64 protein-coding genes, 1 riboswitch and 1 other annotated feature (2 of these 66 cut by a window edge) are annotated in these 57671 nt (G+C 48.1%); of the genes, 58 read left to right on the top strand and 6 right to left on the bottom strand.

Going from position 1 to position 57671, the window contains the following annotated elements:
• The 4 genes from A3844_RS12340 to A3844_RS12355 form a co-directional block, all read right to left on the bottom strand.
• Positions 1 to 733, bottom strand: partial view of a thiamine pyrophosphate-binding protein gene (locus tag A3844_RS12340; protein WP_083606835.1) — the 5' portion only. Its footprint begins 911 nt before the window's first position; the window shows 733 of its 1644 coding nt (coding positions 1-733); the start codon lies at positions 731 to 733; its stop codon lies beyond the left edge, outside the window.
• Between the two features lie 108 nt (positions 734 to 841).
• Positions 842 to 935, bottom strand: a riboswitch (cyclic di-GMP riboswitch).
• A gap of 498 nt (positions 936 to 1433) precedes the next feature.
• Positions 1434 to 2684 (bottom strand): methyl-accepting chemotaxis protein, encoded by a 1251-nt coding sequence (locus A3844_RS12345; protein WP_074102594.1) that lies wholly within the window; start codon positions 2682 to 2684, stop codon positions 1434 to 1436.
• Positions 2685 to 2972: 288 nt separating this feature from the next.
• Positions 2973 to 4565, bottom strand: coding sequence for a phosphoglycerate dehydrogenase (gene serA, locus A3844_RS12350; protein ID WP_074087591.1), 1593 nt, complete (start codon positions 4563 to 4565; stop codon positions 2973 to 2975).
• Between the two features lie 243 nt (positions 4566 to 4808).
• Positions 4809 to 5037: a binding site (T-box leader), on the bottom strand.
• Between the two features lie 112 nt (positions 5038 to 5149).
• The gene (locus A3844_RS12355; protein WP_074087592.1) at positions 5150 to 6055 is read right to left on the bottom strand and encodes a hypothetical protein; all 906 of its coding nucleotides are present in this window, start codon (positions 6053 to 6055) and stop codon (positions 5150 to 5152) included.
• Positions 6056 to 6120: 65 nt separating this feature from the next.
• On the opposite strand from A3844_RS12355, the gene A3844_RS12360 reads away from it, so the two are divergent.
• From A3844_RS12360 to A3844_RS12370, 3 genes are read left to right on the top strand one after another with little or no spacing between them, the layout of a single operon-like run.
• Positions 6121 to 6714, top strand: coding sequence for a CPBP family intramembrane glutamic endopeptidase (locus A3844_RS12360; RefSeq protein ID WP_074107542.1), 594 nt, complete (start codon positions 6121 to 6123; stop codon positions 6712 to 6714).
• A 17-nt stretch (positions 6715 to 6731) separates the two neighbouring features.
• Complete coding sequence (locus A3844_RS12365) at positions 6732 to 7088, top strand: hypothetical protein (protein WP_143192072.1); 357 nt, start codon at positions 6732 to 6734, stop codon at positions 7086 to 7088.
• Positions 7082 to 7936, top strand: a complete 855-nt coding sequence (locus A3844_RS12370; RefSeq protein ID WP_074087595.1) for a metallophosphoesterase — start codon at positions 7082 to 7084, stop codon at positions 7934 to 7936. The genes A3844_RS12365 and A3844_RS12370 overlap by 7 nt, the downstream gene beginning before the upstream one ends.
• Before the next feature lie 110 nt (positions 7937 to 8046).
• On the opposite strand, the gene A3844_RS12375 is transcribed toward A3844_RS12370, so the two are convergent.
• Positions 8047 to 8985, bottom strand: a complete 939-nt coding sequence (locus A3844_RS12375) for a polysaccharide deacetylase family protein (RefSeq protein WP_074087596.1) — start codon at positions 8983 to 8985, stop codon at positions 8047 to 8049.
• 85 nt (positions 8986 to 9070) lie between these two features.
• Here A3844_RS12375 and A3844_RS12380 point away from each other — a divergent pair, with 85 nt between their 5' ends.
• The 39 genes from A3844_RS12380 (at position 9071) to A3844_RS12565 (ending at position 43599) form a co-directional block, all read left to right on the top strand.
• Positions 9071 to 9487, top strand: coding sequence for a hypothetical protein (locus tag A3844_RS12380; protein WP_074087597.1), 417 nt, complete (start codon positions 9071 to 9073; stop codon positions 9485 to 9487).
• A 231-nt stretch (positions 9488 to 9718) separates the two neighbouring features.
• Entirely contained in the window at positions 9719 to 10333 is a 615-nt protein-coding gene (locus A3844_RS12385; protein ID WP_074087598.1) for a genetic competence negative regulator, read from the top strand.
• Positions 10334 to 10430: 97 nt separating this feature from the next.
• Positions 10431 to 11126 carry a glutamic-type intramembrane protease PrsW gene (gene prsW / locus A3844_RS12390; protein WP_074087599.1) on the top strand — a complete coding sequence of 232 codons (696 nt, stop codon included), beginning with the start codon at positions 10431 to 10433 and terminating at the stop codon, positions 11124 to 11126.
• 333 nt (positions 11127 to 11459) lie between these two features.
• Positions 11460 to 12818, top strand: a complete 1359-nt coding sequence (ypeB, locus tag A3844_RS12395; protein ID WP_074107543.1) for a germination protein YpeB — start codon at positions 11460 to 11462, stop codon at positions 12816 to 12818.
• Positions 12819 to 12982: 164 nt separating this feature from the next.
• Positions 12983 to 13636 (top strand): flagellar brake protein, encoded by a 654-nt coding sequence (locus A3844_RS12400; RefSeq protein WP_074087601.1) that lies wholly within the window; start codon positions 12983 to 12985, stop codon positions 13634 to 13636.
• Positions 13637 to 13819: 183 nt separating this feature from the next.
• Positions 13820 to 14530 (top strand): (d)CMP kinase, encoded by a 711-nt coding sequence (cmk, locus tag A3844_RS12405; RefSeq protein ID WP_074107544.1) that lies wholly within the window; start codon positions 13820 to 13822, stop codon positions 14528 to 14530.
• Positions 14527 to 15114: a lysophospholipid acyltransferase family protein gene (locus A3844_RS12410; RefSeq protein ID WP_074087603.1), complete on the top strand. Its 588-nt coding sequence runs from the start codon at positions 14527 to 14529 to the stop codon at positions 15112 to 15114. The genes cmk and A3844_RS12410 overlap by 4 nt, the downstream gene beginning before the upstream one ends.
• A 165-nt stretch (positions 15115 to 15279) precedes the next feature.
• Positions 15280 to 16617: a 30S ribosomal protein S1 gene (rpsA, locus tag A3844_RS12415; RefSeq protein WP_244169760.1), complete on the top strand. Its 1338-nt coding sequence runs from the start codon at positions 15280 to 15282 to the stop codon at positions 16615 to 16617.
• A gap of 174 nt (positions 16618 to 16791) precedes the next feature.
• Positions 16792 to 18117, top strand: coding sequence for a ribosome biogenesis GTPase Der (der, locus tag A3844_RS12420; RefSeq protein WP_074087604.1), 1326 nt, complete (start codon positions 16792 to 16794; stop codon positions 18115 to 18117).
• An 11-nt stretch (positions 18118 to 18128) separates the two neighbouring features.
• A complete protein-coding gene (plsY, locus tag A3844_RS12425) occupies positions 18129 to 18746 on the top strand; it encodes a glycerol-3-phosphate 1-O-acyltransferase PlsY (protein ID WP_074087605.1) in 618 nt (205 codons plus the stop codon).
• On the top strand, positions 18739 to 19779 hold the full coding sequence (locus A3844_RS12430; protein WP_074087606.1) for an NAD(P)H-dependent glycerol-3-phosphate dehydrogenase: 1041 nt from the start codon (positions 18739 to 18741) through the stop codon (positions 19777 to 19779). The genes plsY and A3844_RS12430 overlap by 8 nt, the downstream gene beginning before the upstream one ends.
• A gap of 68 nt (positions 19780 to 19847) precedes the next feature.
• Positions 19848 to 20123 carry a stage VI sporulation protein F gene (locus tag A3844_RS12435; protein ID WP_074087607.1) on the top strand — a complete coding sequence of 92 codons (276 nt, stop codon included), beginning with the start codon at positions 19848 to 19850 and terminating at the stop codon, positions 20121 to 20123.
• 196 nt (positions 20124 to 20319) lie between these two features.
• On the top strand, positions 20320 to 20499 hold the full coding sequence (locus A3844_RS12440) for a DUF2768 family protein (protein ID WP_074107545.1): 180 nt from the start codon (positions 20320 to 20322) through the stop codon (positions 20497 to 20499).
• A gap of 89 nt (positions 20500 to 20588) precedes the next feature.
• Positions 20589 to 20957 carry a 2Fe-2S iron-sulfur cluster-binding protein gene (locus tag A3844_RS12445; RefSeq protein ID WP_074107546.1) on the top strand — a complete coding sequence of 123 codons (369 nt, stop codon included), beginning with the start codon at positions 20589 to 20591 and terminating at the stop codon, positions 20955 to 20957.
• 104 nt (positions 20958 to 21061) lie between these two features.
• A complete protein-coding gene (locus A3844_RS12450) occupies positions 21062 to 21754 on the top strand; it encodes a DUF3939 domain-containing protein (RefSeq protein ID WP_244169761.1) in 693 nt (230 codons plus the stop codon).
• Positions 21755 to 22132: 378 nt separating this feature from the next.
• Positions 22133 to 23611, top strand: a complete 1479-nt coding sequence (spoIVA, locus tag A3844_RS12455) for a stage IV sporulation protein A (RefSeq protein WP_074087611.1) — start codon at positions 22133 to 22135, stop codon at positions 23609 to 23611.
• 378 nt (positions 23612 to 23989) lie between these two features.
• Complete coding sequence (locus A3844_RS12460) at positions 23990 to 24262, top strand: HU family DNA-binding protein (RefSeq protein WP_019909963.1); 273 nt, start codon at positions 23990 to 23992, stop codon at positions 24260 to 24262.
• Positions 24263 to 24376: 114 nt separating this feature from the next.
• A complete protein-coding gene (gene mtrB / locus A3844_RS12465) occupies positions 24377 to 24625 on the top strand; it encodes a trp RNA-binding attenuation protein MtrB (protein WP_074107548.1) in 249 nt (82 codons plus the stop codon).
• A gap of 110 nt (positions 24626 to 24735) precedes the next feature.
• Positions 24736 to 25275 (top strand): hypothetical protein, encoded by a 540-nt coding sequence (locus tag A3844_RS12470; protein ID WP_074087612.1) that lies wholly within the window; start codon positions 24736 to 24738, stop codon positions 25273 to 25275.
• 112 nt (positions 25276 to 25387) lie between these two features.
• Positions 25388 to 26257, top strand: a complete 870-nt coding sequence (locus A3844_RS12475; protein WP_074087613.1) for a heptaprenyl diphosphate synthase component 1 — start codon at positions 25388 to 25390, stop codon at positions 26255 to 26257.
• Between the two features lie 3 nt (positions 26258 to 26260).
• Entirely contained in the window at positions 26261 to 27013 is a 753-nt protein-coding gene (locus A3844_RS12480; RefSeq protein ID WP_074087614.1) for a demethylmenaquinone methyltransferase, read from the top strand.
• On the top strand, positions 27006 to 27881 hold the full coding sequence (locus A3844_RS12485; RefSeq protein ID WP_074087615.1) for a UbiA-like polyprenyltransferase: 876 nt from the start codon (positions 27006 to 27008) through the stop codon (positions 27879 to 27881). Before A3844_RS12480 ends, A3844_RS12485 begins: the two co-directional genes overlap by 8 nt.
• The gene (locus A3844_RS12490; RefSeq protein WP_074107549.1) at positions 27878 to 28486 is read left to right on the top strand and encodes a UbiX family flavin prenyltransferase; all 609 of its coding nucleotides are present in this window, start codon (positions 27878 to 27880) and stop codon (positions 28484 to 28486) included. Before A3844_RS12485 ends, A3844_RS12490 begins: the two co-directional genes overlap by 4 nt.
• Positions 28483 to 29343: a menaquinone biosynthesis protein gene (locus A3844_RS12495; RefSeq protein ID WP_074107550.1), complete on the top strand. Its 861-nt coding sequence runs from the start codon at positions 28483 to 28485 to the stop codon at positions 29341 to 29343. Before A3844_RS12490 ends, A3844_RS12495 begins: the two co-directional genes overlap by 4 nt.
• Positions 29340 to 30308, top strand: a complete 969-nt coding sequence (locus tag A3844_RS12500) for a polyprenyl synthetase family protein (RefSeq protein ID WP_074087618.1) — start codon at positions 29340 to 29342, stop codon at positions 30306 to 30308. The genes A3844_RS12495 and A3844_RS12500 overlap by 4 nt, the downstream gene beginning before the upstream one ends.
• A gap of 105 nt (positions 30309 to 30413) precedes the next feature.
• A complete protein-coding gene (ndk, locus tag A3844_RS12505) occupies positions 30414 to 30857 on the top strand; it encodes a nucleoside-diphosphate kinase (RefSeq protein WP_074107551.1) in 444 nt (147 codons plus the stop codon).
• A gap of 26 nt (positions 30858 to 30883) precedes the next feature.
• Complete coding sequence (locus tag A3844_RS12510) at positions 30884 to 31687, top strand: CheR family methyltransferase (RefSeq protein ID WP_074087620.1); 804 nt, start codon at positions 30884 to 30886, stop codon at positions 31685 to 31687.
• Positions 31688 to 31804: 117 nt separating this feature from the next.
• On the top strand, positions 31805 to 31966 hold the full coding sequence (locus tag A3844_RS32775) for a hypothetical protein (protein ID WP_167374672.1): 162 nt from the start codon (positions 31805 to 31807) through the stop codon (positions 31964 to 31966).
• Between the two features lie 197 nt (positions 31967 to 32163).
• Positions 32164 to 33333, top strand: a complete 1170-nt coding sequence (gene aroC, locus A3844_RS12515) for a chorismate synthase (RefSeq protein WP_074102574.1) — start codon at positions 32164 to 32166, stop codon at positions 33331 to 33333.
• On the top strand, positions 33333 to 34439 hold the full coding sequence (gene aroB / locus A3844_RS12520) for a 3-dehydroquinate synthase (protein WP_425270601.1): 1107 nt from the start codon (positions 33333 to 33335) through the stop codon (positions 34437 to 34439). Before aroC ends, aroB begins: the two co-directional genes overlap by 1 nt.
• Positions 34433 to 34792, top strand: a complete 360-nt coding sequence (aroH, locus tag A3844_RS12525; protein WP_074087622.1) for a chorismate mutase — start codon at positions 34433 to 34435, stop codon at positions 34790 to 34792. The genes aroB and aroH overlap by 7 nt, the downstream gene beginning before the upstream one ends.
• 356 nt (positions 34793 to 35148) lie before the next feature.
• Positions 35149 to 36702, top strand: a complete 1554-nt coding sequence (gene trpE, locus A3844_RS12530; protein WP_074107552.1) for an anthranilate synthase component I — start codon at positions 35149 to 35151, stop codon at positions 36700 to 36702.
• A 53-nt stretch (positions 36703 to 36755) separates the two neighbouring features.
• The gene (trpD, locus tag A3844_RS12535) at positions 36756 to 37796 is read left to right on the top strand and encodes an anthranilate phosphoribosyltransferase (protein ID WP_074087624.1); all 1041 of its coding nucleotides are present in this window, start codon (positions 36756 to 36758) and stop codon (positions 37794 to 37796) included.
• Positions 37786 to 38616 (top strand): indole-3-glycerol phosphate synthase TrpC, encoded by an 831-nt coding sequence (trpC, locus tag A3844_RS12540; RefSeq protein ID WP_074107553.1) that lies wholly within the window; start codon positions 37786 to 37788, stop codon positions 38614 to 38616. Before trpD ends, trpC begins: the two co-directional genes overlap by 11 nt.
• Positions 38609 to 39289, top strand: a complete 681-nt coding sequence (locus A3844_RS12545) for a phosphoribosylanthranilate isomerase (RefSeq protein ID WP_074107554.1) — start codon at positions 38609 to 38611, stop codon at positions 39287 to 39289. The genes trpC and A3844_RS12545 overlap by 8 nt, the downstream gene beginning before the upstream one ends.
• On the top strand, positions 39286 to 40482 hold the full coding sequence (gene trpB, locus A3844_RS12550; protein WP_074107555.1) for a tryptophan synthase subunit beta: 1197 nt from the start codon (positions 39286 to 39288) through the stop codon (positions 40480 to 40482). The genes A3844_RS12545 and trpB overlap by 4 nt, the downstream gene beginning before the upstream one ends.
• Complete coding sequence (gene trpA, locus A3844_RS12555; protein ID WP_074087628.1) at positions 40482 to 41303, top strand: tryptophan synthase subunit alpha; 822 nt, start codon at positions 40482 to 40484, stop codon at positions 41301 to 41303. The genes trpB and trpA overlap by 1 nt, the downstream gene beginning before the upstream one ends.
• A gap of 55 nt (positions 41304 to 41358) precedes the next feature.
• Positions 41359 to 42456: a histidinol-phosphate transaminase gene (gene hisC / locus A3844_RS12560; protein ID WP_074107556.1), complete on the top strand. Its 1098-nt coding sequence runs from the start codon at positions 41359 to 41361 to the stop codon at positions 42454 to 42456.
• A 48-nt stretch (positions 42457 to 42504) separates the two neighbouring features.
• Entirely contained in the window at positions 42505 to 43599 is a 1095-nt protein-coding gene (locus tag A3844_RS12565) for a prephenate dehydrogenase (RefSeq protein WP_074087630.1), read from the top strand.
• Positions 43600 to 43704: 105 nt separating this feature from the next.
• Here the strand turns inward: A3844_RS12565 and A3844_RS12570 are convergent, their stop codons facing one another.
• Positions 43705 to 44646 carry a ketopantoate reductase family protein gene (locus A3844_RS12570; RefSeq protein WP_074107557.1) on the bottom strand — a complete coding sequence of 314 codons (942 nt, stop codon included), beginning with the start codon at positions 44644 to 44646 and terminating at the stop codon, positions 43705 to 43707.
• 209 nt (positions 44647 to 44855) lie between these two features.
• On the opposite strand from A3844_RS12570, the gene A3844_RS12575 reads away from it, so the two are divergent.
• The 16 genes from A3844_RS12575 to A3844_RS12650 all read left to right on the top strand — a co-directional run.
• Positions 44856 to 45428 (top strand): TetR/AcrR family transcriptional regulator, encoded by a 573-nt coding sequence (locus A3844_RS12575; protein WP_074107558.1) that lies wholly within the window; start codon positions 44856 to 44858, stop codon positions 45426 to 45428.
• Positions 45429 to 46067: 639 nt separating this feature from the next.
• On the top strand, positions 46068 to 46655 hold the full coding sequence (locus tag A3844_RS12580; RefSeq protein ID WP_074087633.1) for an RNA polymerase sigma factor: 588 nt from the start codon (positions 46068 to 46070) through the stop codon (positions 46653 to 46655).
• Positions 46656 to 46807: 152 nt separating this feature from the next.
• Positions 46808 to 47254 carry a hypothetical protein gene (locus tag A3844_RS12585; protein ID WP_143192073.1) on the top strand — a complete coding sequence of 149 codons (447 nt, stop codon included), beginning with the start codon at positions 46808 to 46810 and terminating at the stop codon, positions 47252 to 47254.
• A 156-nt stretch (positions 47255 to 47410) separates the two neighbouring features.
• The gene (locus tag A3844_RS12590; protein ID WP_074087635.1) at positions 47411 to 47998 is read left to right on the top strand and encodes a histidine phosphatase family protein; all 588 of its coding nucleotides are present in this window, start codon (positions 47411 to 47413) and stop codon (positions 47996 to 47998) included.
• 90 nt (positions 47999 to 48088) lie between these two features.
• Complete coding sequence (locus A3844_RS12595; protein ID WP_074087808.1) at positions 48089 to 49174, top strand: hypothetical protein; 1086 nt, start codon at positions 48089 to 48091, stop codon at positions 49172 to 49174.
• A gap of 107 nt (positions 49175 to 49281) precedes the next feature.
• A complete protein-coding gene (locus A3844_RS12600) occupies positions 49282 to 49788 on the top strand; it encodes a gamma carbonic anhydrase family protein (RefSeq protein WP_074087636.1) in 507 nt (168 codons plus the stop codon).
• A gap of 18 nt (positions 49789 to 49806) precedes the next feature.
• A complete protein-coding gene (locus tag A3844_RS12605; RefSeq protein ID WP_020427670.1) occupies positions 49807 to 49986 on the top strand; it encodes an IDEAL domain-containing protein in 180 nt (59 codons plus the stop codon).
• 192 nt (positions 49987 to 50178) lie between these two features.
• Positions 50179 to 50598, top strand: coding sequence for a DUF2487 family protein (locus A3844_RS12610; RefSeq protein WP_074087637.1), 420 nt, complete (start codon positions 50179 to 50181; stop codon positions 50596 to 50598).
• Positions 50599 to 50822: 224 nt separating this feature from the next.
• Positions 50823 to 51377 (top strand): Rieske (2Fe-2S) protein, encoded by a 555-nt coding sequence (locus tag A3844_RS12615; protein ID WP_074087638.1) that lies wholly within the window; start codon positions 50823 to 50825, stop codon positions 51375 to 51377.
• 5 nt (positions 51378 to 51382) lie between these two features.
• Positions 51383 to 52054, top strand: a complete 672-nt coding sequence (gene qcrB, locus A3844_RS12620) for a menaquinol-cytochrome c reductase cytochrome b subunit (protein WP_020427667.1) — start codon at positions 51383 to 51385, stop codon at positions 52052 to 52054.
• A 30-nt stretch (positions 52055 to 52084) separates the two neighbouring features.
• Complete coding sequence (locus A3844_RS12625) at positions 52085 to 52960, top strand: menaquinol-cytochrome c reductase cytochrome b/c subunit (protein WP_074087639.1); 876 nt, start codon at positions 52085 to 52087, stop codon at positions 52958 to 52960.
• A gap of 93 nt (positions 52961 to 53053) precedes the next feature.
• On the top strand, positions 53054 to 53701 hold the full coding sequence (locus A3844_RS12630; RefSeq protein ID WP_074087640.1) for a DUF1405 domain-containing protein: 648 nt from the start codon (positions 53054 to 53056) through the stop codon (positions 53699 to 53701).
• Positions 53702 to 53757: 56 nt separating this feature from the next.
• The gene (locus tag A3844_RS12635) at positions 53758 to 54651 is read left to right on the top strand and encodes a sporulation protein YpjB (RefSeq protein WP_074087641.1); all 894 of its coding nucleotides are present in this window, start codon (positions 53758 to 53760) and stop codon (positions 54649 to 54651) included.
• A 270-nt stretch (positions 54652 to 54921) separates the two neighbouring features.
• Positions 54922 to 56277 (top strand): extracellular solute-binding protein, encoded by a 1356-nt coding sequence (locus A3844_RS12640; protein ID WP_074107559.1) that lies wholly within the window; start codon positions 54922 to 54924, stop codon positions 56275 to 56277.
• Between the two features lie 23 nt (positions 56278 to 56300).
• Positions 56301 to 57203: a carbohydrate ABC transporter permease gene (locus A3844_RS12645; RefSeq protein ID WP_083606820.1), complete on the top strand. Its 903-nt coding sequence runs from the start codon at positions 56301 to 56303 to the stop codon at positions 57201 to 57203.
• 13 nt (positions 57204 to 57216) lie between these two features.
• Positions 57217 to 57671, top strand: the start of a protein-coding gene (locus A3844_RS12650; protein ID WP_167374673.1) for a carbohydrate ABC transporter permease. The gene runs 481 nt beyond the window's last position; the window shows 455 of its 936 coding nt (coding positions 1-455); it begins with the start codon at positions 57217 to 57219; its stop codon lies off the right edge, out of view.

Here is a 57671-nt window from a genome sequence, read left to right on the forward strand (position 1 = left end):
TCGCACCTTTTCCTCCCGGTGAAGTAACGACAGGGATGTTAAAAGTTTCAGCCAGCTGAATGAGCTCTTGGTGTGCAATAGAACGGTTAACCCCTTTGCCGGCAATAATAAGAGGATGGCTGGAGGCATTAATAGCTGAAATCACACGTTCGAAATTAGCAGTGCTTACGAGATGTTCACGCTCAGGAATCACTATCCGGCATTCTTCCAGCATTTCCGTCTGCACATCAAACGGGATACATAAATGGACCGGCCCGCGCTGTCCGCCCAAAGCAATAGAAATAGCATGGTTAAATAAGGTGCTGAAATGATCACCTCGCTCCACCAGTTTACTGAAGAGTGTAGCCGGTCTGAACATGTCCGCCAGGTCAGCCAGATATGACGAAGAATCCTGGCACTGGGGAATTCCCAGCTCCTTAATAGATTGATGACCTGTAATGAACAGCACAGGCAGGTTGTTCGCTTTAGCATGTGCTGCAGCAGTAAGAAGATTGGTTCCGCCTGGACCTGAAGTCCCAAAAGCTACACCCAGCCTGCCGGTCTTGAGAGCATAGCCTGCTGCTTCGAACCCGGAGCTGGACTCATGTCTGCCAGGAATAAATTCAATCCCGTAATCGACCATCTTAAGAACTACGGGACAAATAGACTTGCCGATGATACCAAAGGAATGTGTTACGCCGAGGTTTCGTAGTGCCTCAGCCATATAATCTGCGACTGTTTTCAGATAATCCACCCACCCAATGTTTTTTTTTAGCAGAAATAGAAAACCTGCACTCACGAGAGTACAGGTCGGCTGCAATGAATAACCGTATAGAACGAGGTTTCCCCAGAGCTTCGGTTGTTCAGCAACCTGGCTGTCATGGTCCCATAAAAATGAGACTGTAGATCCATGGCTTTGCGTCATTCCCTTTCGGTGAATTTTGCCGTTATGATGTATTGGAAAAAATGCATATTTTTACTTTACAATATATTTCTAACTCCTCTCTTGTCAATATATTTGTGCTGAAAAGCTCAGTTTTTGACGAAATTAACGAACAATGTCAATTGCAAGAAATGGTCCAGTTGAGTTGGAAAACAGGGCGAATCCAAAAAAAATTTAATGCAAAAAAGTCTTAATAATACAAATTGTGAAGAAACATTGAAACGGAAATATATCAGGTATATTGAACTATTCCTTTGTATGGAAATGAATGATTAGACTGGAACAATGGGGTGTACTCATTTTTTATCTGGATTAATAAGGCTAATGAACGAAACACCCTTCAGATCCAATTGAATTCATTTTATTATTTCCATTAAAAATAGCGGAGAGAAGTGCAAAAGAAATAACGGTACTTGCTGCTGCCAAAAAACTGAATTTTCATAAAATAACATTGATTATTTTGTGAACAAAAAAAGACCGCTTCATATGAAACGGTCTATGAAAATGGAGATTAAAATTTGAAAATATGGATCGTTTTCTGGAGTTGGAATACTGCTTGCGTCATTTTCTCTGTTTCTTCAGCAACAGACTGCAGGGCATTTATTTGTTCGTTCATTGCTGCGGATACCTCTTGGGTTCCGGCCGCAGTTTCTTCTGTAATCGCAGAGATATTTTCGATAGCTCCAGAAATTTTTAACGCGCTCTCCAACATGAGGTCACTCTCAGACGAGAAAGAAGCAATTTGCTCGGTGATGTACTGAACGCTTTGCACAATCTGGGCGAAAATATTCGCGGTTTCAATGATCATTTCATTTTGAACTTGGACGACTTCCTCATTAATGGCAATATTCTCAATCGCTTCCTTGATATCGTTCTCAATACTGCGCACCAGACCGAATACTTCTTTGGTGGAGGCTGTAGATTCCTCAGCAAGCTTGCGGACTTCCTGGGCTACAACAGCGAAACCACGACCATGTTCACCGGCGCGTGCTGCTTCGATCGATGCATTGAGTGAGAGCAGGTTGGTCTGCTCGGCGATTTCTGTAATGGTTTTGGTGATCATCGTGATCCCCCGGGCATTATGTGATAGTGCTTCAATCGTGTCGGCGACCTTCTGGGTAGCTTGTATATTCTTGCGCATGCCTTCTGCTTGAGTATCTACGGATTGGCGGCCTTTCTCAACTAATTCTAGCGTATGTATGGAACGTCTGTTCATTTCTTTGGTAGAGCTTGTGTAATTCGAAACCTTGGTTTCAATGTCTTTGATGGAATCGGTCATATCGGCGATGTCCACGGAGATTTCATTTGCGCCGAGAGCCAGTTCATTGGAAGAAGAGGAGACCTGGGCCATTACGACTTTCAGATTCTGATTTTTGTCCTCGATTCCGCGGCTGGCATCCATGACATGGCGGGTAATCTGAGATGCTTCGGTTAGTATTTTCTTCAGCTTATCGATCATTGTATTGAAGGAGCGGCTGACTTCCCCCATGGAACCGTTCTCATCTGCCCGGGTTGTAAAGTCACCTTTGGCAATCGTATGGGTTACGTTGGAGATATCATCGAATGAAGATGTAAGCGTTCTCTCAATGAAGCGTGCGAGTGGGAAGGTCAGTGCAGCCAATACCGCAACCATTATAATGCCGATAATCATCTTGCCCATCACTACAAGTGTGATTAGTACAGGGACAGCGAATAAAGCGGCAACCAAGTAACAACCGGCTCTAATTCTCTGTTTTAACGGAAGCTTGTTCATCCAGTCCATCATAAAAAGTTCCCCCTAAAATAATGTTGTGTATTGTAATATTATAGGCGTTTTCAGAGGGAGAGGTCTATTGTAAGAATTGACATAAAAATGCTCAAATAGGTCTTTCGGGCATGAATTTTGTGTGAATCTCTTCATACATAGCACGGTGGTTTTGTTCAATTTGGAGAAGATACTTTTCACTAGTGCTTCAGGCTCAGAGGATGTGACACCCGATATAGAAAAACGCTCATTGGAACAGCAGGCGGATGCCTGCTCTCCAAAGAGCGTTTGTTCAGGGCTACTTTTTTACAGTAACACAATTTCTTCCGCGGTATTGATTTCCGGCAGTCCTGCCAGTTTCACCAGAACAGCTTGAGGAACCGCCTTATCGACGGTGAGCAGCATGATCGCAGCGCCGCCAACGATTTTACGTCCTACCTGCATGGAGGCGATATTGACATCGTTCTCCCCAAGCAGTGTACCGACAGCACCGATGATACCCGGTTTGTCGTTATGCGAAATTACAATCTGATGGCCTTCCGGAGCAATATCGACCGGGAACTTGTTGACCTGCACGATCCGTTCTCCGTAGCCCTGCAGCAGCGTTCCCGCAACCAGACGTTCTTCGTCAGGATCTGCCTTCAGGGTGACGGTGATAAGGTTGGTAAATCCCTTGGTTTTGGAAGCCTTAGTCACAATTACATTCACATCACGGGTTTTGGCCAAATGCATCGAATTGACGATATTCACATCTGTCCCAAAGTGACGGGAAAGTACGCCCTTGACGATATAGCGGGTCAGTGGCTGTGTATCTACATCGGATAGGTCACCGGCATATTCTACTTGGATTTCTCTGATCGCGCCATCGGTAAGCTGTGTTGCGAAGCTGCCCAGCTTTTCGCCGAGTGTGAAGTAAGGCTGAAGCTTGTTCATCACACTTGGAGCAACAGGAGGGATGTTCACAGCGTTAATGAACGGCTCGTTGCGCAGAATATGCAGCACCTGCTCCGATACATCTATAGCAACATTCTCCTGGGCTTCTACGGTGGAAGCGCCAAGATGAGGCGTTACGATGATTTTGGGATGGGAGAGGAATGGATGATCAGCTTGCGGCGGTTCCTTTTCGAATACGTCAAAGGCTGCTCCGGCAACAATGCCGCTGTTGATGGCTTCAACCAGCGCCATTTCATCAATTACACCGCCACGTGCACAGTTGATGATACGCATGCCTTTTTTCATGACTTCGAACTGCGGCCCAGAAATCATGTGGCGGGTTTCCGGAGTGAGCGGAGTATGCACAGTGATGAAATCCGCGCCGCGTACGATATCGTCTACTGAAGCCAGCTTCACTTCCAGCTTTTCCGCACGGTCAGCGGTCAGGAAGGGGTCATAGGCAAGAATGTTCATGCCAAAGGCTTTTGCACGCTTGGCTACTTCGCTCCCGATCCGGCCCATACCGAGAACACCCAGCGTTTTGCCGCGCAGCTCTACCCCGAGGAATGTTTTCTTGTCCCACACACCAGAGATCGTTTTGGCGTAAGCCTGCGGAATATGACGGGCCAGTGCCATCATCATAGCAAAAGCATGCTCGCAGGTTGTGATTGTATTGCCGTCCGGGGCGTTGATAACAACGACACCACGCTGTGTGGCAGCCTCAAGCTTGATATTGTCAACGCCGACTCCAGCGCGGCCAATGACCTTCAAGTTGGTGCCCGCAGCAATAATCTTCTCAGTTACAGTTGTCTGGCTGCGTACAAGCAGGCCATCATATTCGCCAATGATGGCGATAAGCTCGTCTTCGCTAAGTCCAGTCTTTTTGTCTACAGTTACATCACTTGCGTCCATTAATTGCTGAATGCCCAAATCGCTGATCGGATCCGATACTAGTACTTTAAACATGGTTTCTTGTCCTCCTTAAATTTGGAAAGCTATATATGCCCAAGGATGCCCTGAAGAGGCAGTCCACAGTACCAGAAGCCAAAATAACTAGTGAAAAATATGTCAGAATAACGGGGGAACGCGCTGTCGCATAAAAGAAAGAGTGTGCAGCAGACCGGAAAATCCTGAAAAGAGGGCCCATATAATGGCCTGGAACTGGAAATTAAATAACAAAAAAACTCTCAACCCCATACTACTGCCGTAGTAAGGGACGAGAGTTGTCGTGGTACCACCCTAATTCACTGCAACGTATGAAGAAGCAGCCTCATTGGCCCGCAAAGGCCACACTGGTAACGGAGATGATCCGATTGTGCCTACTGTAAGGTTCGACACAATATCTCAGGAGCGCTAAAGAGTTCTGTCCGTCACCGGTTTACACCACCCACCGGCTCTCTGAAGACTTGCAGAATCTTTGTTCCATCATCGGTTTTGCTTGATTAATTTTTCATAATGTAACATGGCAATGCCAGATGTGTCAATAGTCTAGTTGAAGATGAGCCGCCTTGAAGTGGCTCTCATTTTTCGTTATGATGCAATAGCTGGTTCTACTCATAAAAAAACGGGAGCTGTGGCATGGTTTCCTTGCCGTAATACTGTTCACGCCACTTCATGAAATCTTGTTCCTGCACCGCTCCTGTGGAAATTAACAGGGTGACGGCGGATTGAATATCCTTTAGATTCAGTGAACTAGCCGTACCAGAATAGATCATATCGTCAATTTTGGCCGTAATATCCTGTGGGTCATAGCCTGCATAGATGGAGCGGTTCAACATCATATCAGCTATGGATGCGTTCTTAAGCAGGAGAGGCATTTTCTTCCACTGGATAAAAGAGAGAGTCTTTAGCTCAGCGGCTTCCGAAGGGATTTTGCTGTTGTCTTTTGAGCCCCATTTGAGCATGGAGTCATAGAAGTTTTTTTGAGCGAGCAATCCGAATTTTACAGCACTGGCTGTGAATTTATCGCTTTTTAGCACCTTGGCTGTTTCAGTCCCTGATGCACCTGCATTGACTTTACTGGAGGCCTGGGAGAACAAAGTCAGGCTCTTCAAAATATTTAATTGGGATTCATAGAGCATAGGAGAGCCCGTGAAGATCGAATCCTGAGTGACCTTGTCATACTGCTTGTCTGCAAGAATGCTCAGATTCTTCAGGGTTGCTGCATTCTCACGCGCATCTGTGCTGCGTGCCAGGTTGTCCAGCTGGCTGTTCCAATTGCGCTTGAATTCCCGATAGGGCAAAAATACGTTATGATAGAACGTAACAAGATCCTGCTGCTGGTAGGAGCCGGAGTATTCCTCTGCGGTATCTTTATTATTGAGGTGTTCGTATTTGGCTTCTGTTTTGTCTGCCCCAACCTTCACTCCCGTAAAAAAAGCGGCGAATGCGGATATCAGAAAAAGCAGAAAACCTAGTGTGTATAACATTTGAGTGCGGGAGGTACGGCTGTTCATAATTAATGCTCCTTCTTCTAGGGAAATTATCTTATGTAAAAACAATATAGAACAGGCAGGTTACAATGAAAAAATTCAAATTTGGCGAAATCAGGATTAAAAAAGCCGATCCTCAGCAGTTAACCGATAAGCTTCTTTTAGTTAATTTGTATATCACACAGGGTCTTACCTTAATTATCGGTTTGATATGGATATTATTACAGAAAAGAAACCCCATTCACATATTAAATTTTCCGGAAAACGCACAATTTGTGTTTTGGGGGCTTGGACTGGCTGCAATTATGCTGGTGGTAGACTTCTTGCTAACCCATATTGTTCCAGAAGACAGCATGGATGATGGGGGAATTAACGAGCTGCTCTTTGGTAAAAGGCCAGTGTGGCATATCCTTGTCATCGCAGCCATTGTATCGGTTTGCGAGGAGCTGTTGTTCCGGGGAGCAGTTCAGCATTCATTGGGGCCTTATTGGACAAGTATTTTATTTGCCGTAATTCATGTGCGCTATTTGCGGCACTGGATTCCAACAGGGTGGGTATTCCTCAGCAGCTACGGGCTGGGATATATATACATACACACAGGAACACTTTGGGCACCCATTCTATGCCACTTTATCATTGATGTGTTCTCGGGTCTTGTGATCCGTTACAGGAGGGAGTCATGAGCGAGGAACTTAGCCGGGTGAAGTCCCGTAAGAAACCAAATAAAGCTGAACAGCCTGCTGTTGTCAGAAAGAGAACTGGATCGCGGACCTTATCAGTCCCGCCAATCATTAACGATTCTCCTGCAGCAGTTGCGGGAACCCTGTCAAGAAAAAACCGCCACTCCTTAGCTCAACCCGGAAAAAAAGTGAAACGGGAAGAAAGACCAGTGGATGAGGAAAGCTCTACACCTTCACGTGCGGAAAGTTATCCGTCGGAGCGGCTGCGTTTTAGCAAAATGTTCATCAATTCACTAATTGTAATATTTTTGCTTCTTCTGATTTTCCTTTTGTATTGGGGACTTATTGGAGCCCCGGACTTGAATACATTATGGTAACCTCCTTGCTGCTGGACATTCTGTCAATCATTATGCTGCTACTTGCAGTGTTTATAGCTATGATGCTGGTGGCAGCATTCAGAAACCGGATTATTGCCGAGGAAATATTTCTTGAAGCTTTGCCGGAGGCTTTGGAAGGCTTCCGCATTCTTTTTATATCAGATATTCACCGGAGGCGCCTTCCGATAAAGCTGCTAAATCCACTGAAGGGGAAAGTAGATGCCGTTTTCCTTGGAGGGGACCTGACGGAAAAAGGCGGCTCCTTAAACCGTCTCTGCGATAATATGACACTGGTGGCTGGACTGGCACCGGTCTATGCTGTGCATGGCAATCATGATTACAGGGCGAATATTTCGCTGGTGGACAACATCATACGCGGGAGCGGAGCGATTTTGTTACAGGACGAGAGCATCACAATTGAAAAAAATGGGAGCAGACTGCTGCTGACAGGTGTGGACTTTCCGCGGAAGGGGGGTAAAAAGGCCTATCAACCATTAACACCACTAGCGGCCCCGGATGCTTCACTCTGCAGAATCATTCTTGTACATGATCCGTTATGGCTGTCGCAGCAATCGGAGATTCCTGCGGATTTGGTGCTGGCCGGTCATACGCACGGAGGCCAGGTAGTGCTACCTTTTGTCGGCCACCGTCATGTTGATCCATTCTATCAGGTGTATAACGCAGGTCATTTTGTGCTTCCGAGAAAAGACGGTTCTAAAACCGAAGCCAAAATGCTGATTAGCCGTGGTTTTGGCACAGCCCATCTTCCCCTGCGCTGGGGGAGTCCATCTGAGATGCATATTCTCACGCTTCGCAGAGGCGCAAGCCGAGATACAATGGCTGACTAACAAAAGCAGGCTACAAGTGTAAATTAATTTCCAGTTATGCTAAAAAGGTATTCCTTGCGTATTAGGCAAGGAATACCTTTTTTTGTTACATCCATCGCTGTATTAATAGCTTAACGCATCTTCAGCTCAATGCTGCGTGGATCGACGAAGCTGTAGCCTTTGCCTTCAAGTGTAGTCAATAGAGTGTCCAGTGCTTCTACAGTCCAAGGAAGTTCGTGCATCAGGATGTTGCTGCCGGAGTGAAGCTGGTCTGTGACGTTCTTGATCAGTTTCGCAGTTTTGCCGGTGTCCTTCTCTTTCATTTCCCAATCCAGTGAACCTACAGACCAGGTCATATAGAGCAGGCCGTTCTCGGCTGCAATCTTCTTGCCGACATCACCGCCTGCGCCATGGGGGGGACGGAAAAACTGTGGGGTTTCGCCAGTAACCTTTTTGACGATATCCTGAACATCCTCAATTTGCTTTTTCACCTCAGCATAGGATTTATCCTTCAGTACGATATGGTCCCAGCTGTGATTGCCGATAATGCCACCCCGGGTCTGAATGAGCTTGAGAAGCTCAGGATGTTCTTTTACCCGGTACCCGTTCACGAAGAAAATGGCTTTGGCATGGTGCTTGTCGAGCGTATCCATTAGTGGATTAATCATATCTGCATTCTTTGGGCCATCATCAAAGGTTAGCAGTACCACTTTTTTGCTTATGCCATCCTTGTTCGGAATAATGTCATAATTTTTGTTCATGTGATAGAGCAGCGGTATCTCTGCAGCAGCATTGTCAACTGTTGTTTTACTGGTGTCAGTTCCATTATCTGCTGACGACTGCGGCGTTGAGCTTGCCGATGGAGCCTCTGATGGTACCGTTTCAGGGGTCATGCTTGCTGCAGCACTGGTGCTTGCCTGCGCAGTAGGTTCCGGTGCTGCTTGGGTTGTAGCCGCTGTAGGCTGCGCTGTCGTATCTGGCCCTGCATTACCATTGCCGCTGTTACTGCACGCAGACAGCAGTAAGACGGACAGCAGCAGCGCTGATGTTGCTTTAACCACTTTTTTCATCTCGCTTTCTTTTGGTTTGGCTGTATGAGCTGAATTCTTTCCGCGAACACTAAGCATGATTTTACCATACAAGGAGGTTAGAGATATGAATACTTCGTCATTTTTGACAGGAGTGCTGATGGGTGCTGCAATTAGTATGATTATGTCCAAAAAACGCGGAGCCATGATATCCAGTCTGCTTCAGCCGAACGGTCAGATGAATGGGGCGGGTGAAAAAGCAAAGGACAAAATCATGGGCATGGCCATGACTGGTTTTGGCAGTACAGCTTCTGGTAACGCTACAGCTGGAAATACAGCAACTGGAAACACAAATGCTGGCAGTCATACTGATAACACCACACATGTCTCCCATAGTAATAACGAACACAAGGGGGAGTCTGCGGTTAAATCCAAAGAAGCCAATCTCAAAATGCTGAAGGATTTCATCCGCAGCAATCCTGAGGTGAAACATGAAGTAGAGCAGATTCTTAAGGATACACATAGCTCCATACCGGGATTGTAAACGCAAAAAGCTGATGCAGAATCATTTTGGGGACTAGTCATCCGCAAAATGATTCTTTTTTTCAAATAAGAGTGGTATAAAACTCTTTATATTTGGAAAGAAATAATTTTTTATTTACGTGCATTTGCTGTGCCAAAATGATAACATACATACATAGTAACCATTTTTGGCTCATTACTCGGGACTCATCATACATTATAATAAATGAGCTTGCAAAAGGAGGATCCTGTCATGAGAATAGAGCGATTAAGTCAAGATAAGATACGGATTTTCCTCACTTTTGACGACCTGAGCGAGCGGGGCATCCAGAAGGAAGATATGTGGCAGGAAGTTCCCAAGGTGCATGACTTGTTTACGGAAATGATGGATCAGGCGTACAGTGAACTCGGTTTTGACGCTACCGGTCCGCTTGCCGTGGAAGTATTCGCATTGCCCGCGCAAGGTATGGTCGTTATAGTGACTAGAGGAAAATATGATCACCATCAGTACGGTGCGTCCGGTGAAGAAGATATGCCCGAAGAGATTTACGAAATGGAAGTTACTCTAGAACAAAGCGACTCCATTGTATATGCATTCCGCGACTTTGAGGCTTTGGTTGAAGCGGCTCATGTGCTCCTCGGCAATATTACTTCTCAAGGAAAGCTGTATTCTTATAATGATATATGGTATCTCTACTTCGATCCGAAGGAATTTGAGGAAACTGCATTGTCCGGGCTTGTAGGAGTTCTCTCCGAGTTCGGGGATTCGTCGCCAGTAACTGAAGCTGTTCTGGCCGAATACGGTAAGACGGTTATGCCAGAGAATGCGATTGAATTGATCTGCACTCATTTCAAACGCCAGCAATGACGGTGTGGAGGGGAACAAAGTCATCTTTGGCCCTTCCTTTACTTATCGAATTCTGTATATGAAGACATAAAGTCATAGAGCGCAGGGAGGATAATCGGTGCTTTTGTTATCGGTCATTTCGTCAGCAGTGGCACCTGGACTTGCGCTGCTGACTTTTTTCTATCTAAAGGACAAGTATGACCAAGAGCCGCTATTTATGGTTCTGAAGGTGTTTCTGCTGGGGATTTTGATTGTTTTTCCTATTATGATCATCCAAAGGGGCCTTGTGCTTGGACTGGACGGCGGGCCCTATGCAGATGCTTTTTTGATATCCTCCGGCGTGGAAGAATGCCTGAAGTGGTTTGTGCTGTACCATATGATCTACAATCATACCGAATTTGACGAGCCATACGATGGAATACTATATGCCGTAGCGATTTCGCTCGGCTTCGCAACTTTGGAGAATGTAATGTATGCCTGGTACAGCCACGCTTCAATCGGTTCCATGTTTATGCGGGCGCTGCTTCCGGTATCGGGGCATGCTATGTTCGGCGTCATTATGGGTTACCACATGGGCAGGGCCAAGTTCTCAGGTGGTGTCAAAACAAGAGGGATATTAATCATGTCCCTGCTTCTGCCTTGGCTGTGGCACGGGATATATGACTTTATCCTGACTACCATGACTAATACCTGGATCTGGTTTATTGTGCCACTGATGGCTGTATTATGGTATGGAGGCATGGGCAAGGTGGCACGGGCCAACAGCCGTTCCCCGTTCCGGTTCCTGAAGCGTGAAGAAGAGATTAATCTCTAGTAGAGATGGACACACTTATCCTGAAAGGTAGTTCCGTTAGCAAGGGATTCCAGAAAGGAGCGAGGTGTCTTTTTTTGCGTGTGAAAATTAGGATTGTATGCAAGCAGTGTGGAGAAAGCTACATCTTAAGAGGAAATAAAGAGCAGGGAGTTATTCAGACCGGATTCAAACAATGTCTGTGCAACTGCAGCAGCGGTTTTGAAATTGAGGAGCGGGCTTAGTAGCCTTTTGAAAGAATTCTCTTTTTTGATATCAGATCATTTGGGTGCATAAGACTTCTCAGTTATTGTCAAACTAACGGCAATAAGCAACTGAAAGGAGTCTTGTAGGCCTATGTACAAAAGATTAAGTGCCTTAATGTTCCCGATTACCACACTGTTGCTGATTGGTGCGTTAGTGTGGGGGTATCAGGAGAATCAGGAGAAGAACTCGATTCTAATCAAAGCGGAGAACCAATACCAGCGAGCTTTTCATGATCTCTCTTATCACATGGAACAGCTTCACGGTGAGCTTGGGAATACCCTGGCGGTCAACCATACTTCAAGTGGCATGCACCGCAAGGGGCTTGTGAATGTCTGGAGGCTGACCAGTGAAGCGCAGAATGAGATCAATCAATTGCCCCTTACCCTGCTTCCATTCAGTGAGACTGAAGAGTTTTTGTCCAAAATCTCCAACTTCTCTTACAAGGCGGCTGTGCGTGATTTTACCAAAAAACCTCTTTCGGACAATGAAATGGGTAATTTAAAAGCGCTATATAAGAACTCGGGTGAAATTTCCAAGGATCTGCAGGAGGTTCAGAACAAGGTAATCACGAACAGGCTGCGTTGGATGGATGTTGAATCTGCGCTGGCAACAGAGGATAAGGCTGAGGACAACACGATTATCGATGGATTCAAAACAGTAGACAAACGGGTAGCCGCTTATCCTGAGCTCGATTATGGGCCTTCTGTGGCCAGCATTTATAATAAACGCTCTGTGAAGAAGCTGGGTGGCATACCGGTTACCGTGGAAGATGTGAAACGCAAAGCCGTCAAATTTGCGGACATCGGTGGGAATCCGACTGTAGATGTTAGGGAAAACGGCAAGGGAACCGAGTGGGCGTCCTATACTGCTGTAGTAACAAGTAAGGATCATAAAGAGCCGGTTAGTATGGATTTTACTGTAGAGGGCGGGCTACTGATCTCCTACAATGATAACCGGAACGTGGGTCCTGCCAAGGTGTCGATGAATCAGGCTGTTACCAAAGCCGGGGAATTCCTTAAGGATAAAGGATATCCGGATATGACTGCTGTCAGTGCGGACCGTTACGATAATATGGGCAACTTAACCTTCGTCACCAGCCGAAACGGCATCCTGATCTACCCGGAAAAAATGACAGTTCGCGTTGGATTGGATACCGGGGAACCGACAGGATTTCAGGCAAGTGACTATGTGCGTGAGCGTCAGGAGAAGCGGGTGATCTCCAAGCCGGGTCTGACTTTGGCTGAAGCCAGAAAAATGCTTAATCCGGAATATAAGGAACTGTACAACCGGCTGGCCTGGATTAAGAATGAGGATGCCGAAGAGGTACTGACCTATGAGTTCGGAGGCAAAATCAACGGCTCACAGTACCGGATTTACTTAAACGCTGATGACGGTCACGAGGAAGCTGTTGAAGAAGTCAGGAAATCCTCTGGCGCACAGGGTAAATAATCTTTCAGCGTAAAGGCAATATATCTTGCCTGATAGGTGCAGTTCCCATGTGGAAATGCACCTTTTTGTCATTTCAAAATCAGAATAATATTTCTCACCGGGCAATAAATCTCCATGCTATAATTAATTCTAGAATAAATACTAATCATGTGGCGGTGACAGGCTTGTATCCCAAAATCAACGAATATCTATACATACAGGTTGCTTCAAGCGATGCTGGAGAGGCAGAAGTGGAATATAGATCGAGAATAGCAGAGACGGAAGACGAGGCTTTTTTGATTGAAATTCCCATTCAAGAAAATAACGGGAGGCTGAAAAGGCTATTTATCGGGGACGAGCTGTCCGTATATTTCTTGTCGGAGGGCGGTGTCAAAAATTACTTTAATACACATGTGGTCGGCTTCAAGGAAGAAGTGATCCGCATGGTACGTATACGAAAGCCGGCAGTCGAATCCATCTTCAAGATCCAGCGCCGAAGCTTCTTACGTGTAAACGCAGAGCTTGAGCTTGCTGTGAAAGACTCGCTGGGCAGCCGCTACTTAGTTCGTACTGAAGATATCGGAGGGGGAGGGACCTCTTTCCTGAGCGACTCCAAAGTGCACCCCGAAGTGGGAGGAAAGCTGTTCTGCTGGCTGCTTGTCCCTTACCGGAACGGAAGCACAGAGCATGTGAACTTTGAAGGTGAGATCGTCCGGATCAAGACATTGGAAACAGGGCGTAATCTGGTGATGGTGAAGTTCGCAGCGATTACTGATTCAGAGCGGCAAAAAATTATCCGGTACTGCTTTGAGCGCCAGTTCGATTTCCGCAACCGATGAGATGGGCGGGAAAAAGGTATAAATAGACACTTTTTTCTATACAAATACCTCAGTGTCATTTTGCACTGGGGGTTAAACTGTGGTATAATTTTATAAGTCGCAGGCAATGCCTGCTTTTTTCTTGATAATACCAGCAAGCTTGTTTTTTCTTGACTGAAAGAGTGTTTGAGGAGGAATGCCCCGTTGGATAGGCAGGGTACACATACTAACGACAGAATTAACGTCGCCATCGACGGACCTGCCGGGGCAGGCAAGAGCACTGTAGCCCGATTGGTAGCCCAGAAGCTCTCGTACATTTATGTCGATACTGGAGCGATGTACCGGGCGATTACCTGGTATATGATCCGTGAAGGCATACCGGCTGAAGATAATCTTCAGGTGGATCAAAGAGTCCGCGATATGGTGATCGAACTGATCCCGGAACCGGATGTGCAGAAGGTGCTGATCAATGGGGAGGACGTGACTCCGCATATCCGAAGTCTTCAGGTTAGCGGCCAAGTGTCGCAGTATTCGAAGATCGAGGGCGTAAGAACCAGGCTGAGCCATTTGCAGCGCCAGATGGCGCTCCGCAAGGGAGTAGTGATGGATGGCCGCGATATCGGTACGACCGTGCTGCCGGACGCTGAAGTGAAGATTTTTATGACGGCGAGTGTGGAAGAACGGGCTCTACGCCGCTACAAGGAACTGAAAGATGCGGAAACAGTGACGCTCCAGCAGCTTGAATGCGATATTGCCGCGCGGGACCGTCTGGATGAAGGACGGGAGATTTCACCGCTGCGCCGTGCAGAGGATGCTATTCTTTTAGATACGACGCATATGGATATCCATCAAGCCGTGGAAGCAATTGTATCCCGCTGCAGATCTTATGTGGACGGGGAGAGAAATCATTTATGATTTATGTCATTTGCCGTGGATTACTTCGCTTGATTTACGCCATTTTGTTTCCGCTTAAGATTATTGGGAAAGAGAATGTGCCGGAGGAAGGCGGAGTGTTGCTGTGTGCCAATCATATCAGCTTGCTGGATCCGATGACTATTGGGATCAAGCTGAATCGTCAGGTCAAGTATATGGCCAAAGCAGAGCTATTCAAGGTTCCTGTGCTAGGCTGGCTCATTAACAAACTGGGCGCTTTTCCTGTCAAACGTGGCGGCGTGAGCAAAGAATCCATCAAAACGGCCCTTAATACGCTTCGCAGCGGAAATGTTATGGGCATCTTTCCGGAAGGGACACGAAACTCTGACTCCGGTGTGGCAAAAAAGGGCGCAGCAAGTTTTGCGCTTCGCAGCGGTGCAGCGGTTGTTCCTGCCGCTATTATCGGTTCTTACAAGCCTTTTCGCCGGATGACCGTTATTTATGGGGCTCCCATCGATCTCAGTTCATTTGCCGGGGCGGGCAGCGAATCTCTTGAAGAAGTCACTGATGTTATTATGGGACGCATACATGAGATGGCAAAGACCGGTAAGCCTACAGTGAATTAAGTGCAGGCAGACGTACGGATGTTCCGCTGATTAGAATAACGGCATAACCGCTAATTTTTGGAACATACTAACGTGAAAGTGTAAGTGATATCTGCATTGCTTGTTTTGAACTCTGCTCTACGCGGGTTTAAATAAATGGGGTTTTGAATCGAGGAGGGTAATCACATGTCTGAAGAAACTAGAAATCAGGAAACTGCGGCCAACGTTGACAACAATGAAGCCGTAGAAGCAACGGAAACTGTGGAAGCCGCAGCAGAAGAGAACAACGGTGCTACAGAAGCAGTTGCAAGTAACGAAGAAGAAGTGACTAGCCAAGAAGGTTTGGAAATCATTTCTCTGAAAAAAGGCGATACCGTGAAAGGAACAATCGTCAAAATCGAAGATAACCAAGCTTATGTAAGCATTGGATATAAATACGACGGCGTTATTCCTATTCGCGAATTGTCTTCTGTACAACTGGACAACGCTGCAGCAGCGGTTGAAGTTGGACAAGAAGTGGAATGCAAGGTTGTCAGCATTAACGACAACAAGGAAAGCCTGGTGCTTTCCAAACGTGCAGTTGACAGCGAAAAATCATGGGAAGATCTCGAAAAGTATTTTGCTTCCCAAGAAGCTTTCGAAGTTACTGTAGCTGACGTTGTCAAAGGCGGCCTCGTGGCAGATGTTGGCGCGCGCGGATTTATTCCAGCTTCCATGGTTGAACGTCACTTCGTTGAAGATTTCAGCGACTACAAAGGCCGCACATTGCGTGTGAAAGTGAAAGAACTGGACCGTGAGAACAGCAAGGTTATTCTTTCTGCCAAAGAAGTTCTGGAAGAAGAATTCGAAGCCAATAAACAGAAAATTATGTCTGAGCTGTCCGAAGGACAAATCATCGAAGGTACAGTGCAACGCCTGACTCAATTCGGCGCATTTGTTGATGTAGGCGGCGTTGATGGTCTGGTTCACGTATCCGAGATTGCCTGGAACCATGTTGAGAAACCTTCCGACGTTGTATCCGAAGGCGAAAAAGTTAAGGTTAAAGTACTTAAGGTTGACCCTGAAAAAGGAAAAATCAGCCTCAGCATCAAAGCAGCTGCTCCTGGACCTTGGGATTCTGCAGCCGGAAAAATCAACATTGGTGACGTGGTAACAGGCGAAGTTAAACGCCTTGTGAACTTCGGTGCGTTTGTTGAACTTCTTCCAGGTGTAGAAGGTCTTGTACACATCTCGCAAATTTCCCACAAGCACATCGGTACTCCGCATGAAGTGCTTAAGGAAGGACAAGAAGTGCAGGTGAAAGTTCTGGACTTCAACCCATCTGAGAAGCGTGTAAGCCTCAGCATCAAGGAAACCGAAGAAGCTCCGGCTCCTACGGCTAGACCAGAACGCAGCAACAGCAGAGACAGAGCGCCTAAAGAAGTGCTGAACAACCCTAACGTGTCGCTCAGCAATGAAGGCCTCAGCTTTACTTTGGCTGAACGTTTCGGCGACAAGCTGGACAAATTCAAGGGCAATAACTAATCCCTTCGTATTTACACATATATATGGGTATAGTAATCGGCGAACCCTCGATACGGGGGTTCGCCGATTATGTTTTATAGACCGCTGAAATGGAAAGATTAGCAGTAAGTATGTTAGCCAATTGAAGCGTTTTTTGCTATGATGAGTAGCGTAAGGATGACAGGAGGAATGAATATGGCAAGACCCGTTGTGGCCATTGTTGGGAGGCCTAACGTCGGTAAATCGACGATTTTTAACAGGCTGATTGGCGATAGACTGGCCATTGTAGAAGATAAACCGGGGATCACACGTGACCGGATATATGGCGTTTCCGATTGGAACGGCAAATCCTTCAGTGTCATTGATACCGGAGGAATTGAAATTGACGGTGAGGATGCTATTCTGAAGTCCATCCGCGTTCAAGCGGAACTGGCCATTGAAGAAGCAGATGTCATCGTCTTTATGTGCGAGGCAAAAACCGGTCTAACCAATTCGGATGAAGAGGTAGCACAAATTCTCTTCCGTTCCGGAAAGCCGATTGTCTTAGCTATTAATAAAGTTGACAACATGAAGCGTACAGAGGATATTTATGAATTTTACAGCCTTGGAATTGGCGATCCCATCGGGATCTCAGGCAGCCATGGTACAGGTATCGGGGATCTGCTCGATGCGGTAACCGAGCGTCTGCCAGAGCTGACCGAAGAGGAATATGATGAGGATGTTATTCGTGTAGCTCTCATCGGTCGTCCGAATGTAGGCAAATCTTCTCTCGTAAATGCCATTTTGGGCGAAGAACGTGTAATTGTCAGCGACGTTGCCGGTACGACTAGGGATGCCATTGATACACCGTTTGAACGCGATGGGCAGAGATATGTGCTGATTGATACTGCGGGGATGCGCAAACGCGGCAAGGTCTATGAAACAACTGAGAAATACAGTGTGATGCGGGCTATGCGTGCGATTGAGAGAGCTGATGTTGTGCTTGTAGTCATCAACGGTGAGGAAGGCATCATCGACCAGGACAAGCATATTGCAGGTTATGCCCATGATGCCGGTAAGGCTTCGATTTTTGTGGTTAACAAATGGGATGCCGTCGAGAAGGACGACAAGACGATGCAGAACTTTGAGACCAACATCCGCGATCACTTCCTGTTTATGAGCTATGCGCCTGTTGTCTTTTTATCTGCACTCACGAAACAGCGTCTCCAGAAGCTGCTTCCGGTGGTTCAGCACGTGGCTCAACAGCATGCGCTGCGGATTACTACGCATCTTGTCAATGATGTGGTGTCTGATGCGGTCGCCATCAATCCTCCGCCAACGGATAAAGGTCGTCGCCTGCGCATCAACTATGTAACCCAGGTAGCTGTGAAGCCGCCGACAATAGTGGTGTTTGTAAATGATCCTTCGCTGATGCACTTCTCCTATGAACGGTATCTGGAGAACAAAATCCGCGCAGCTTTCAATTTCGAGGGCACACCAATCCGACTCTTTACACGGCGCAAATCCGAGAACGAAGGTTAGGGGAGAAAACAGTGGCGTTTGAACTTCTGGTTATCGTAGTAAGTTATTTGCTTGGCTCTGTCAGCTTCAGTGTGCTTTTGGTCCGCCTGCTCAAGGGTGTGGATATCCGGCAATATGGCAGTGGAAATGCCGGTGCTACCAATACATTGCGGGTGATGGGGAAAGGGCCGGCGATTCTTGTTCTGGTACTGGACGTATTGAAAGGAATTGCGGCAGTCTGGCTTGGAACCTGGGCCGGTGGCTGGGGGACATGGGTCGCTGTTGCCTGCGGGATCGCAGCCATTATTGGACACAACTGGCCCCTATACTTTCATTTTCGTGGAGGAAAAGGAATTGCGACTACCATAGGCGTCATGGCTACGCTTTGTTTTTGGCCTGCGCTGATCGCCGGTATAGTTGCCATTGTGGCAATTGTGATTACCAAATATGTATCTCTGGGATCTCTTCTGTTCGTGGCGCTGACCCCGGTGATTTTAATTTTTACCGATTTTACGGCACCTGAATTATGGGGAAGTCTTATTATTGCCCTCTTCGCTTTTTGGCGGCATCGGAGTAATATCGTGAAGATCAGCCAGGGGCGGGAGAATAAAATTGGTTCAAAAGTCAAGGAGGGGAACCGGGTTGTCTGATAAAGTAACCGTGCTGGTCGCGGGCAGTTGGGGAACTGCGCTGGCATCTGTGCTGGCGGCTAACCACTCGGAAGTTTATCTGTGGACACGGAAACCTGAACAAGCTGACGAGATCAATCATTCACATACAAACCAGCATTATCTTCCCGAAATTACGCTGCCTGTGAATATTATTGCCACTACGGATATGGAAACTGCCGTTAAGGATTCCAGGGCGGTAGTTATTGTTGCGCCTTCCTCTGGGATGCGTCAGGTTACACATGCGCTGAAACCCTTCTGGAAGAAAGAAATGCTCTGTATTCATGCCACCAAAGGCTTCGAGACAGAAACGATGAAACGGATGTCTACAGTAATCTCTGAGGAGCTTGGCTGTAATGAAGGTGAGATTGTGGTTCTCTCAGGTCCTAGTCACGCGGAAGAGGTTGTCCGTCTATGTCCGACCACAGTCGTTGTGGCTTCGCCAGATGAAGGTCGCGCAGCCGCTGCTCAGGAGCTTTTCATCAATAATGATTTCCGGGTATATACGAACCGGGACCAGGTTGGCGTTGAGTTGGCCGGAGCGTTGAAGAATATTATTGCACTAGGTGCAGGCTTGTCTGACGGTCTGGGCTTCGGAGACAATGCCAAGGCCGCGCTGCTTACCCGTGGACTGGCTGAAATCTCCCGTGTTGGCGTTGAGCTTGGCGCAAATCCCCTTACGTTCTCCGGCCTGGCAGGGCTCGGCGACCTGGTTGTAACAGCTACGAGCAAGCACAGCCGCAACTGGCGGGCGGGCTCAATGTTGGGTCAGGGTAAACCTCTAGCGGAGGTGCTAGAATCCATGGGTATGGTGGTCGAAGGTATTCGTACAACGGAAGCTGCCTTTGCGATTTCGCTTAAGCTTAAAGTGCAAATGCCAATTACGGATCAGATTTACCATGTGTTGTTCAAAGGCAGATCCCCACGTAAGGCGGTAGAAGCCTTAATGGGCAGAGACCGCAAGACAGAAATGGAAGCTATATCCCAGGAAACCTGGGAGCAATGGCATTCCTGAGGAACGTTCACCTTTTGCCGGAAATTCTCATATGTTGTAAATGGGGATTGACGGAGGAGGGATGAAGAATGAGCAGAGATTTTTCCAAGGATGCTTTGAACGCCATTAACAAAAAGGCGGGAAAGAACATTACGGAAGGCGCCGTGAAGAAGCTGGCCAGTACGGTCAAGCCGGGAACAACGCAGAATGAAGCCCAGCTCCGCCAGTTGATCAAACAGGTGTCAGCAATGGCCAAGGTGCCAGTTAGTGAAGCTACTGTGCAGGATATTATCAATGCTGTCAAAAAAGGCGGCGCGAATTCAGGCACAATGGAGTCTTTAATGAAAATGATGATGAAAAAATAGGTAGGCGCTTCAAACCAAAGGGCAGAAGTTCCGGAATCCTCCAAATTCCGTGAATCTCTGCCCTTATTTCGGTTGAAATAATAAGGATATCTCATAGCCAGGTTGTCATTTCCAGCCATTTCTTCTTGCAGAAATGGGTAGAGTTTCATGCTATAATATTCGCAATCCAAATTAGCCGAATGGGGGAGCGCTGGATATGGACCCGATGACGAAAATGTGGTTGTCCCTTATCGCAATCCTGATCATGGGATTGTCCGTGTTTCTGATTACCTTTGCCCGCAGTAAGACCAAAGGGCTTTTAAGGGTTTTTTTGTCTGTAATCGCTTTTGTCATTATGATTATAGGCTTGCTGGGTGGAGCTGCTTCGATTATGTAAGCATTTACATTCAGTTGAAGCTGCCCGACTGTCAGGCTTTTCAGGTGGATTCATTAACATAACATCATGTGAAGGAAGGAAGCTGCATCATGAAACGGCAAAAGGGATGGACTGTCACGTTTCAGCCGGATGGCCGAACAGCTGTTGTCACGCATGGAACTTCTCTGCTGGAGGCATCACGTAAAGCAGGGGTCTCCATTACTACCCGTTGCGGAGGAAAGGCCGGCTGTCTGATGTGTAAAGTTAAGGTTACCGAAGAATATACATCTGGGCTAAGGCCTCCCGGTGATGCCGAGCAGCGAAAACTGGGCGGTCTGCTGGACGAAGGTATTCGTCTGGCCTGTCAAGCGGCGGTATGGAACGATTTGAGCGTATATACTCCCGAGGACCCGCTCAAAGCAGCTGTAAGGCGCAAGCTTGAAGCTGCCCGTCGCGGGGAAGAAGATGAACTCTGGTAGCACTCTTTTACGACAACCGTAAGAAACGGAGGGATACGGGCATGGAGAGCTGCATAAGGCGGGACAAGAAGTATAGATCCAACATAAGAGGAGTTCTATGGGCGGTGTCCATTCTTTGGGTATGCTCGCTTGCTGGCTGTATGTATCCTGAGAAGGAAAAGGCGGGAAGCAGCTACCGCGGAAGCGTAATGCGGGTGCAGGCAGCAGTGAATGATTACCAGCAAAAAGAAGGATTACTGCCCATACTTAATGCAGATGAGGCCACACCGAGATATGAGAAATTCTTGATTGATCTGGAGAAGCTGCAGCAAACGGGATATCTGGATGAAATTCCTGCAGCAGCCTTTGAGAAGGGTGGCAGCGCCTACTTTCTTATATTGAATGAAGAGAGCGATCCAGAGGTAAAAATGATGGACTTGGTTACTGTTCAAAAGGTGAATGATGTCCAGCGCCTTATCAACCGGTATAAGTCTGCTCATGGAGGAAGCCTCCCGGCAGGGGAGGAGATCTATCCGGGTTTGTTCGCGATTGATGCCCGGCAGGCGGGCACGGATTTGATCACGCTGAGCAGCATCTATTCCGGCCAGCTGCTGCCATTTTTCATGGATAAGAACGGCACTGTATATGTAGATTACGGTGTTGATATTCTGTCGGCGATACACCAAAACTCCGCTTCTCCTAAAGATCATACGGACCTGCGTCTTCAACTGGAGCAGGCTTCTTATTATGTACCTGTCAAATCCTTGCCTTATTTCTGGGTGGGCGGTCAGCCAGTCCCCCAGTCTCCGTTACTCTAAAGACACTAACAGGCTCTCTTCCAAAAAGAGTTCTATCCCTCTACTTTCCCTCATATGCTAGCTGAGAAGGCTTCCGGGCGTCATGACGCTCTGCAGGCGCAGTGGCTGATTTTTACGAAATTCCGATTTAAATTGCGCGGGTAGCGGGTCATAAATCCGTTCTGGATACATATGATGATACTAGTCCAAATGCATGTCCGAGCATTCGGAGTTAAGCGTGGGGCAATGCAGGTTCCGCCCTTAAGTCAGCAGCTAGGCTCCATGGCGGACAATGTCAGTCCGGTGGGTGTCCTGCAAAGGTCAGAAAAGCCGGCGGAACGCGAAGTCGATGCTCTTCAGGCATTTTTTCTTCGGAGTAATATGAGGAGGGGATCTCTTTTGGAAAAAGTGGATATTTTCAAGGACATTGCCGAGCGTACCGGCGGAGACATTTATCTTGGCGTCGTCGGTGCGGTTCGCACAGGGAAATCAACATTCATCAAACGCTTTATGGAAACGATCGTCTTGCCAAACATTACGAATGAGGCGGATCGGGTTAGAGCGGTGGATGAGCTTCCGCAAAGCGCGGCAGGGAAAACAATCATGACAACAGAGCCGAAATTTGTGCCGAACAATGCGGTGCAGATTAAGGTGGCGGAAGGGCTGGAGGTCAATGTCCGGCTGGTAGATTGTGTAGGGTATGCGGTTGAAGGTGCTAAAGGCTATGAGGATGAAAACGGTCCTCGGATGATTTCCACTCCTTGGTTTGAGGAGCCGATTCCTTTTCAGGAAGCAGCGGAAATTGGCACCCGCAAGGTCATTCAGGAGCATTCCACACTGGGTGTAGTGGTGACTACAGATGGTACCATAGCTGAAATTCCGCGTCACTCCTATGTGGATTCCGAAGAGCGTGTAATCGCTGAGCTGAAAGAGGTTGGCAAGCCGTTTGTGCTGGTGATCAACTCGACCCGGCCGCGCAGTGATGAAGCGCAGCAGCTCCGCAGTGAGCTGGCCGCCAAATATGATATTCCGGTCATGACGCTCAGTGCAGCGAATATGACGGAAGATGATGTAACAGGCGTCCTACGTGAAGTACTTTATGAATTCCCGGTTCACGAGGTGAATGTGAATCTTCCAAGCTGGGTAATGGTACTTGGCGAGAACCACTGGCTGCGCACCAGTTACGAGAATTCTGTCCGTGATACGGTGAAGGATATCCGCCGGTTGCGTGATGTTGACCGGCTGGTGGCACAGTTCACGGAATATGACTTCATTGACAGGGCAGGACTCAGCGGCATGAATATGGGGCAGGGTGTGGCGGAGATCGACTTGTATGCGCCTGAGGAACTCTATGACCAGGTTCTGATGGAGATTGTAGGTGTTGAAATCCGCGGGAAAGACCACCTTCTGCAGCTGATGCAGGATTTCTCACATGCCAAACGTGAATATGACCGCTTCTCGGAAGCGCTGGAAATGGTAAAAACCACAGGCTATGGGATCGCTGCTCCATCACTCGCCGAAATGGCGCTGGATGAGCCGGAACTGATTCGCCAAGGCTCGCGCTTCGGAGTCCGGCTGAAGGCTACAGCCCCATCCATTCATATGATTCGGGTGGATGTTGAATCTGAATTCTCGCCGATTATCGGTACAGAGAAGCAGAGTGAAGAGCTGGTGCGCTATCTGATGCAGGATTTCGAGAACGATCCGATTAAGATATGGGAATCCGATATTTTTGGCCGGTCGCTGCACTCCATCGTGCGTGAAGGCATTCAAGGGAAGATCGCTATGATGCCGGATAACGCCCGCTATAAGCTGCAGGAAACACTGGGCCGGATCATCAATGAAGGCTCTGGTGGACTGATTGCGATCATTCTGTAAAAAATCATTGGGCTCAAAGTGAACAGAGCGGGAGAAATCCTGCTCTGTTTTTTGTGCAAAGATAAGAATCTATAGCTTCGCGCAATAAATAATCCTTATCTTTCTCCCTGAAACGGATACCATCCTTTTAAGGAAAACGTAGCCGTTTCTACTTGAAATGATTAAGAGAATTAAGCATTTAGAGAACAAATATGCTACTTTCTTCTCCTTTTTTGACTAACGCCTTGAAATTCTGGGTGGGCTGTATTACTATAAGTTTGTTGCGCTTCTAGGAAGAGTAGCGCCGATATCTAGTCATAACGGGATTATCACGTATATTTTGCGTTGAAACGGAAACAGTGTATGATACCGGAAATTTGCCCAGGGAGGTGAGAAGACATGAACAAATCAGATTTGATCAACGTAGTTACAGAAGCAACTGAACTTCCCAAGAAAGATGCTACTAAAGCGGTAGATGCCGTTTTTGAAGCGATCACAGGAGCTCTGCAAAGCGGAGATAAAGTACAGCTGGTTGGATTCGGAAACTTTGAAGTGCGCGAACGTTCCGCACGTAAAGGCCGTAACCCGCAGACTGGTGAAGAAATCGAAATTCCTTCGAGCAAGGTGCCGGCATTTAAACCGGGTAAAGCTCTTAAAGACGGAATCAAATAGAGATTTCTACATATCTATCCCATAGTCTTTCTGAGTAATAACGATGCCGCCCTCCAAGGCGGCATTTGTTGTTGAAAGGGTATATGCTCACAAAAACTTTTAGGAGGGTTCTACATGACCGAAAAGAATAATAGCGTAAATCCCGCCCCGGCAGGCAGCGACTACATTGTAATCAAAGCCAAAGAGAACGGTGTACAGGTTATTGGGCTTACCCGAGGATTGGATACACGGTTTCATCATACAGAAAAGCTGGACAAGGGTGAAGTGCTCATTGCCCAATTCACGGATCATACCTCAGCTATGAAAATCCGCGGCAAAGCCGAAATATGGAGCAAACACGGACAATTGGAAAGTGAAAGCTGAAAAGCAGGCATAGCCTGCTTTTTTTCAAAATATAACTAAAGATAGCCATGTCTCAATTCCCGAATATTCGTTCCAGGAGGCGGCAACTATGAATGATAAGGGGGCTTGTCATGAACAGGAGCTGGCTAATTGGAACAGCATTGATCATATCTGCGGCTACCGTGCTTCTTCTTCCGCAGCTGGCCTCGCTTGAGCCTTCCTTACAGCATAAATACGGAGCAGTGGAGGTCTTCGGCGAGGAGGGCACGGTTCTGGGGAGCAATAACCTTGTAGATTTACTTGGGGAGCTTCCTCTTACCCTCTCCATTGACCGTGTGGGTTGGAAGGGAAGAGTTCTCTCTCTGGATCTGAAGGTGACTGGCAATGAATCTGAACCGCAGGAAATTTATCAGAATATGGCCTTGGCCATTTCTTTTGCCTTTCAGGAGACAGTAAATGTGGATCAGTTGCTGCTTCGGATTGTTGCCGAGGACAAATGGCTTGAGAGCCGTCGTCTACTGCTCGCTGGAGATATCCGGCGCAACGAATGGTCACCCGGACTGCAGGAAGCTCTCCAGACAGCCGCAGGCCGTCCACTGCCGGAATCCCTTAAGAGCGGGCTGCGTATCAGTGAGAGTGAGCTATGGAAGAGGCAGTTCATTTATCCCTGATCTGGGTAAAATAAACTAGACAGGCCCACAGTGCGTGACCAAAAAACATGTGATATAATAGACAAGATTGTGAACAAAGATTGTCATAACGTCAATGGCTCCGGAGGCTGAAATGAAACCGTACCGCATACCGCAACTGGCTAAACCTTACACAGACTACGACATGATTCAGCGGCATACGGATTTGCCGCCGTTTTCAGACGGGCGTGGTCATTTGTTATATATTTTTTTAAGTCACGGTTCACCTGCCGATCTGAAGGGCGTAGAACTGTTCACGCTCGTAACCGGACTGGTTCAGCTGGGGCTGGATACCCATGAGTCGATTGATCGTACACAGGAGGAGCCTGACAGAGACCTCATGCGATCCAGGCAGCTTAAGGTACTGGCCGGTGATTACTTCAGCAGCTGGTTTTATCATCTGCTGGCCAAGCGTGAGCAGATTGAAATGGTGGGTATTTTAAGTACGGCCGTTGCGGATGTTAACGTGATGAAGGCCAATCTGTACAGCAAGATGAAATCCATGATCCTTTCCGCGGAACAATATTTGCGACACACGGTACAGCTCAATATGAGGCTGTTTCTTTCTTTTACACCGATGATTGAGGAACCGTTTAAAGAGTTGTGGGAGAGACTGCTTGCCGAGTTTAGCCAATATGAGACCGTCCTGCTGGAGTTACGCCGTGGGGATGATACGGAAAATGCTGTGGATGGCTATTGCTACTTGAAGGTATTGGAGTCTGCAGCAGAAGATGAACGGCGGCGGCTGCTCGAGAAAGATATAGACCTTAAGGATTGGAAAAAGCTCAAGATGAAATACAAATGTGACTCGTTGCTGACGGACAAGCTGCATGGGTCGGTCCAGTCCATTCAGGGGTTGCTGCAGGGTGTCAAGGACGAAAGCCTGTTCAGCGAACTCAGTGCTGCGCTTGACCGCCTTCTTCTGCATATGAAAATTTCCGGTCAAGCTGCCGTGGAGGGTTAGGGAATGACAATAGAGAAAACGACCACACTCAGTGATCAAGGCACCAAACCCAAGGAACAGTTTGTGCATTCCGTCTTTGAGAGCATTGCTGGTAAATATGATTTGATGAATGACATATTGAGCTTCCGCAGGCACAAGGCTTGGCGCAAGTTCACCATGCGTAAGATGGGGATGAAGCCCGGAGACTCTGCGGTTGATCTGTGCTGCGGCACCTGTGACTGGAGCATCGCGCTCGCAGAAGCCAGCGGGAACGGTTCTGTTATGGGGCTTGATTTTAGTGCGGGGATGCTGGAAGTGGGCCGGCGTAAAGTGGAAGCGCGTCATCTTCAGAACCAGATTTCACTGGTACAGGGCAATGCCATGGAGCTTCCTTTCGGCGATAACTCGTTTGACTATGCAACGATAGGCTTTGGACTCCGCAATGTTCCAGATCCGGTTCAGGTCTTGAACGAAATGAAACGTGTGGTAAAACCGGGAGGCATGGTAGTATGTCTGGAATTGTCCAAACCGATGAAGCAGCCGTTCAAAGGCATCTATTATTTTTATTTCCAGCGTGTTCTTCCACTCCTTGGCAAACTCTTTGCGAAGAGATATGAACAATACAAATGGCTTCCTGAATCACTCGCCTTGTTCCCGGACAGAAAGCAACTAGAAGTGATTTTCCGTGAAACCGGACTGCAAAAAGTGGAATCCTTCCCCTTGACCGGAGGCATCGCTGCACTACATATTGGGCTCAAGGAGAATTGTAATGCTTAAGAAAATCGGCATTTTTTTACAAATGATTAAATTTGAACATACCGTATTTGCTTTACCCTTCGCCTTCATGGGCGCATTGCTTGGTTCGGTAGTGATGTTCGGGGTCTTGCCTTCCTGGGGGCAAATCGGCTGGATTGTTATTGCAATGTTCGGCGCACGCAGTGCAGCTATGGGACTGAACCGGTTAATTGACCGGATTAGTGACGCCAAAAATCCCCGTACAGCCGGAAGAGCCATTCCTGCCGGGCTGCTCAAGGTTGGCGAGGTGACCCTGTTTATTGCGTTCTCATTCTTTTTGCTGTTCTGGGCCGCATTTAAGCTGAATCCTTTGTCGGCCAAGCTGCTGCCTATCGCCGTATTCCTTCTTGTTTTTTATTCGTTCACCAAGCGTTTCACCTGGGCATGCCATCTGATTCTAGGCCTGACGATCGCTCTGGCTCCTCTTGGGGGCTGGGTTGCCGTTACCGGTACGGTGGATTGGACTTCCATGGTATTCTACTTCACGATTGTATTCTGGACGGCTGGATTTGATATCATTTACTCCTGTCAGGATGTTGAATTTGATAAGAACGAAGGACTGTACTCTATTCCTGTCCGTTTCGGCGTACCCAGAGCACTGACCATTGCGAAGGTGTTTCATATTCTTACGGGTGCTGGTTTTGTGTCGCTGCTGTTCATTACCGACTTAAGCTGGTGGTATGTAGCAGGGATGCTTATTGCCTACATTATTCTATTTTATGAGCATCTTATTGTGTCTCCGAGCGACCTTAGCCGGTTGCAGACGGCATTCTTCACCATGAATGGTGTACTGAGCATCGTAGTATTTTCATTTACTCTGATTGACTTGGTGGTGCAGTTTTACAAATGAATGAGCATAAAGCGAAAAACTTTGTCGTGGGCATTACGGGAGCAAGCGGCGGAATTTATGGCGTCCAGCTGACCAAGGTCCTGCTTTCGCTGGGGCACTCGGTCCATTTGGTGGTAAGCAACGCCGGGTGGCGTGTATTTAAGGAAGAGCTCGGCTTTGCCGCCTCAGACCGGGAAGGGTTTCTGAACGAACAGTTCGGAGACTGTCCCGGTTCTCTGCATTATCACCCGATTGCCGATATCGGCGCTTCTATTGCCAGTGGCTCCTTCCGAACCGAAGCCATGGTTATTATGCCTTGTTCCATGGGAACACTGTCTGCTGTAGCTCAGGGCAGTTCTGATAATTTGATGACCCGGGCTGCAGATGTCATGCTGAAGGAAGGGCGTCCACTTGTACTTGTACCCCGGGAAACACCTCTGCATGCGATACATCTGGAAAATATGCTGAAGCTGTCCCGCCTTGGGGTGAAAATGATTCCAGCGATGCCCGCATTTTATTATGGCCCCACAACCATAGAGGATCTGATTAACTTTATGGTGGGCAAGGTGCTCGACAGCTTGAACATTGAGCATTCATTATTTCGCAGATGGGGGGATGAAGGATGAGTCATCCGAAACCTACCGTTATCGGTAAAATCAGCTATACGAACTCATGGCCGGTATTTCATAATTTTCACCCATCGAGGTTAAGCTTCCCCGCAGAGATGGTGAGTGAGGTACCAGCCATTCTTAATCAGGGTATGGCCAGCGGTAACATCCAAGTAGGAGCACTCTCATCCTTCGCATATGCAGCCGCAAGCGAACGTCTGCTGCTGCTGCCGGATCTGTCTGTAAGTTCTGATGGTCCAGTAAAATCCATCCTGCTGTTCTCACGGGTGCCGATTGCGCAGATTGCTTCGGGAACAATTGCCGTTACTAACACCTCCGCTACATCGGTCAATTTGCTAAAAATCCTGCTGCAGAAAGCGATGGGCGGCAAGCCGGAATATATTAGTGCTGTCCCTGATCTGGACAAGATGATGGCACAGGCTGATGCCAGCCTGCTCATTGGCGACAATGCAATCAGGGCTTCTTGGCAGGATCAGGGCTATATCGTTACGGATCTTGGAGAGCTGTGGAAGGAATGGACCGGACTGGGCATGACCTTTGCCGTCTGGGCTGTTAACCGGGAGGCAGCCGAAACGAGGCCTAAGGCGATTGCTGAAATAGCCGAAGCCTTTGTGGAGAGTAAGACACTCGGCCAGCGGAACCTCGAACCCATTATCCGTGAGGCATGCACAGCTATCGGGGGGACAGCAGCCTTTTGGGACGGTTACTTCCGTAATTTGAGTTATGACTTTGGGGAAAGGCAACAGGAGGGTCTGAGTCTCTATTTCCGTTACGCCTATGAGCTGGGCTTATTGCCGCGGGAAGTGAAGATGGAGATTTGGAGCCATAATCTGCTGACACGGGTGAAAGAATGAAACGAATTCAAATGTTTGGACTGCTGAACAAAGATATGGATCAGATTGAAAAGGAACTCTACCGCAGCGTGCAGGGCGACGATGAACTGCTGGCAGAGACATCCCTGCATCTGTTGAAGGCAGGCGGCAAAAGGCTGCGCCCTGTCTTTGTGCTGATGGGCGGCAAATTCGGACAATATGATCTGGAGAAGCTGAAACGGGTTGCCATTCCTCTGGAGCTGATCCACAGCGCTTCGCTCGTACATGATGATGTGATTGATGATGCAGAGCTGCGTCGCGGGGAACTGACAGTCAAAGCAAAATGGGGCGACAAAATTGCCATGTACACCGGGGACTACATTTATGCGAAAGCGCTAGTGATGACCTCAGAGTTGAGTAATCCGAGAATACACCAAATCCTCTCCAGAGCGATGGTGGAAATGTCTATCGGAGAGATGGAGCAGATCCGTGACTTCTTCAACAGCGAGCAGAGTGTACGCCATTATCTCCGGCGCATCCGCCGCAAGACTGCCCTGCTGATTGCCATCAGCTGCCAGCTGGGGGCTTTAGCCGCCGATGCCGAGCCGGATACGGCTAAACTGCTCTACGATTACGGATATAACGTTGGTATGGCGTTCCAGATCCGTGACGATCTGCTCGATCTTTCCGGGACGGAAAAGCAAATTGGCAAACCGCCGGGCAGTGATATGCGGCAGGGCAATATCACCCTGCCGGTGATATACAGCCTGGAGGACCATCGGATTCGCGGTGCACTGCTTACAGAACTGGCATCTATCCGTGAAGGACATAGCGGTGTCGGACGCGCCATAGATCTGATTCTGTCAGGCGAAGGCATATCCAGAGCGGAAGAGCTGGCATCCCGCTACATTTCCAAGGCTCTTGTGGCGCTGGATCAACTTCCAAGCAACAGAACAAAGCGCAACCTGAAGGATATCGCTTTTTTTGTGACAGGCAGAGCTTACTAATTGAAATGCTAAAAATATTAAGCGTTCACAGATGGCGTGCTTTCTGATACTATCAAAAAAACAGCTAATTTTTTTTCGGAATAACAGAAAATGGAGAGTGACTCTATGGAGCAAACGTATCTGATGATTAAGCCGGATGGAGTACAACGCGGACTGATCGGGCGAATTGTGGCCCGACTGGAGGATAAGGGATTTAAGCTGGTTGCCGGTAAGCTGATTTCCGTTACGGAAGAGCAGGCGAAGAAGCATTATGCAGAACATGAAGGGAAAGACTTTTTTCCTGAATTGGTACGTTTTATCACCTCTGGGCCTGTATTCGCCATGGTATGGGAAGGCGATGATGTAGTATCGTTATCCCGTATCATGATCGGTAAAACCAAGGTTGGGGAAGCTCTGCCGGGTACGATCCGTGGGGATTTTGCCAGTCATACCCCTCTGAACCTGATTCATGGTTCGGATTCACTGGAAAGCGCAAAGCGTGAAATTGCCAACTTCTTTGCTCCGGCTGAGCTGGTAGATTACACTAAAGACATCGCAGCCTGGATGTAGTTTCAGGCGGGAAGCAGGGGAAATGAATGGCTGAACGAGAAGAAACATCAACTGCAGAAGACCGGGATTACTCTGGTTTTATTCATAATGTCAAGCAGAGCACCGGTATTGATCTGGCCCAGTACAAGGAAGCGCAGATGAAACGTCGTCTGACCACGCTGCGTACGAAGAATGGCTATCCGTCTTTTAGTGATTTCTTTGCAGCAATGATGAAGGATAAAGCACTGTTCTATGAATTTCTGGACCGTATGACCATCAATGTCTCGGAATTCTGGCGCAATCCTAACCGCTGGGAGGTTCTGCGGGATACCATTCTGCCTGAGCTGCAGCGTTCGGGCCGCAGACTGAAACTATGGAGTGCCGCCTGCTCAACTGGTGAAGAGCCTTACACATTGGCCATGATCCTCTCGGATAAAAATATTCTGGCCCAGACTGGAATTCTGGCGACGGACATTGATGACGGTGCGCTGGCCAAAGCAAAGCAGGGCATTTATCTGGAGCGTTCGCTGAAGGATGTGCCGAAGGATGTCGCCGGCCGCTATTTCACACCGGAAGGGCCTGTGTTCAAGGTCAGTGAAGGTCTCAAAAAAAATATAGATTTCCGCAAGCAGAACCTGCTTCTGGACAAGTTTGATGAAGGCTTCGATTTGATTATCTGCCGCAATGTTATGATTTATTTTACGGAAGAGGCCAAAAACAAGCTGTACCACAAGTTCTCGGCAAGCCTGCGCCCGGGTGGATATTTATTCGTGGGCAGTACAGAACAGATTTTCACACCGGCACAATACGGATTTGAGTCGACGGAGACGTTCTTTTACCGCAAGAAATAAACCCGCTGTAACGGCCAGGTTAGGCTTTCATTATGAATACGTATACTTTCGCATGGTTTCAGTGATACTGGATAGTAGAAATGATTACGTGCGCCATACGAAAGGTCGTTCATTCCAATGGATAAAAGCAAGGTCATTGATGCCTACAGACGCGGCTTCCTGACCGTCCGTGAATGCGGGCAAATTCTTGGTGTCGAAGAGCGGCAGCTGCAAAGTCTGCTCATGCTCGAAGAGGGCAAGTCAGCATGCATGCCGTCCGTCCGCAAAATCGGCAGCTGATACAGGGGCCGGTCAGGTTAGAATACAGCGTCGTCTTTACTCGCAAGAGTGGGGACGGCGCTGTTCTTTTTCGTGCTGACAGAGGGTATGCCGGACGTATCCCTTTCTTGTCAAAGCGGATTCCCTATACTATAATGAGCAAAGACATTTAACATTTTAGCGGTTTACAGTTTAAAAGTGTGAAGGGGGAACGCAGCATGAGTTTACGCTATTTAACAGCGGGGGAAACGCACGGCCCCCAGCTAACAGCCATTATTGAAGGACTGCCCAGCAATTTGACACTTAATTTTGAAGAGCTTAATTTTCAACTGCAGCGGCGGCAAAAAGGGTACGGGCGTGGACGCCGGATGCAGATTGAGAAGGATACTGCAGAAATCGTCGGCGGTGTGCGCCATGGTAATACAACAGGTGCCCCGGTGGCTCTGGTGGTTGAGAATAAGGATTGGACTCACTGGAAGAATATTATGAATATCGAACCTATCCCTGGCAGCGATGAAGAGAAGCGACGCGTCAACCGTCCTCGTCCTGGACATGCGGACCTGAATGGCGGATTGAAGTATAACCTGACTGACCTGCGTAATGTTCTGGAGCGCTCCAGTGCCCGTGAAACGGCAGCAAGAGTAGCTGTTGGGGCAGTGGCCCGTCAGCTACTCGCAGCGTTCGGAGTAAAGATCGCAGGACAGGTCATCCGTATCGGTGAAATTGAGGCGCCTGCCAATGATCTGCCTATTGATGAGTTGATTGAGCAGACTGAAGCTTCTTCTGTGAGAGTGGTGGATAAAGAGACTGAGCAGAAGATGGAAGCTTACATAGACAAGATCAAGGAGGAAGGCGACTCCATTGGCGGTATTGTGGAATGTATCGTCGAGGGCCTGCCTGTCGGTCTGGGCAGCTATGTGCAGTATGACCGTAAGCTGGATAGTGCCATAGCGGGAGCAGTAATGTCCATCAATGCCTTCAAAGGTGTTGAAATCGGCATTGGCTTTGAAGCAGGCAAGCTGCGGGGCTCCCAGGTTCATGATGAGATCATGTATGAAGCTTCCCGGGGATACTACCGGGCAAGCAATCGTCTGGGCGGCTTTGAAGGCGGAATGACTAACGGTATGCCGGTTGTGGTCCGCGGAGTCATGAAGCCCATTCCGACGCTGTATAAGCCGCTGCAGAGTGTAGATATTGACACCAAAGAGCCATTCACTGCCCAGGTGGAACGTTCCGATGCTTGTGCTGTACCAGCTGCTTGTGTAGTTCTTGAGAATGTGGTTGCCTGGGAAATCGCCAAGGCATTTCTGGATAAGTTTGGCGGCGATTCCATCGAGGAAATCAGAGCCAATTATAATAGCTACCAGGCGCAACTGGAGAGCTACTGATGGTGCGCAGTATTACGGTAGACTTAGGTGAACGTTCCTATCCGATCCATATTGGCAGCGGACTCCTTCGGGACATCGGGCGGCAATGTGTTCAGGCTGGATTCCCGCTCCGAAGTCCACTGCTCGTTGTCAGTGACAGTGAAGTGGCTCCACGTTACCTTCCGGTGGTGGAGGCCGCCCTGCGGGAACAGGGATATTCTGTAGTTAGCCACGTTATTGAAGCTGGTGAAGCGTCCAAATCCCTGGCTGTGTATGAAGATGTTATTACTACGGCAATTCAGGCCGGTCTGGACCGCAGTTCGGCGGTACTTGCACTGGGTGGCGGCGTAGTTGGGGATTTGGCGGGCTTTGTCGCCGCATCCTACATGCGGGGAATAGGGTTCGTTCAGATTCCTACTACCATTCTGGCTCACGACAGCAGTGTGGGTGGGAAGGTAGCGGTTAACCATCCCCTGGCGAAAAACATGATCGGAGCTTTTTATCAGCCCACGATGGTAGTCTATGATCTGGATACCCTGAGTACACTACCGCCGCGCCAAGTCTCTTCCGGATTAGCCGAAGTGGTGAAGCATGGTCTGATTCTGGACCGTGAGTTTGCTTACTGGTGCCGTGAGCATGCTTCTGCGCTCCTCGCTCTAAATGCAGATGCGCTGGGTTACGCTCTGGAACGAGGGTGTGCAATCAAGGCTGAAGTTGTTGGTAATGACGAGCGCGAGCATGGGCAAAGAGCGATTCTGAATCTAGGACATACGATCGGGCACGCTATAGAAGCGGTAGGTGGATATGGAGTATTTCTCCACGGTGAAGCCATCGCTATCGGAATGGCCGGATCTGCGCTTTTAGCTGCCAAGCTAGGCCGGGATCAAGCCATTTATGAGGATACTATTTCGATGTTGTCCGCACTGGGGCTGCCTGTAAGGCTACCTGCGGAGTACAGCGAGGATGAATTAATGGAAGCAATGATGCATGATAAGAAATTCAAGGAAGGCAAGATGACTTTTATCGTACCGGATTCAATCGGCGTTGTCAGTATCATAAATGATGTGCAGCAAAGTGCCGTCCGTGAGGTTATCTCGCAGCTTAAGAAGGAGGGAAGCCCATGGTGAACCGGGGTATTCGCGGTGCAACGACCGTATCCAATAATGAGGAAAACGAGATTTTGCGTGAAACGGTTGTACTGCTGCGCGAAATTGTAGAGCGTAATGATGTCATTGCGGAAGATATCTGTAGTGTATGGATTACTGTCACCGGTGATCTGGATGCTACCTTTCCCGCACGGGCTATTCGTGAAATAGAAGGCTGGGATCTGGTGCCTTTGATGTGCTCCGTGGAAATACCCGTCAAAGGCGGCCTGCCTATGTGCATCCGGTTGATGGTACAAGTGAACACGGACAAGTCACAACGGGATATCCGCCATGTCTATCTAAATGAAGCCCAGAGGCTCCGTCCGGATCTCTAACAGAAGAAGTAACAAATTATCTGTACGGGGTTGCCATAGACCAAAGTCATCATGTATAGTGTAGTTAGCCGAGTGAAGCAGAGTTTAGTTTAGATGAGATGAGTATAGTTGAGCAGAGTGCAGGATTTTAGTTGAGTACAGGCATACCGTTTGTTTGCAGATCTCTTTTTGGGGTACCTTTGGTGCTGAATTTGCACTATAGTTGTATTCATTAATGGGAGTAGTGCAACCATTCAGATGGTTTTATGCCGGTCCTTTGCGCTTTTTCATATACTTACTTACACAAACCTCTACTTCGGTAGAGGTTTTTCTGTATTTCGGACAATATAAACCAACATCCCAAGGAGGTATCCCAAGTGACCCATCCAAAAGTAGAAGAAGTGCTGTCTCTGTCGCGGGAATATAATTTGATTCCTGTAGTGAAAAGGCTGCTCGCCGATATGGAGACACCCATCCGGTTATTCTCGCGTTTTGCCGAGCAGGACCGGGCATTTTTGCTGGAAAGTGTAGAGGGCGGGATCCAGTGGGCGCGATATTCTTTTATCGGCAGTGAGCCCTTCCTGATGATTTCCGGTAAAAAGGGCGTGATCCATGTTGAGGTTGGCGGAGAGAAGAGACAGGTGCTCGGCAAACCCGTTGAAGAACTGAAAGCACTGCTTCGCTCCTACCGCAGTCCCAAGCTGGAAGGGATGCCTCCTTTTACCGGCGGTGCTATTGGATTCTTCGGATATGACTTGCTGCAGTATTATGAAAAGCTGTCGTCCCATGCAGTGGACGATTTGAACATGGATGATATCCGGTTCATGTTCTGCGACCGTATTATTGTGTTCGATCATGTGAAGCAGCAAATTCTGCTGGTGGGAAACCTGCACATCAAGGATGGCGATACAGACTCCGATATCCGAGCCGGATATGAGGAGCTGAGCCGCCGCTTAGAGGATATGGCTGAAGAGCTGCAGAAGGAAGGTCCCAAAGAGAACGTTAACCGGCGCAGCATTCCCCAGGACATCGAACTTGGTGAGATTCATTCTAATCTTACCAAAGAACAATATATCAGCAATGTGGAACAGGCGAAGGAATACATCCGGGCCGGGGATATTTTTCAGGTAGTGCTGTCCCAGCGGCTGCATATTGAAACTGAAGTATCACCCCTGCATGTCTACCGGATGCTGCGTACGCTCAACCCTTCGCCTTATATGTATTATCTGAAAATGGATGAGGAAATTATCGTGGGCACTTCACCCGAGGCCTTGGTCAAAGTCGATGGAAACCGTGTAGAGACCCGTCCGATTGCCGGAACCCGGCCCCGCGGGGAGAATGAAGAACAGGACCGGGCCCTGACCGCTGAACTGCTTGAGGATGAGAAGGAACGGGCGGAACACCTGATGCTGGTGGATCTCGGCCGTAATGACCTCGGGAGGGTTTCAAAATTTGGTACGGTGAAATGCGATTCCTTCATGGAAATAGAGAAATACTCGCATGTGATGCATATGGTCTCCAATGTGTCAGGCACACTTGACGAGGGTAAGAATTTCTTCGATGCTTTCCTCTCCTGTCTGCCGGCAGGCACGGTTTCCGGTGCGCCGAAGCTGCGGGCGATGGAAATTATCGCAGAGCTGGAACAGGAAGCAAGAGGTGCATACGCCGGAGCTATAGGGTATCTTGGATTTTCCGGAAACATGGACTCCTGTATCACAATCCGTACCATTATTTTCCGTAAAGGACGTGCTTATGTTCAGGCTGGGGCGGGAATTGTCTGGGATTCTGTACCGGAGAAGGAATATGAAGAGACGGTCAACAAAGCTAAAGGGATGCTGAAGGCCATTCGGATGGCAGAGGCTATGTTCCCGTCAGAGATCAAAGAAAAGCAGGTTATCAACCAGGATTACATGTATGAATATACCCCTTAATCAGGGATGACCCAATATAGAATCTAAAGGATAATGATGAGGAGGAGATAACGATGGATGCAAGCCAATTGATTCAAGCAGGAATAGCCGCTCTGATCGAGGGCCGGAATCTGAACCGCGTGCAGGCGCGCGAGATTATGGGTACAATTATGGAAGGATCGGCCTCACCGGTACAGATAGGCTCTCTGCTGACCGCGCTGCGGATCAAGGGGGAAACAGTTGAAGAGATCACCGGCTTCGCGGAAGCGATGCGGGGATTCAGCACACATGTGCTTACAGAACGCTCACAGCTTCTGGATACGTGCGGAACCGGGGGCTCCGGCATTCATAAGTTCAATATATCCACGGCCTCGGCGATAATATCTTCCGCAGCTTCCGTCCGAGTAGCCAAGCACGGAAACCGTTCCGCATCGGGCAGAGCGGGCAGCGCCGATGTGCTTGAGGCGCTTGGAGTCAATATTCATCTAAATGCAGATCAGGCCGTTCAGTGTTTGGAAAGTATAGGTATTTGTTTCCTGTTTGCCCAAATCTATCATCCATCGATGAAGCATGCCGCAGCCCCCCGAAAAGAACTCGGGTTCCGCACGGTGTTCAATATGTTGGGGCCGCTCACCAATCCGGCAGGGGCTGACCGTCAGCTGATGGGTATCTACGACCGGGACAAAACAGAAATTGTAGCTAATGTCCTGAAAGAGCTGGGGTCCAAACGAGCGATGATAGTGAGCAGTCTGGATGGTCTGGATGAGATCAGTATTTCAGCACCCACCCAGGTGTCCGAACTGAAGAATGGTGTGGTAACCACTTATGAGATTAATCCACAGGAACTGGGATTAAGCACGCATCCGCTGGAGGATGTGCTTGGCGGTGACGCGGCGGAGAATGCGGCTATAATCACCGGAGTGCTGCAAGGCGGACTGAATCCATACCGTGATATTGTTCTTGCCAATGCAGGTGCCTGTATTTATGTAGCTGGACTTGCAGATACGTTAAAAGAAGGTGTAGATAAGGCTAGAACTGTAGTGGATTCCGGTGCTGCGCTGCTGAAGCTGGAGCAGCTTAAAGCCATGACGAAGGAGCTTGATTATGTATCTTGAACGGATTGTCGCCACCAAAGTCAAGGAAGTAGAAGCCTTAAGTAAGACGTTCTCTATAGAAGAGGCCAAGCGGCAGATTGCAGTACTGCCACCAACGAGAGGGTTCCGCAACGCGCTTACGAAATCGCGGAACCGATCTATGGGGCTGATTGCCGAGGTGAAGAAGGCTTCGCCTTCCAAAGGACTGATCCGGGCGGATTTCGATCCGGTATCCATAGCTCAGGGCTATGCAGCAGGAGGAGCGGATTGTTTATCAGTCCTTACGGATAAAGACTATTTTCAGGGCAGCAGCGCATATCTTCAGCAGGCAAGGGAAGCCGTAAATCTTCCACTGCTGCGCAAGGATTTCATCATTGACGAACGTCAGATCTACGAAGCGCGTCTCCTGGGGGCGGATGCCATATTGCTGATAGCAGCGATTCTGACACCAGAACAACTAATTTCCTTCACCGACATAGCGGCGGAGTTGGGACTTGATATACTGATTGAGGTTCATGACCGGAGCGAATTGGAAATGGTTCTGGCGACCGGAAAGGTAGAACATCCGGGGGTTCTGCTAGGCATCAACAACCGGAATTTGCGAACATTCGAAACCGCATTAGCCACAACAGCGGAACTTGCTGCGCTTCTTCCCGCCACAGTTCCTGTGATCAGCGAGAGTGGAATAGCCGGACCTGCTGATATCGATTATCTGAAGATTACAGGAGCGATCGGTGTTCTGGTAGGAGAGTATCTGATGCGCCAGCCGGATGTGGAACAAGCAGTGAACGAACTGCTGGGTTCGCTGCCGGAAGGAAAGGACCGTGCCGCACATGGCTGAGGCGGTGGTAAAAATCTGTGGACTTCAGGACGTTGAAGTGCTAAAATCTATGAAGCGATTACCTCTGGATTATGTGGGATTTGTGTTTGCTGAGAGCCGCCGCAAGGTCAGTCCTGAGCATGCATCAGAGCTCATAGCTGAACTTGCTGGATGGGAGAACGGGAAGCCCCCCCTTGCGGCTGGAGTGTTTGTGAATCCTTCACTTGATGAGCTAGCCTCAATACTTTCTACGGTGCCACTGGATGTTGTTCAGCTGCATGGCCAGGAGAGTGCAGACTATTGCCGGGCCGTCAAAGCAGCTTTTCCGCAGGTGCAGGTATGGAAGGCTCTTTCTGTAGCCGATAGAGAAGCTAACTCTGCCGGGAACGGCCCTCATACTTTGCAGCAATATGCCGGTGCGATAGATGCCCTGCTGCTGGATACATATGACCCGGCCGGCAGCGGCGGCTTGGGGCGAACGTTTGAGTGGGAGAGGATTCCAGCGTATCAACAGAAAGCTTCTGAATATGGTCTGCCCTTATTTGTAGCCGGCGGACTGCATCCGGATAATGTGCGTGAACTGTTGAATGGCTATGCTCCATATGGTGTGGATGTTTCAAGCGGAGTAGAGAGCGATGGAATGAAGGACATCGTTAAAATAACAGCTTTTGTGGAAAGGGTGAAGCAATCATGATACAAGTACCGGACAAGAATGGACGTTTTGGTTCTTTTGGAGGCCGCTTCGTTCCTGAAACGTTGATGAATGCACTGATCGAGCTGGAGGAGGCCTATAATAAGTTTTCCGCAGATCCGGCTTTTCAGAAGGAAGTAGATTATCTGCTCAAGCAATACTCTGGACGTGAGACCCCTCTGTATTATGCTGAGCGCCTCAGTAAGCATCTGGGAGAGGCTAAAATATATTTAAAACGTGAAGACCTTAACCATACCGGAGCACACAAAATCAACAATGCAATTGGCCAGGGCATCCTTGCCAAATTGATGGGTAAAACCAAAGTGATCGCCGAGACCGGAGCAGGCCAGCATGGGGTTGCCACGGCCACAGTAGCGGCTCTGCTAGGGATGGAATGCAAGGTGTTCATGGGTGAAGAGGACACTCGCCGTCAGGCTTTGAACGTGTTCCGCATGAAGCTGCTAGGGGCAGAAGTCATTCCTGTGACCTCCGGTTCACGGACACTCAAGGACGCAGGGAATGAAGCGCTTCGCTACTGGGTGAGCAACGTTGAGGACACCTTCTACGTGCTGGGTTCTGCTGTAGGCCCTCATCCATACCCGATGATGGTCCGCAATTTCCAGCGGATTATCGGCGATGAGACGCGGCGGCAGATTCTGGAGGCCGAAGGAAGGCTACCGGATCTTCTGGTAGCGGCAGTAGGAGGAGGCAGCAACGCGATCGGTATGTTCTACCCGTTCATGGAGGATGAGCAGGTGGGGATGATCGGGGTGGAAGCTGCCGGCAAAGGCGTTGATACTCCGTTCCATGCGGCTACCATGAGTAAAGGTACCCAAGGGGTGTTCCAGGGTTCACTTAGTTATTTGCTTCAGGATGAACATGGACAGGTACAGGAGGCACATTCGATCTCGGCCGGACTGGACTATCCGGGAGTAGGCCCTGAGCATTCCTATCTTAAGGATGTTCATCGGGCGCAATATGTGCCGGTTACGGATGATGAAGCCCTGGAAGCCCTCAAGCTGCTTTGCGTAACAGAAGGTATTATTCCGGCTCTTGAATCTGCCCATGCTATCGCGCATGTAACGAAGCTCGGACCGACTCTGACCAAGGACGATATCGTGGTGATCTGTTTGTCGGGACGCGGCGATAAAGACGTTGAGTCGATCATGGCCTACACAGAAGGAGCGGGTAAGTGATGACAACCGAAACAACGAACCGGATGGATTTGACCTTCCGTAAGCTCAAAGAGGAGGGCCGGACGGCACTAATTCCTTTCTTGACTGTAGGCGATCCGGATCTGGAGACGACGCTTGCGATCATCGCTGAGCTGGAAGCGGCAGGCGCAGATATCCTGGAGCTGGGTGTGCCTTATTCTGATCCGCTGGCGGACGGTCCGGTGATCCAGCGGGCCTCTTCCAGAGCGCTGCGCGGCAATATACATCTTCGCACCTGCATGGAAACCGCGTTAAAAGCACGCCAGGCTGGAAGCAAGCTGCCATTTATCCTTTTTACTTATTACAATCCGGTCATGCAAATGGGACTGGACAACTTTTTCTCTCTGCTTGATGCCCATGAGATCAGTGGTCTGATTATTCCTGATCTCCCGGTTGAAGAGTCAGCGGACATGCGTGAGCGGAGCCGGACTGCCGGAGTAAATCTGATTCCGCTTGTAGCACCTACCTCCAGCGAACGGATTGCCCGGATTGTCTCCGGGGCCAGTGGTTTCGTCTACTGCGTTTCCTCGCTTGGAGTCACAGGAGAACGTTCTTCTTTTCATACCGGAGTGGATGAGTTCATAGCATCTGTCCGTCAAGCTACTGATCTTCCTGTGGCGGTAGGTTTTGGTATATCGACCGCCGAGCAGGTGGCGCGGTTTGCCCGCATCTGCGATGGAGTAGTAGTAGGCAGTGCTATTGTCCGCAAGGTCGAGGATGTCATACCGCTTCTGGATAATCCGGCTACCCGAAGTGAAGGCCTGTTGCAAATTCGTGAATTTGTGGCACAATTGAAACCATAACGTCTGCTGGCAGACCTGTACCCGTTGTAATATTTATGGAGAGCGAGGACCTTTCATGAACCCGAAACCGAATATCGTTAACCTTCCTGTGTACAAACCGGGAAAGCCTATTGAGGAAGTAAAGAAAGAGCTTGGTTTAAACGATGTCATTAAGCTGGCTTCGAACGAGAACCCGTATGGTTCCTCACCAAGTGCAAGAGCAGCGATCATGGCAGAGCTTGATCATCTGAATCTCTATCCTGACGGCTCGGCGGCCGAATTGACCGCTGCACTGGCTGATCATCTTGGTGTTCAGAGCAATAATATCATCTTTGGCTGCGGCTCCGATGAGATTATCGCCTTGATTGCCCGTGCGTTTTTCCTGCCGGGAGACGAGACGATTATGGCAGATCAGACCTTTTCCGTATATAAAAGCAATGCTGATATTGAAGGCGCCATCTCCATTGAAGTGCCTCTGGTAAATGGTACACATGATTTGGACGCCATGCTGGCCCGCATTACAGAGCGCACCAAAATTATCTGGATCTGCAATCCCAATAATCCAACTGGAACGATTGTACCCGAGGAAGCGCTTGTCACTTTCCTGAATGCTGTACCGGCAGGGGTGATGGTTGTTCTGGATGAGGCATATTTTGAATATGTGACCGATCTTTCGTATTCCAATGGAATCAAGCTGCTTGAATCCTATCCGAACCTGGTTGTACTCCGGACATTCTCCAAGATTTATGGCCTGGCTGCACTGCGTATCGGCTATGGGGTGGCGAGTCCGACGATTATTTCGTTGATTAACAAGGTTCGGGAGCCGTTTAATACTACACGTCTGGCTCAGGTCGGAGCATTGGCTGCACTGGCTGATCAGGAGTATGTACAGGAGTGCCGCCGTCTTAACAGTGCAGGTATCGTACAGCTTCAAGCTGAATTCAAGCGGCTGGACCTTGCATTCTTCCCGGCACATGGGAATTTCATTATGGTGGATGTACGGAAACCGGCTGATGGTGTTTTTGATGCATTGCTGCGGCAGGGAATCATTGTCAGAGCAGGACAAAAGCTGTACCCTACCTATATTCGTGTCACCGTCGGTTCGGCGGAACAGAATAAGGCGTTCATTACTGCGCTGGAACAGGCGCTCCAGGAACAGGGAGTACAGGTCTAAGGACCAACTGACAAGACGAATCTACAGAAGGCGGGTAGTTCAAAGAACATGACGACAAAAATAGCAATTTTCGGTGTCGGTCTGATCGGAGGCTCACTGGCCCTTTGCTTCAAAGGCAAGGAGGGTCTGACCGTTACGGGCCATGCCCACCGTCCTGAATCGGCAAAAAAGTACGTCAGCAGAGGCGTGGTCGATCAAGCCACACTTTCTCTTGAGGAAGCGGCGCTGGACGCTGATTTCATTTTTTTGTGCGTGCCTGTAGGCATGCTGGAAGATTACTTGCAACGGCTTAGTAAGCTTCCTTTGAAGCCAGGTTGTATCATTACAGATGTTGGCAGCACCAAGGCCACGATTGCCGCCTGTGCGGTTTCACTGGACCTTCCCGGGGTGCATTTTATTGGCGGGCATCCAATGGCCGGGTCGGAACGCTCCGGTGTGGAGGCTGCATCTTCACTGTTGTTCGAGAATGCCTATTATGTCCTGACACCACCGCCGGGAGTGCCGGAGGAAGCGTATCAGGCCCTTGAAGCTTTGCTACTACATACCAAAGCGCAGATTGTCCGGCTTAATCCCGAGCGCCATGACGAGATTGTCGGGGCCATCAGCCATTTGCCGCATATTATTGCAGTTGCGCTGGTGAATCAGATCCGCGCATATGACGATACTGATTCCCTGTACAGCACTTTGGCGGCAGGGGGCTTCCGTGATATTACAAGAATTGCGTCCAGTGATCCAATCATCTGGCGTGATATTCTGCTGAACAACCGCTCAGTAATGCTTCGGCTGCTGAGGGATTGGAATGATGAGGTTTCGTCATTCGTTCAATTGCTGGAGAATGCGGATGGGGAAGGCATTGAAGAAGCATTCCTTGAAGCAGGTGGTTTCCGCAGCCAACTGCCGGAACGGCGCAAAGGAATGATTACTCCGTTGTTCGATCTGCATATCGATGTTCCCGATCATCCCGGGATTATCGGACGGATCGCTACGGAACTGGGTGATCAGGGCATCAACCTTAGTAATGTTCAGATTATCGAGAGCCGGGAGGATGTTCCGGGCATTATGCGCCTGTCCTTCCGCCAGGAGAATGATATGGAGCGGGCGAAGATTCTGCTGCAGCACCACGATTATACCGTGTACGTATAAGGCCAGTAAGGCTGGATAATATCCCCTTCAAGCAGTCACTCCTTCAAACCCATATGTCAGTATGTGGAAGAGTGAGCTTGAAGGGGATTTTTGTTGCGGAAGGGTTTACCTCTGCGGGAGCGGAGAATAATTTTCGAGCGTATCCCAATGAGGTGTGGGAATGTTCGCTCTGCTCTTTAAATCATTGAAGGCTTGATATAATGCAGACATCTCGTCAGCGGACACTGCTTTATCACCCAGGAGAATTTTGCCGACAGGGGTGGACAGCATAAGCTTCAGCAGGATATAGAACATTTTCCGTTGTTCCCGGGCCAATTTAATTTGACTCGCAGGTGCAACAGTATATCCGAGCTTCTCCAAGACTTGATGGCCCTCATCTACAGCAGCTATGACATGATGAAGCAGCATGTTGTCTTTTATAGCCTTGCGTAAGTCCCCATTATAAGAAGGGGCAATGAAATTCAGAGGCAGGATCATCACAAAGTGGCTTTTCAGCCATTCATCCATATGGTTATGGTAGACTAATTTATATTTCGTGTTCACAAAAGCTTGGTCAATCACCGCCCGCCAAGAAAGCTCCTCACCTAAACCGCCAATGGTCATTTGCACCTTTGGAGCGCGTACGCAGTTCACCCGGCCGTTCTCCCTCCAGCCAGCACTCAACTGAAACCCGAAGGCAACCTGTTTCTTCACCGAACTGTGGGTTTCCAGATAATCGCGCATCTCTGAGGGGCTGGCATTATTCCCTACGAGGACTATATGACTGCTATGGTTCGCTGCAAGAGCAGGCAGTACCGCTTGGAAATCCGGATATTTCATCACTACAAAAACAAGGTCGTAGATATCCTCTGGCTGCAATTCACTGACCACATTTACCTTATCAGCTGTGGTACGGAATTGGAAATAATGCCGGATGACATTCCCGTTCTTTTGCAATTCATCCAGCCGCCCTCCTCTGGCCAGCATGGTCACATTGTTGCCTCCGCGCACCAGCACATGGGCTAAATAACTTCCCAAAACTCCGGCCCCATACACCAATATTCTCATAAAATAGTCCCTCCGTATCATGTAACCTATTCTGCATATAAGTTTTTAAATATTCGTATTCATATTTAAAAATTAATACAGCTCGATTCTAGCCCTTACCCAAACCGTTTGTCAATAAGTTTTGAAATATCTCTCTCGATATTTCAAAACTAAGCGAATCATGATATTATTAAATGTATTAAAAAAACGTGGGATGTGAGTGAAGCGGTATGAACAAATTTGAAATCAGAACACAAATCAAGAAAGATGCGATCGTTGCAGCTGCCCTGAAGCTTTTCCAGGAAAAAGGCTTCATTGACGTCAGTATAAAAGACATTGCCGCTGAATCCGGCGTATCCTCTGTGTCACTATATAACTATTTCGGCAACAAAGAAGGGGTAGTCAGGGAATGTGCGAATGTCCTAATGCAGAATACCGTCCGCAAGGCCAAGGAACTTCTGGGCCAAAATATAGATTTTAAAGATAAAATGCTCCAGGCTTTGGAGATTTGTGCCGATCAGGATTATCACTTACTCACTTCCCCGGGCGCAGTTGGGGATCAGGTGTTGTCTAGTCTGTACAATGAAAACACAAACCGGATCAGAGTCGAAATCATAGAGGAGTTCATCGGGGTGGGGAAAAAGGAAGGGGTTATTGATGCTTCTGTTTCTATGGAAACCATATTGGAATTATTAACAGTGTTTGGGGCGATCCAATCGTACTGGGCGAAAACTGAAAATTACAAGGATAAAATGGTAGAGCTTAACCGGCTGCTCTTGTTTGGATTAATCGGACGGTCTTAAATACAGGATTTGAACCGGCACGGGGCGGAAATTAGAAAAATCTATCTTTTTATGCTAATGGCTGCTAAAAATAGACAAAAAAAAGACCGCTTACATAATAAGCGGTTACAGTTCACAATTTCTTGGAACCGTGTAGTATTTGGATAGGAGTGGAGAGAAACCATACTGTACTTTTATTATATGTATCCGTTTACATTTTGTCAACCCTTTATTCAAAGATAATAAAATAATCTTCAGAGGCAGTTTTCAACACCGGGTAATTACAATGACTGTACACGCTAATCGGTGGTCATCCTCAATTTGATGGCAACGCATCTCCAACGTAATTCGACGCTAAAAGTCTATTAATGTCATCCTTCCAGATTGTATGATATACTAGGTTAAGTATGTTTATAGATTTCCAGTGTTCAGCAAGCGACCCGGTATTTGGCTGCCCGGAAATTAATGGATGTGTATTTTTGTTTCTGTATCCACTTACAACATGCCTTATTTTTTGGGTACATGAATATACATAGGAAGTATTGCGTTTATACAGAGCAAAATTTGAGCAATTACCGCAACTTTTTGAACCTCGGCCGGTATAAGAATTATGGACCGGACGGGATTACACGTGCAAGGGCGAGGAGGGCCGAACTCACCATGACGGATTCCCAGTTGATCCAGCTAATCAAGCAAGGAAATACAGAGATATATTCAGAATTAATGCGGCGCTATCAACGTAAAATATTGGCTTTTGTCTACCATATGCTTAAGAATTCCCATATGGAGCTTCTTGCTGAGGATCTGTGCTCGGAAACCTTCTATAAGGCGTTCCGGAGCTTGCATTCCTTCCGTGAAGTAGATGCATCATTCTCGACGTGGCTGTACACCATTGCCCGTAATACTGTGCTCAGTGAGCTTCGCAAGAATCGTGCCGGAAATATATCTCTCGAAGAAAGCGGATATACCCCGGTCGCCCCCATTGAAGTGGCTCCGGAACAGGCTGCCCTTCGTAAAGAACGAATGAATCTGGTACGGGAAGCGATTAATAATCTTCCGGAGAAGCAGCGGTCTGCGCTGATACTGCGGGAATATGATCAAATGGACTACCAGGAAATAGCTGTGATTCTGGATCAGAGTGTCAGCTCCGTGAAATCATTATTGTTCCGTGCCCGGAGCAGTGTGAAGCTTCAACTCGAATCCTATTTTTATGAGCCTGAACCAGAAGAGCAGGCTGAGAGGGTGTAAGGCCTATGAATTGCAGGGAAGCGCAGGATTCCATTCCGCTGTTGTGGGACGCTCCCCCCACGGATCCCAGGCGGTTCAAGCTTGAAAGGCATATTGCGAATTGTTCCTACTGTTCCGCTGAATGGGCGTTGTGGCAGGAGAGCAGCCAGCTTATGCTAGAAACACAGATTGAAGTCAGCGAAGAACGTGCGGAGGCTGTGAATCTTCGGGTGATGGAGCGGATTTATCTGGAAAGTCCCTGGCTGTTGCCGGGAGATGGTAAATCTGCCGGGAATTCTGCCGTTTTCCGCCGTAGGCTAAGTCTTTGGATTGCCTGTTTCTTGGCTGTTTTTATATCCAGTTTTCTGTATTTTACAATGTTCAGAATACCCGCCAATACTTCAGAGGCACAGAGCGGGATTGTGGAGACCGGCGTAGCTGGTTTGTCCTTGGATTGGTCCTCCTCATATCCTGCCTCTGAATCGGGCGGAGGCATCATTGAACCGCTAGTGGTAAGCATGGGGCCAACGCACCCGCAATATTGGATGGTGCTCTCCATGCTGGGTATAGGCCTGTCGATTTTTTTACTGTATCGTTTGAATCGTTACCGCAGACAATAAAAAGCTCACTTTACTCCAGGGTAAAGGGGGCTTTTTTTATATTCAAGGATTTATTTGATTTTAGCTATACATCATCCTACTTCAAAAAGAAGACATTTGTTTTCATTCGTGTTACATTATTAAGCAAACATAAATGGAAGGGCAGGGTGATAGGTGATGCTGATCGGCTTAATACGCCACGGGCTGACCGATTGGAATGCGGAAGGCAGAATACAAGGACAAAGCGACATTCCGCTTAACGACGAAGGCCGGGGCCAGGCTGAGATGCTGGGAGACCGGCTTCTGCAGGAAACGTACCGTTGGGATTTCTGTATCACCAGCAGTCTTTCCCGTGCAGCAGAGACTGGAAGAATTGTGGCAGCCAAGCTGGGAATTCCAATGCTGGAACCGGATGATCGCATCCGTGAACGTGCCTATGGCCAGGTTGAGGGGATGACTGCTGTACAGCGTGAAGAGAAATGGGGCAAGGATTGGAACCAGTTGTCTCTTGGACAAGAAACGGATGATCAGCTCCAGGCGCGAGCCCTTGCTTTTATGGAGGAGATTGCTGAGCGTTATCCGGAGAAAAATATCCTTGTCATCTCGCATGGAGGTTTTTTAGCGCAGCTCTACATTGCCTTGTACAAAGACAAATATTCTGAGCGTCTGGGGAATCTATCGCTAACCATTCTGGAGAAGAAAGAGATGGAATGGAATCCGCTGCTATACAATTGTACCCGTCATATTCTTCAAAACCAGCATTAACCCGACCCTTCGGGTTATTTTTTTTGTGCAATCAGGAATAAAAAGGGCTGTATTTCCCATAATGGTAGTAAAACGGTGAGGCGATAAATGATGAATCTGGCGGATATGCTTAACTTTGCGGACATTGGTCAGCTTACCGCCATTGCGGGACGCTACCAATGTGATTGCAAACGAAATTCCAAACATGATTTGATTCAGAGTATATTGATCACACTGGGAAGCCGCCAATTCATGGAGTCCCACATTCGGGAGTGTGCTCCAGAGGAACTGCGGTTTCTGAATACCCTGCTGTTCGACGAACGCAGCCAGTTCAGTCTTGAGGATTTGCTCGCAGCTGCAAGGCAGGCGTCCTTCGATACGGACCCTGGCAAAAACGGAGGATACCGCGAGATGGTGGCCAGGTTCAAAAATGCCGGTTGGCTCTTCAGAGGTGCTTCCCAGCAAAGCAGGTATTTGTTCCGGGTTCCACAGGATCTGAAGTTGCGTTTCCGCGAACGTATGGGTGAATATATCAGGGAACAAATTTCACCAATAAGCGAGCCTGCAATCTACCGGAGCGAAGGAGAGATGCTGGCAGAAGATCTGCTGCTCTTTATGCGTTATGTCAGGGAGAACGAGCCGGAGCTAAACCAAGAGGGTGCGATGCACAAGAGATACCAGCAGGGTGTGATGAACGCTATCCAGATTCCCGAGCCTCTCTTGGGTAAAGGCGGCTGGAAATTCGGCTATGGAAGAGCCTGTGAGCATTATCCTCCTAGACTTGCGCTTATGGTTGATTACGCCCGCCACCGCCGCTATACTTCCGAGGAAGGCTTTCGGCTGAGGCTTACATTGGCGGGGGAAACACTACTGGAGCAGGAGAAATCTGAAAAGCTGATGCAGATATACGCCTTTTGGTTAAAACTGTATAAAGGCGCTATACCAAATCTGCCCTCCCTCATATACTGGATAAGTGTAAGTGCAGGGAAATGGGTCACTGTGGCTTCACTTGTTGAAGGTCTCGGCTGGTTAGTCAAACCCTTTTATTATGATGATGCCGCTTCAATTCTGGAACAGCGTATCCTTCGGATGCTGCTTCATTTGGGGATGCTTCGGCTGGGTGAGACACCTGAGGGTCCGGCTGTGATGATGACCCCATGGGGGATGGAGGCGGCTGTGCCTAAGCAGCTGCAGTAGATAGTCCGAGTGCAACTGTAGACTTGGGGAAGTGACATAGGCTTTTTTAGCAGAAGCGGGCGGTTCGAATTTTGAGTTAGTGTTGAACGCGCACTAGGGGGAGTAGAATGCGGATTGCTTATGGGAATTACATACCGCAGCTTGACGAATCTGTATATGTGGCGGAAGGTGCGAAGCTTGTCGGTGACGTTAGGATAGGGCGTCAGTCGAGTGTCTGGTTCAACGCGGTATTACGCGGGGATTTGGCCCCGGTAATCATTGGGGATCGCTGCAATATCCAGGACGGGACTGTGGGGCATGTGGCTGATGGGCTGCCGCTGGTGCTGGGTGATGACATATCGGTGGGTCACTCTGCGATTATCCATGGATGCAGGATAGGCAGAGGCACATTAATTGGAATGGGTGCAATTGTATTGAACGGTGCAGAGATTGGTGAATATGCTTTAATAGGAGCCGGATCAATTGTAACCGAAAACAAAATCATACCACCCTATACTCTGTCATTAGGTTCACCTGCCAAAGTGGTCCGTGAATTAACGGAACAGGATCTGCAGCGGATGGTCCGCACAAGCGAGAGTTATGTACTAAAAGCAAAAGAATATGGAAGGATCTAAACAGCGGAGGTGTATCGAATGGACAAAATGAAGGCTACCTATGAAGTGATGCTAGGACTTGCGGCAGAAATGGTGTGGGATGAAGCACTGCGAAAGCGTCGTACCGACATCTTGTACCGGGAGATCGACACGGCGCTGGCTGCCGGAGATAAGACGGCGTTCCGCAATCTAACGGAGGAACTGAAAAGTTTGGCATGAAAAAATTACGGGAAATGCGCCTGGCGCATTTCTTTTTTTGGAATATAAGGGTTTATATGGCTTACGCTATTAATCATCCTTCTATTTCTCACTGAAACGGATACCGTTCCTTATAGTACGGTAAGCCGTTTCTACTAGTTACTATGATATTTATAGCAAAAAGTGTAAACCTTAGAAAAGGGGTGAGCTGTAATGAAATTCAGTGACTTTACTGTGGATAGCTGGTCGGAAAACCGCAGGTTTTTTGATACCTGTATAATCCCGTTTACAGGACTTAGGGGCACGGAGAGCCCGCCTGAAGTGGCTGAAGCTCTCGAGAGACTGCGGGACTTTCTGGACCTTGCTGAAAAACCGTTTCAGGGGCGTGTTGTCACTTACCCGGCTATACAGTATACAGGAGCTGAAAGTTTGGCTTATGTAAACGAGATTTGCCGGAAAGTCAAATCCAGTAGCTTCCAGTATGTGGTTGTGCTCAGTGCAGATATTCCACTGACTACCTCTGAAATTTATGAAAGCGATTTAGTTCTTTCTCCGCCTGACATTAGTGTGTCTCAGAGTAAAGCATTTGGAAGCTATGTCAGAGACGAAATCGCAGCATTGTGGCTTAAATAAAACTGGGGTAAATGTGACGAAAAATCAACAATTCATGCGAAAACGATAAAATGTCATCGTCACAATTTAGACAATATTCTTGACGGGTTTTAGTAGCTGGGCTATGATTAGATTGAACTTATGTCATGTGATAATTATCATTGAAAACGTATTATTAACAGAAATTTGCTTTTAATCTACACTGCAGGTGCCTTCTCAAATGTGAAAAGGGGGTTACACACCATATGAGCAGCCATAATGAGGAGCATGAATCATTCCCGCAAGGACCTCCCACCCGGAAAGAGATGTCCCGGAGGCAGTTTTTAACGTATACGCTTGGTGGGGCAACCGCATTTATGGGTGCAGGTGCGATTCTGCCAATGATCCGTTTCGCGGTAGATCCGGTATTACATAAAAAGGGTGCGGGTGAATTCATTAAAGTTGCGGAAGCAGCCAAGATCACCGATGTTCCTCAGGAGTTTACCTTCGAACTCGCACAGCAGGATGGATGGTACGCCAGCACAGCTACACTGACAGCGTGGATCCGAAAAGACGAAAACGGAGATATTTATGCGCTTTCACCCGTCTGCAAGCATCTCGGCTGCACGGTGGGCTGGAATAATGACAAGGCCTATCCGGATGAATATCATTGCCCCTGCCATGGAGCGAGATATACGAAGCTGGGCAAAAACCTTGCCGTTGCGCCCAAGCCCCTTGACCAGTACAAAACCAAAATAGATGGGGATTGGGTCTATCTGGGCGAGATCGTTCCCAATACCGAGGTTAAAAAGGAGGCGTAGATCTGATGTTTAAGAATGTCTACAACTGGATTGATGAACGTCTGGATATTACGCCGATCTGGCGAGATGTTGCCGACCACGAGGTTCCTGAACACGTCAATCCGGCCCATCATTTCTCTGCCTTTGTGTATTGCTTTGGAGGACTCACTTTTTTCATTACGGTTATTCAAATTTTATCAGGTATGTTTCTCACCATGTATTACGTGCCCGATATTATCAATGCTTATGCCAGTGTGGAATATTTGCAGACCAAAGTAGCTTTTGGTCAAATTGTGCGCGGTATGCACCACTGGGGGGCGAGCCTCGTTATTGTTATGATGTTCCTGCACACGATGCGGGTATTCTTTACCGGTTCCTACAAAGCGCCGCGTGAGATGAACTGGGTAGTGGGGATGCTGATTTTTTTCGTGATGCTGGGCCTCGGTCTTACCGGCTATCTGCTGCCTTGGGACAATAAAGCTTATTTCGCTACCAAGGTTACACTGGAGATTGCCAATTCCGTACCGGTCATGGGGCCGGTGCTGAAGGAGCTGATGCAGGGCGGAACCATCGTTGGAGCGGAAACGCTGACCCGTTTTTTTGCCCTCCATGTATTCTTCCTCCCGGCGGTCCTGCTTATTCTGCTCGTCGGACACTTTATTATGATCCGCAGACAGGGTATTTCTGGTCCGCTCTGAGCCCTGACCACAGCTAAAGGAGGAAATGCAATGGCTCACGGAGACAACTCCAAAGAAAAGATTGTTTATGTGGGAGATTCCCGGGTACGGAGAGGCAATGGCTTCATCACACCACCGGATTACACGGCTTACCCCGGCAAATCGGAAGCCTTTATCCCTAACTTTCTGCTTAAGGAATGGATGGTAGGCGTAGTGGTGCTAGTAGGCATACTTGTCCTGACGATTTCTGAACCGGCTCCATTAGGGTTTCCGGCAAATGCCAGTGCTACAGTCATTCCGATTCCCGACTGGTATTTCCTGTTTCTGTACCAGTATTTGAAGCTGCCCTATGCTTCTGGCGATTATATCGTTCTGGGAACGCTTGGTGTGACAGGGGTAGCCTTTGGTTCGCTGCTGCTGGCTCCTTTTCTGGATACGGGCCGGGAACGCCGCTTCTACCGCCGTCCTATAGCCTCCTCGCTGATGTTCCTTTCCCTGGCTGCAATCATTTATCTGACCAATACGGCCTGGACGGAATACAAGCATGAAATGGCTGAAACCGGCCAGATTCCCGAGGATGTACAGCGTGAGGAAAAAGCGGCTGAGAACAGGGCGAAGGGGTTACCGACCACCAGCGCTGTCCAGACGAAAGAAATTGCTATCGTCGACAAGGACGATCCAGCGATGGCATTATACAAGCAGGCTACCTGTATCTCCTGTCATGCGGTTGATATGAAGGGGGGCGGAGGGCCGCCGTCACTGAGAGGCGTGGGAGACACCCATGATAAGGAAGCCATCCTCGCCATTATTAAGAATGGCCAGGGGCAGATGCCTCCAATGTATGATACTGCGATGTCAGCAGGTCTTAGCGAGCAGGATATCGATAGTCTGGCGGGCTGGCTTGCCAAACAAAAAAGCGAACAGTAAAATAATGATAACGCACAAACCTGATCGAGCCTGCGGTCGGGTTTTTGTATGCATTCATACCAAGCTGCCACATTCGGGAGGTTAAGATTGTATATGCCGGTTCACTGGTTTGAGAAATTATTTAAACACCGGGGAGTCATGTGGCTGCTCTTCATTGTGAATTTCCTCGGAACCATTTATGGATACATATGGTATGGTAATCAATTGGAATTCACGGCAGAAAATTATCCTTCGTGGCTGCTTCCGTTCGTTCCGGACAGTCCGACGGCAAGCTTGTTCTTTACACTCGCTTTGCTGTTGCTGCTTTTTCCACCCAAAGGGATCAAAGGAATGCTCGTCCGTGAGCTAATAGAAGCTCTGGCTGTTGTTACCTCGGTCAAATATGGCATATGGGCTGTCAGTATCATCTTTGCCGGAGGGGTTCAGGGAGATACAATAAGCCTGAAGGATTGGATGCTGGTCGTTTCGCATACCGGCATGGCGGTTGAGGCACTGATCTACGCCCGGTTCTTCTCCTTCCGCAGAATGCTGCCGCTGGCACTGCTATGGGCTTTTGCCAACGATATGGTGGATTATTCGGAAGGTGTGTTCCCGTGGCTGCCGAATGTGCTCGAAGATAACGTAATCGGAGTACAATATTACACTATCGCTTTAACCTTTCTTAGTACTGCTGCAGCCTGGATATTCGGAGGCAGATCCAGGAAGTCTAAACGGCTGGACAGGCCTCCGGTCAGGGGCTGAAAGATGTTCTAACTCTTGTCCTCCTGCCATACATTTAGGGGTAGGAGGGATGTCTCATGCCGTGCAGGACATATAGGGTGCTGACTGGATTGATGTTGTGCTGGCTGCTGGCCGGCATGAATGCTGGGACCGTTAATGCGGAAGCAGCAATGCAGGGGAGGGACGGCAGTCTTTCTGTTCAATCAGGAGATGCTGCAGGAAGTTATGCGCCGGCGCTCACTGCTAAGAATGCTGCCCAGCGGCTGGATGAAGCGGCCGAGGCTTTATATGGTTATGTGCTGGAAGGCGACGTGGTGAAGGCTAGACAGGAAAGCGGGAAGGTTTCACAGATTTTTGTATCGTCATCTTTTGAGGGCCTGACTTCTGTGGAAGGGATCAATGCGTTGTCAGATGTTATTATTGACTTAAAGGCGGCACTTGCCGCAGCGCAGGTTGATCCGGAGAAATGGGAAGCTGCCGCAGCAAAGCTCCGGCTTGCTGCCAACAGTCTAAACCATCCGCGTCAGCCGATGTGGCTGCAATATTATAAGCTGATCCGCGAGGATCTTAACGATATGGAGCGGAGTGCCGCAGCGAATGATCTCAAAAGCTGGCAAGCTGCACTAGAACGTCTGCAGAGCAGGTACGATAACATCCGTCCTGCGATCATCATTTCCCGGCCCCCGGAAACGGTCAATGCGTTTGATTCATGGCTGTCCTACGCCGCCGGAATTCCTTCTGCCTCACAGCCTGTGGGCCGCGCACGGCTACTGGAGATTATCTCTTACGGGCAGGATGCTGCCAGAGTACTGTTCGGCAAAGAAAGGGATGAACCTGCTTTGTCGCTACCGTTAGCATCGAAGGAATATGGAATTTGGGGAATGCTCGTGGCTATGTTTATTTTATCATCGCTTCTATATGCCGGTTACCGTAAATACCGCGGTGAAAGCCAGGAGTGGAAGCCGGTTTAGACAATGTGGAGAACTAAAAGTAATAAATATAAAAAGAGTGCAGGCGGGGATCGTCTGTACTCTTTTTTTCTGCTTTAACTATAAAAGTGATGTAATTTCAAAAGAAGATTAATAATCATACATATGAAATTTTTTTCGAGTCAGGTTATTTGACATTAAGGTGGTTGACACTACCAATAAAAGGGGTTAGTATGTAGCTATAAAGTATAAACGTTTATACTTTTGAGTGAATAAGATCGCAGAATGCTCAACAAACAAGGAGGGGTATATTTGAAGAATCTTAAGCTGAGAAGTATTGTTTCATTTTTAATGGTTACTGTTTTTTTATCAGCCTGTAGCGCCGTTCCAACCAAAACGGATGGTACTAACACTCCGTCCAATGCTAAAACATCAGGATCTGATTCATCTAAGCTCAGTTGGGATAAGGTTAATGACCCTTCGTTAAAAGGTCAGGAGATCAACGTTCTTGTTGTCGATACGGATGGGAAAATTGGAAAGATATTTAAACAATTCACAGATGAAACAGGAATTAAAGTGAATGAGCTTGCCGTGGACTATAATTCTCTGTATGGAAAAATTACTACAGCAGCTTTATCTAACTCCTCTGATATTGATGTTTTTGAAATGGACACCATTTGGGCAGGTCAATTCTTCAAAGGGAATATTGCTGAAGATTTAACGAATATAGTTCCAGAAGATGTACAAAAGAAGTACACGAAATCCTCGCTCTCATCCGCCATGTTTGATAATCATCTGATTGGTATTCCTTACTATTCAAGCACCAAACACTTTTACTGGAATAAGGATTTGCTAAAAAAGGCAGGTTATGAAGCTCCACCGAAAACCTGGGATGAATTTAGAGAAGTGTCCAAAAAGCTTACAACCAACGGCGTTTACGCTTCTGGCTGGTCATGGAAACAAGCGGAGAGCCTAATTTGTGATTATGTGGGCATGGTATATGCTTTTGGCGGGAATATGATTGGGGATGACGGTAAGCTTATTGTTAACTCCAAGGAATCCATTCAAGCGCTGCAATATATGTCTGACTTAATAAATACGGATAAAACAGTTGATCCTGCAAGTATGCAATGGACAGAAGAAGATGTTAAGAATGCTTTCATGGCAGGTAAGATTGCAATGATGAGCAACTGGGAGAACATGTATCCTGACCTAAATGATCCGACTAAATCCAAAGTTGTGAACCAAAGTGATGTGGGTTTATTACCTGGACAAGGAAGTATTGTTTCTTCTTCAGTGACAGGCTCTGAAGGGATTGCAATTATGAAGTCCAGTAAAAAGAAGCAAGCTGCGCTCGCGTTCTTACATTGGATAGGCTCAAGAGAGTTTCAGATTCCGTTTTATTCGACCACGGGTACTTACCCTTCACTGGAAGAACTTTATTCGGACCAAGAGATCATAAAAGCTGATAAGACGAAAACATTGGCAAAAATTATGCCGGAATTTCAATATGGGCACAATCGTCCGAATGCTCCTGGGTATGTGGAATGGGCAGATATTTTATCAAGTCAGGTTTACTCTGGGTTGATGAAGCACCAAACACCGGAGCAATCACTGAAGGAAGCTTCAAGGCTAATCGACGATGCAATACAAAAAGCTGCTAAGTAAAGCCGGGTCTGGAGGGGAAGCAAGTGCAGAAAATTTTAACGGCTTCAAAGAAGGAACGTAAAGATATCCTCTTTGCAATTCTCTTGTTGGCACCTACGCTTTATCTCTTGTTAAGAATATTTATCCTTCCGATCATGCAATCACTCGTTTGGAGCTTTTTTAAATATAATTTAATGGATGGTTCAGCTATTGAGTACGTTGGTCTAAGGAACTATGTTGATATTTCGGTGCTGAATGACTTTTGGATTTCAATGAAAAATACAAGTTATTTCACCGGCTTCTCTGTGCTGGCGGAATTGGCTATCGGTTTCATCTGTGCCCTCCTGCTGAACCAAACCTTCACTGGGAGATCGTTCTTTAGAGGCATCATTATTATACCTTGGGCTATGCTTACGTTAGTTAACGGCTTGCTGTGGAATTCTATCTATCAACCTGGTTATGGCGCTTTGAATAACATCCTCCATCAATTGCATCTGCTGGAAGCTGGTACGAATCCGGTTTGGCTCTCTAGCTCCACCAATGTTGTGTTTTTTGCGGCCATATCGGATATTTGGAAAATGACGCCATTGATGACCTTGCTGCTGTTAGCGGGTATGCAATCCATTCCGGCCTCCTTATATGAGGCTGTTGCGATTGACGGAGCCGGTTTTTGGAGAAAAGTATGGCATGTGACCCTGCCTCAGATTAAGCCTTCTCTGCTGATTGCATTGGTGTTGCGAGTGATTGGTGCATTTAGGGTTTATGATATTTTAACGGTTTTTACGGCGAATCCGAATACTTCGGTTAGCTATTTAACCTATAATTTTGCCTTCCGATATTTTTACTTGGGCAGGGCTTCGGCGATGGCCTGGATTTCCACGATTTTCATCCTAATATTAATTACCATCTATATGGTGCTGTTGAAAAGACAGCAGAAAGAACAATAAAGGGGGAACAGTGTTGAGGAGAGCAGCGAAAACGGCCCATCCGTGGAGGATTCGTATATTTAAAGTCAGTCCGAGTGAGCTTATCCCTCCTTTCTATTTATGGATTGGCCTCTTACTACTAACGATATTTACCCTTCTACCCTTTCTTTATTTGATTACTTCTTCCATCAGCCAGACCCAGGAGATTATTTCAGGGCATCTATTCCCTGATCTGCCGACGATTCAGAACTATTTGAAGTTGTTTCAAGGCGATATAGGGAATGACTTTATTCAAGCGTTGGAGAATAGTATAACAGTCTCCTTATGGACCACCGCGGTTACGATTTTTGTTGGCCTATTTGCTTCTTATGCGTTAGCGCGAATTAAATTCCCGTTCCGGGTAACGTTACTCTTTGTAATATTAGCCATGCAGCTGTTACCATCCATCAGTATCATAGTTCCCTTATATATTATGATGAGAGAGGGCAT

The organism is Paenibacillus helianthi, from assembly GCF_001909055.1.
In the GTDB taxonomy this organism is placed as follows: domain Bacteria; phylum Bacillota; class Bacilli; order Paenibacillales; family Paenibacillaceae; genus Paenibacillus_AQ; species Paenibacillus_AQ helianthi.

Coding starts and splice junctions, on each gene's coding strand:
- A3844_RS12345 (WP_074102594.1), bottom strand. CDS start 2,684: ATGGACTGGATGAACAAGCTTCCGTTAAAACAGAGAATTAGAGCCGGT.
- serA (WP_074087591.1), bottom strand. CDS start 4,565: ATGTTTAAAGTACTAGTATCGGATCCGATCAGCGATTTGGGCATTCAG.
- A3844_RS12355 (WP_074087592.1), bottom strand. CDS start 6,055: ATGAACAGCCGTACCTCCCGCACTCAAATGTTATACACACTAGGTTTT.
- A3844_RS12360 (WP_074107542.1), top strand. CDS start 6,121: ATGAAAAAATTCAAATTTGGCGAAATCAGGATTAAAAAAGCCGATCCT.
- A3844_RS12370 (WP_074087595.1), top strand. CDS start 7,082: ATGGTAACCTCCTTGCTGCTGGACATTCTGTCAATCATTATGCTGCTA.
- A3844_RS12375 (WP_074087596.1), bottom strand. CDS start 8,985: ATGAAAAAAGTGGTTAAAGCAACATCAGCGCTGCTGCTGTCCGTCTTA.
- A3844_RS12380 (WP_074087597.1), top strand. CDS start 9,071: ATGAATACTTCGTCATTTTTGACAGGAGTGCTGATGGGTGCTGCAATT.
- A3844_RS12385 (WP_074087598.1), top strand. CDS start 9,719: ATGAGAATAGAGCGATTAAGTCAAGATAAGATACGGATTTTCCTCACT.
- ypeB (WP_074107543.1), top strand. CDS start 11,460: ATGTACAAAAGATTAAGTGCCTTAATGTTCCCGATTACCACACTGTTG.
- A3844_RS12410 (WP_074087603.1), top strand. CDS start 14,527: ATGATTTATGTCATTTGCCGTGGATTACTTCGCTTGATTTACGCCATT.
- rpsA (WP_244169760.1), top strand. CDS start 15,280: ATGTCTGAAGAAACTAGAAATCAGGAAACTGCGGCCAACGTTGACAAC.
- der (WP_074087604.1), top strand. CDS start 16,792: ATGGCAAGACCCGTTGTGGCCATTGTTGGGAGGCCTAACGTCGGTAAA.
- A3844_RS12435 (WP_074087607.1), top strand. CDS start 19,848: ATGAGCAGAGATTTTTCCAAGGATGCTTTGAACGCCATTAACAAAAAG.
- A3844_RS12440 (WP_074107545.1), top strand. CDS start 20,320: ATGGACCCGATGACGAAAATGTGGTTGTCCCTTATCGCAATCCTGATC.
- A3844_RS12445 (WP_074107546.1), top strand. CDS start 20,589: ATGAAACGGCAAAAGGGATGGACTGTCACGTTTCAGCCGGATGGCCGA.
- A3844_RS12460 (WP_019909963.1), top strand. CDS start 23,990: ATGAACAAATCAGATTTGATCAACGTAGTTACAGAAGCAACTGAACTT.
- mtrB (WP_074107548.1), top strand. CDS start 24,377: ATGACCGAAAAGAATAATAGCGTAAATCCCGCCCCGGCAGGCAGCGAC.
- A3844_RS12470 (WP_074087612.1), top strand. CDS start 24,736: ATGAACAGGAGCTGGCTAATTGGAACAGCATTGATCATATCTGCGGCT.
- A3844_RS12475 (WP_074087613.1), top strand. CDS start 25,388: ATGAAACCGTACCGCATACCGCAACTGGCTAAACCTTACACAGACTAC.
- A3844_RS12480 (WP_074087614.1), top strand. CDS start 26,261: ATGACAATAGAGAAAACGACCACACTCAGTGATCAAGGCACCAAACCC.
- A3844_RS12485 (WP_074087615.1), top strand. CDS start 27,006: ATGCTTAAGAAAATCGGCATTTTTTTACAAATGATTAAATTTGAACAT.
- A3844_RS12490 (WP_074107549.1), top strand. CDS start 27,878: ATGAATGAGCATAAAGCGAAAAACTTTGTCGTGGGCATTACGGGAGCA.
- A3844_RS12495 (WP_074107550.1), top strand. CDS start 28,483: ATGAGTCATCCGAAACCTACCGTTATCGGTAAAATCAGCTATACGAAC.
- A3844_RS12500 (WP_074087618.1), top strand. CDS start 29,340: ATGAAACGAATTCAAATGTTTGGACTGCTGAACAAAGATATGGATCAG.
- ndk (WP_074107551.1), top strand. CDS start 30,414: ATGGAGCAAACGTATCTGATGATTAAGCCGGATGGAGTACAACGCGGA.
- A3844_RS12510 (WP_074087620.1), top strand. CDS start 30,884: ATGGCTGAACGAGAAGAAACATCAACTGCAGAAGACCGGGATTACTCT.
- A3844_RS32775 (WP_167374672.1), top strand. CDS start 31,805: ATGGATAAAAGCAAGGTCATTGATGCCTACAGACGCGGCTTCCTGACC.
- aroC (WP_074102574.1), top strand. CDS start 32,164: ATGAGTTTACGCTATTTAACAGCGGGGGAAACGCACGGCCCCCAGCTA.
- aroB (WP_425270601.1), top strand. CDS start 33,333: ATGGTGCGCAGTATTACGGTAGACTTAGGTGAACGTTCCTATCCGATC.
- aroH (WP_074087622.1), top strand. CDS start 34,433: ATGGTGAACCGGGGTATTCGCGGTGCAACGACCGTATCCAATAATGAG.
- trpD (WP_074087624.1), top strand. CDS start 36,756: ATGGATGCAAGCCAATTGATTCAAGCAGGAATAGCCGCTCTGATCGAG.
- trpC (WP_074107553.1), top strand. CDS start 37,786: ATGTATCTTGAACGGATTGTCGCCACCAAAGTCAAGGAAGTAGAAGCC.
- A3844_RS12545 (WP_074107554.1), top strand. CDS start 38,609: ATGGCTGAGGCGGTGGTAAAAATCTGTGGACTTCAGGACGTTGAAGTG.
- trpB (WP_074107555.1), top strand. CDS start 39,286: ATGATACAAGTACCGGACAAGAATGGACGTTTTGGTTCTTTTGGAGGC.
- trpA (WP_074087628.1), top strand. CDS start 40,482: ATGACAACCGAAACAACGAACCGGATGGATTTGACCTTCCGTAAGCTC.
- hisC (WP_074107556.1), top strand. CDS start 41,359: ATGAACCCGAAACCGAATATCGTTAACCTTCCTGTGTACAAACCGGGA.
- A3844_RS12565 (WP_074087630.1), top strand. CDS start 42,505: ATGACGACAAAAATAGCAATTTTCGGTGTCGGTCTGATCGGAGGCTCA.
- A3844_RS12570 (WP_074107557.1), bottom strand. CDS start 44,646: ATGAGAATATTGGTGTATGGGGCCGGAGTTTTGGGAAGTTATTTAGCC.
- A3844_RS12575 (WP_074107558.1), top strand. CDS start 44,856: ATGAACAAATTTGAAATCAGAACACAAATCAAGAAAGATGCGATCGTT.
- A3844_RS12580 (WP_074087633.1), top strand. CDS start 46,068: ATGACGGATTCCCAGTTGATCCAGCTAATCAAGCAAGGAAATACAGAG.
- A3844_RS12585 (WP_143192073.1), top strand. CDS start 46,808: ATGCTAGAAACACAGATTGAAGTCAGCGAAGAACGTGCGGAGGCTGTG.
- A3844_RS12590 (WP_074087635.1), top strand. CDS start 47,411: ATGCTGATCGGCTTAATACGCCACGGGCTGACCGATTGGAATGCGGAA.
- A3844_RS12595 (WP_074087808.1), top strand. CDS start 48,089: ATGAATCTGGCGGATATGCTTAACTTTGCGGACATTGGTCAGCTTACC.
- A3844_RS12600 (WP_074087636.1), top strand. CDS start 49,282: ATGCGGATTGCTTATGGGAATTACATACCGCAGCTTGACGAATCTGTA.
- A3844_RS12605 (WP_020427670.1), top strand. CDS start 49,807: ATGGACAAAATGAAGGCTACCTATGAAGTGATGCTAGGACTTGCGGCA.
- A3844_RS12610 (WP_074087637.1), top strand. CDS start 50,179: ATGAAATTCAGTGACTTTACTGTGGATAGCTGGTCGGAAAACCGCAGG.
- A3844_RS12615 (WP_074087638.1), top strand. CDS start 50,823: ATGAGCAGCCATAATGAGGAGCATGAATCATTCCCGCAAGGACCTCCC.
- qcrB (WP_020427667.1), top strand. CDS start 51,383: ATGTTTAAGAATGTCTACAACTGGATTGATGAACGTCTGGATATTACG.
- A3844_RS12625 (WP_074087639.1), top strand. CDS start 52,085: ATGGCTCACGGAGACAACTCCAAAGAAAAGATTGTTTATGTGGGAGAT.
- A3844_RS12630 (WP_074087640.1), top strand. CDS start 53,054: ATGCCGGTTCACTGGTTTGAGAAATTATTTAAACACCGGGGAGTCATG.
- A3844_RS12635 (WP_074087641.1), top strand. CDS start 53,758: ATGCCGTGCAGGACATATAGGGTGCTGACTGGATTGATGTTGTGCTGG.